The following is a 57,671-nucleotide window of genomic DNA, read 5'->3' on the forward strand; positions in this document are numbered from 1 at the left end:
TAAGCCCTTCAGCGCCGATGGTACTGCACTCGACAGGGTGTGGGAGAGTAGGACACCGCCGAACACACATTAGAGAAGCCCCCCAACCAGTACTGGTTGGGGGGCTTTCTCGTACCCAAAACACCCCACCCCGCCAACACCCGAAAGCACCGCCGCCGGCACCCCCGACTTCGAGCGAACGGTACTTTCGTCGCCTCAGATCGACCGAACGCACCGTTCGCACGATCGAAGGGGGAGCATCCCCGCTGGCATCCCCGCATCGAGTGAACGGCACTTTCGTCGCCTCAGATCGACCGAACGTGCCGTTCACCATCAGGGCAGGGATTGGGCCAGGAAGATGCCGTCGCCGACGCACGTAGCGACTTGTTAGCCAAGGTATAGGTTGTGAACCGTCTCATAAGTCCGAAGTACTCTCCGATTTTGTGCCTTCGTCCCTAGCACTTTGGCCTAGGCTGAGTCTCATGGTGGGGTTGAGCAGCTCGAGGGTGTCGCATTTGCGACTCGTTCCGACGGAACCTGAAGAACTGCAAAGGTTTGTACTAGAAGCTGGCGGAGGGCGTGGGGGCATTCAGATTGCGCGATCGTTGCGTTCGAAGAGGCGCGCGGTACCGGCGCAATACGCGATACGTATCAGTGTCGACAATGTTTCCACTCAGATCTGGCGACGAATCCTCGTCGCGTCGGATCTGAATCTGGATGACCTGCATTCGGTGGTTCAACGGGCAATGGGGTGGAGTGACCGTCAATCGCACGCGTGGTCCAAGTCCGGCAGCCGATTTCCCGGCGAGGTCGAAGAGTACGTAGCTTCCGGGAGCAACGCAGAGCAGCGTCGGGCCGGCCGAGCGGCGATCGTAGAGTCCGCGGTACGCCTGGACGAGGTCATGGTCTCGCCTGGCGATGAAATCAGTTATCGCTACGGACGCTTCGGGAACTGGCGCCACACGCTGACACTTGAATCTTCCGAAGTACTGCCCGAAGGGTTCCAAGTTGTGTGTGCCGCGGGTCGCGGTGCTTGTCCGCCGGAGGAATGCGTCGGACCTGACGAGTACGAGCAACTACTCGGTGTTCTCGCTTCGGAGAAGCTGCGCTCCCATGAATGGACCCTCGAATGGCCACAAACTGATTTCGAGCCGACACGATTCGAGATCGCTGAGGTCAATAATCGACTGCATAGTCCTAGACCGGACGAGATCGCTGCGTCGTACGACATTGCAAAGCTCGTCGAATGCCTGGGACCCTCGCGAGTCCCGGAACTGCACGCGGTCCTCGCCCGAGCAGGCATTGACGATCAGTCGGCAATCGGGGAGTTGGTCCACGTCGAGGCGGGCCAACGCATTCAAGCGGTTCTGGCTCTGATCGGTGTCGAAGGGATCGGTGCCGATGATTTCTTCACGACGGTCGACGCGATGCTCGACGAACCTGAACTGGGACCTGTAAACCTTCCACAAGGGCGATCACTCTTCGCAGTGCTCAAGAAGTTCGGCCTGGTGCGAAAGCACAAAGGGCAGATTGTTCTGACGAAGCGGGGACAGTCGGCAGAGCGGGACGCGTCAATGACGTGGTCGGTGATCGTCGAGGGAGTTCCGGTTGCGCCCGGCGGCTCGCAGAGAGCGGTGGAACTCCTCGTCCTCCTTGCCGTAGCCGCCGGCATGTCCCCGGCGGATCGTCATCGTTTCGTCGCGGGAGCGCTGGAGTCGATTCGGTCGTCGAGCATCCTGATGGCTGGAGCTCAGACTTCCAGACGTGACACGTCCGGGAGCACCGTAGAGGTGCTCGGATTGATCGGCGCTACGGGGTACGAGCTGGGGAAGTTCGGCAGCAAAGCGGACTCGCCCTGGGCTGTTCACCTCGCGAGGGCGATCCTGCGGCGTTAACTCGCGCGTCGACGCAGACAACCGAAACGGGGTTCGATCCGGCAATGCCGAATCGAACCCCGTTTCGTGTACCGATAGAGATCAGATGTTCACGCCGTAGTCGCGGGCGATTCCGGCCAGTCCCGATGCGTATCCCTGTCCGACTGCACGGAACTTCCATTCGCCATTGTGGCGGTAGAGCTCACCGAAAAGCATGGCTGTCTCGGTGGATGCATCTTCGGAGAGGTCGTAGCGTGCCAGTTCGGAGCCGTTCGACAGATCTACGACGCGGATGTAGGCGTTGGTGACCTGTCCGAAGGACTGGAGTCGCGCATCGGCGTCGTGAATCGAGACGGGGAAGAAGATGTTGGTGACGTTGGGCGGTACAGCCGGGAGGTCGACGTTGATGACCTCGTCGTCGCCGTCACCTTCACCGGTGAGGTTGTCGCCGGTGTGCTCGATGGATCCGTCGGGCGAGCGAAGGTTGTTGTAGAAGACGAAGTGAAGGTCGGAAAGGACCTTGCGTTCCGGGCCGGTGACCAACGCGCTGGCGTCGAGGTCGAAGTCGGCACCACTGGTGCTGCGTGCATCCCAGCCGAGACCGACTGCGACCTTGGTCAGATTGGGTGCGGCCTTCGACAGAGATACGTTGCCGCCCTTGGCAAGTGTGACGCCCATTCAGGTTCCTCTCGTTCGAACGAAGTGGATTTCTTCGTTCGGGAGTTCTGTGTTGTCCGTTCGCGACTCACATTACCGTGAGCGGGTAGGTGCGGTTCGACCGAATAGGCACCTCACTCGAACAGCGCGCGAAGATCCTCGGCGTCGAGTCCGGTGCCCAGTGTGCCTTCGGCGTCCATGACATTCGAGAACAATGCCGACTTCTTGGCTTTGAGCGCCATGACCTTCTCTTCGATGGTGTCTTTGGCAATGAGGCGGTAGACCATGACGTTTCGTGTCTGCCCGATGCGGTGAGTACGGTCGACCGCTTGTGCCTCGGCGGCCGGGTTCCACCAGGGGTCGAGAATGAAGCAGTAGTCGGCCTCGGTGAGATTGAGGCCGAAGCCACCAGCCTTGAGGCTGATCAGGAAGACGGGGACTGCACCAGACTTGAACTCCTCCAACACTTCACCGCGATTGCGCGTCGAACCGTCGAGATAGCTGTACGGAATTCTTTCCTCGTCGAGTCGGTTGCGGACAGAACCGAGGAACCCGGTGAATTGGCTGAAGATCAACGCACGGTGTCCGCCGGCAATGACGTCGTCCAATTGCTCGACGAGAGCGTCGACCTTGGCCGATGGGACGGGTCCGCTTTCCTCGTCGACCAGCGAGACGTCGAGACTGAGTTGGCGTAGCAGCGTCAGCGATTGCAGGATCGTGAATCGGTTCTTGTCGACGTCGTCGAGCAGTCCGAGAATCTTCTGCCGTTCGCGTTGCAGGTGGGTGTCGTATATCGCGCGATGGCTCGGATGCAACTCGATCTCGAGTACCTGCTCCTGCTTGGGCGGCAAGTCTGCAGCCACCTGTTCCTTGGTGCGCCGCACCATCAGCGGTTTGACGCGTCGTCGCAGTTGCGCCAATCGTTCTGCATTACCGTCTTTTTCGATGGGAGTGCGGTAGACGTCGGTGAAGGTCGTGGGGCTGGGAAACAGTCCTGGTGCAGTGATTGCGAGGAGCGACCACAACTCCATGAGATTGTTTTCCATGGGTGTACCGGTGATCGCGAGTTTGAACGGTGCGTTCACCGCCCTCGCGCACTGGTGGACCTTGGACTTGTGGTTCTTGGCGAATTGGGCTTCGTCGAGCACCAGTCCGGACCAGCGGCCGGCGGAATACGCATCGGTGTCGAGGCGAAAGAGAGCGTACGACGTCACGACGATATCCGCCCCGTCGACGAGTGTTGCCAGGTCGGTTCTTCTGCGCCGCAGAGTATCCGTGATGACAGCGGTGTGGAGGGTCGGTGCGAACTTCGCCACTTCGGACTTCCAGTTGGAGACCACGCTGGTGGGAGCGACGATCAGAAAGGGAGGCGCGGCTGGATTCGATTGCCTTGCAGCGCAGATCATTGCGAGGGTCTGCAGTGTCTTGCCCAGGCCCATGTCGTCGGCGAGTATGCCGCCCAGGCTGTGCTGGCGCAAGAAATTGAGCCAACGGAATCCGTCGACCTGATAGGGACGTAGCGTTGCCGTCAACGTGTCCGGGACTTCGACGGGATCGATGCCCGAACTGCCGAGCAATCCTGCGATCTGCTTCTTCCATGCTGCTGCTTGATGTTCGACTCTTCCGAGCGCCGTCAATTCTTCCCACAGTCCGGCCTGAAATTTGCTGATCCCGAGTTTGCCGGTAGGCCGATCGAGTAGCGACCGCGCTTCGGTGATGAGACGGTGCAGGCCGAGTAGTTCAGGTGCGTCGAGCCGAAAGAAGGCGCCGTCCGGTAGCAGTATGTGAGTCTCGCCCTTGCTCAGAGCAGAGAACAGTGTTGTGAACGGAACGCTTTGTCCCGCAACATCGACGGTGACATCGAGGTCGAACCAGTCGGATCCGCTGTCCCCGTCGGGGGCTGATGTGCTGAGGCCGATCACGACAGCGTCGTCTGCAGGCCGGTAGTCGGCAGGGGTTCCTGCAACCTTGAGGTCGATGGCGTCGTGCGCTTCGAGTTGGGGCAGGAGGTCGAGTGTGAACTGCATGGAATCGAGGCCGGTCAAAGTTCCCGCGAGAGTGGCCTTCGCCGCGGCCGCACCGAGGCTCTTGGCAATGGCATCTTCGGCAACGTGGTTGCGGATCTCGGACTCGTCGGTGGTTGTGTCTGCGGTAGAAATGATCAGTTCGTCGGCATCGACGGTGTACTTCCATGCCGATTCGATGTCGATGCGGTGGTTGTCCGCGTAAGTGGCCATCAGTTGTAGCCGAGGACCGGACACAGTCGGTGGGTTGTAAGCACCGTCGGAAGATATGACGGGAGCGAGGTTTCCGAGTTTGAACACGAACCGCGACGTGAATGCATCCCGATGCTCGGCGGGTATGTCGACCGATTTTCCGGAGTCGATCAACTGCCTCAATTGGTGAGTTATCGGCGTGTGCAGTGGTGCGAGAGTGATCGCGTTGGCGGCGTCGAGCGCGAAGACGCCATGTGCCGGCGTGCCGACCAGTCCCCAGTCGGAATGAGTCACGATGTGCCCATCGGTCTGAATTCGGGGAGTGAGACGGAGGTTGTTGTCTTCCGCTCCGTGGACGTCGAGGCAGATGTTGGCGTCGTAGAGTAGGGAGATGTTGCCGAGGCCGGCTTTCGAGTGAACGAGTGAAACGCCGACGCTGATGGCCTCACGAAGAAGCGACCAGAGTTGCGGGCTCGCGAACCCGGCAAGATCGATTTCCGCGGCATTTTGATTTCGGTAGTAGTTGCCGGCGCTGTGGAGGAGATGTATGTCGCGTAGAACCCGGAGGTGATCTGCGGGGAACTGAAAAGTGCTTCCGAGTTTGTTCCAGGCGAGCCCGCCGGAGATCCACCCTCTCGCTCCTGGTTGTACGGGTTTGATGATGAGCCTTGTCGATGCGCCCTTGGTTCGGGTGGTGAATTGAATGCCAAGTCCACGTGTAGTGCGGCCGGCCAGGTCTGGTCGGAGCAACTCCTCGAGCGAGCTGTCCCATCCGAGGTGTTGTGGAGTCTTGTTCGCCTCGGCAACCGCTGCGAGCACCAACGCGACTACGTGCTTGCAGTTCATCCGCACGGGACACGTGCAGAGGCCACGCGTGAACGTTGCTGTACCGGCCGCGCCGCGACTTACCGAAATCGTGCAGGTGTACGGCTCTCGCGCAGTTCCCGATACAGCGCCGGTCAAGATGTCAGCGGTGTCGTTCCATCCGATGGATTCGACTGCATTCTCCCGCAGGTAGACAAGTCCGCGGTCGTAGGTGGTTGTGCCCACGACAGCGCGAATTCGGTCGAGGTCGAGGGCCCTGACTGAATCCGGTTGCACGGGGGCCAGCCTAGTAGCGGCGACCGACAGATCTTGTCGTGGTCGTTTGTCCAAGAAAGTCCGAACTGCACGGTATGTTCACGGAAACATCTTTGACTGGTTTGGGAGTTTCATGAGGACTGAGCGGCGTGCGTGGATTCGATCTGCGCGCACAGGTGCGGTGTGTTTGGCCGTCTGTGCACTTTCTTTGCAATTGGGCGGACTGTCGACGGCAGCGCCGAGTTCCGGAAGCTCGGGTAGTTCGGGAAGCTCGGGAAGTCTGGGCAGCGTCGAGGGAAGCGTGAGCTCGGGGTCGACGATCCCGGGACCACTTCAGGAGGATCCGGGCCCCAAACCGGACCTGCGCGACGACATCGTCGTCCCGGCCATCGTCGGCGAGAAGGTGACCGCACCACAAGCGATCAGGCTGACGGTGGCGTCGCCCGCACTTCGACGCGAGGTCGGCGTCGAGATTTTGCTACCCGCTGACAATTCGGTTCCGCGCCCAGCGCTGTACATGCTCGAGGGTGTCGACGCCGGAGAGAAAAGCAGCGGATGGATGACGATCGGCGGCGCCCCGGCGTTCTTCGCCGACAAGAACGTCAACGTCGTGATGCTCAATGGCGGAATCGCGAGCCTGTACTCGGACTGGGAGAATCCGGATCCGCGGCTGGGACTGCACAAGTGGGAAACCTTCATCACCGAGGAGTTGCCACCGCTGATCGACGCGCGACTCGAGACCAACGGAATCAACGCGATTGCCGGCAATTCCATGGGCGCGATGGGTGCAATGATGCTCGCCCAACGCTTTCCGGACATGTATCGCGGCGTTGCCGTGTTCAGCGGCTGTTATTCCACGATGGATCCGCTCGGCCGAACTGCCGTCCAGGCCACGATTTCTTCTCGAAGCGGAGATCCGGCCAACATCTGGGGTGTGCCAGGGGGCCCGGAGTGGGAGGCACACGATTCGTTGATCAACGCAGAGAAGTTGCGTGGCAAGGAAATCTACGTGTCGACGGCAAACGGTCGTCCCGGATCTGACGAGACGCTGCAGACTCCTGAACTGCTCGAGCGTCTGGTGATCGGCGGCGGCATCGAGGTTGCCGCCCACGCCTGCACCAAGATGTTCGACGCTCGGTTGCAGGAGCTGAAGATTCCGGCGCAGGTGGATTACGAGCCGAACGGCACGCACGCGTGGGCGTATTGGCGTGAACGACTGCCGAAGGCGTGGCCGACTCTGTCCCGGGCATTGGGCGTCTGACGGTTCGACAACAGTGCTCGGGTTGTGGATGCACCACAACCCGAGCGTTGGATCACTCGCAGGCGATGCCGTCGTTGTCGCGGTCGAGATGCGGGGCGTATCCGTTCTGGCCCCGGTACAACGGAGCTGCGCCGGCATTACGAACGGCTGTGCAGTTCTGGTAGTACCGCGCTGGTGCGGGAGTGTTCTGCGGCGCCGGCTGGTTCTGGGGCGCTTGCGGAGCGGGCGGCGCCGGCGGTGCGAAGACCGGGGGAAGGAACGGCTGGACTGCGTCGGCAGAGCCAGTCGGAATCATGCGTGCGATCTCGATCGGTAGGAAATCGAAAACCGTGGATGCCTGAGCGGCGGGCGCGGCAACCAGAGTGATTGCGGCGCAACCTGCGACGCTGAATGCCAGACGGCGGAGCTTCATGTGACCTCGTGTTCAACTGGGCAGCCCTTCCACTTCGGAGGGCTGTGCCGGCTGAGCATACTGGTCATAACGACCAAATGGTTTATTTCGGTAAGGGTGAAATCTGGGGTGAAAAGCAGCGTCCCCGCACCGTATTGCTCAGGTGCGAGGACGCTGCTGTAGTCATCGAGGGTTACGCGTCGACAAGTTCCTCGGCGAAGGGGTCACCGTTGCGGGGAGCGTCGAAGCGCTCCTTGTCGAGGATTCCCTCACGCTTTGCGACGATGACCGGGACCAGTGCCTGGCCGGTGACGTTGACTGCGGTACGGCCCATGTCGACGATCGGTTCGACTGCGAGGAGCAGTCCGACGCCGGCCAGGGGAAGACCAAGGGTGGAGAGTGTGAGTGTGAGCATGACTGTCGCACCGGTGGTTCCGGCCGTTGCCGCTGAGCCGATGACCGAGACGACGACGATCAACAGGTAGTCGGTGAAGGTCAGCGGAACGTCGTAGAAGCCTGCGACGAAAATCGCCGCGATCGCGGGATAGATTGCGGCGCAACCGTCCATCTTCGTGGTGGCACCGAGCGGAACGGCGAACGAGGCGTACTCACGCGGAACGCCGAGGTTGCGTTCGGTGACGCGTTCGGTCAACGGCAGGGTGCCGATCGACGAGCGCGAGACGAATCCGAGCTGAGTTGCGGGCCAGACGCCGGAGAAGAAGCTTCGAACCGAGAGGCCGTGTGCGGCAATCAGGATGGGGTAGACCACGAAGAACACGATCGCCAGACCGATGTAGATGGCGGCGGTGAAGACGCCCAGCGACCCGATCGCATCCCATCCGTAGGTGGCGACAGCGTTGGCGATCAGCGCAGCGGTGCCGATCGGGGCAAGGCGGATGATCCACCACAGGACCTTCTGGACGATCGCGAGCAGCGAAGCGTTGAACTCGAGGAACGGCGCAGCCTTGGGACCGATCTTGAGTGCAGCAATACCGATTGCACCGGCGATGACGAGCAGCTGCAGGACGTTGAAGCTCAGCGATGTAGTCGCCACGCCTTCGGCGACGGAAGTCTTTGCACCCAACCCGAGGAAGTTGTTCGGAACCAGTCCGGTGATGAACGCCCACCACGAACCGGAACTCTTGGGTTCCTTCGCGGCTTCGGCGGCGACGTCGGTCCGTGAACCGGGATCGGTGATCAGGCCGACGATGATGCCGATGATCACAGCGATGAAAGCGGTGATCGCGAACCAGAGCAAGGTCTGCACGGCCAGGCGAGCTGCATTGGCGACCTGGCGCAGGTTGGCGATGGAGCTGACAATGGCGGTGAACACCAGCGGGATCACCGCAACGGTGAGCAGCTTGACGTAACTCGAACCGATGGTCTGTACGGTGCCGACCAACCAGTTGACGTTGCCGTCGGCCGCATCAGGCATTGCCCGGGCGACGAGACCGATGATGACACCGAGTACGAGACCGGCGACGATCTGCGGTCCGAATGCCGTCGCCCAGGACGGAAAACGGGACGTGGACTTTTCCGGCACGCCGGTGGAGGTGGAGCTGGGCATGACTATGCCTTTCGAAAATCAAGGGAGCGAAACGCAGCGCGGCACCAGAGGCCGGGCAGATTCGAAGAAATGTTTCCTGGTACGCGTCAGGTCAGAGCGAGCGCGTACACATTGCGCTCGCCTGCAGGCGAAGGTCGACGTAACGCCGACTGGTCAGGAACAACACTGTCCACACACTACTCGCAGCTTCAACTACTCGATCCCGAGGGTCGCCGCGGGAGTTCGCTTCGTGTTCGTCGGGCGTGCCCCGATCAGTCACTGTTGGTCGGTTGACTAGTCTCGACGATCAGTAGGTGCCGCACCGGCGCCTACGCGTCGGCAAGCGGAAGCGAGAGACCGATGAGCGTTCGGAATGCCGAGTACCCGCGTCCGAAGCATTTCCTGGTGCACCTCAGTGACACGCATCTGGTGGCTCAGGGGGAGTTGTACGACGCCGTGGATGCGTCGACGAGATTGCGGGAAGTGCTCAGCGGGATCGTGGCCTCGGGCGCACGCCCGGATGCACTGATATTCACCGGCGACCTGACCGACCAGGGACACCCCGACGCATACGCGGAACTGAAAGCCATCGTGGAACCCGTGGCGGCCGAGATCGATGCGCAGGTCGTCTGGGCGATGGGCAACCACGACGACCGCCCTACGTTCAGATCTCTGCTGTTGGGCGAGGACGCCACCGATCATCCCGTCGACAACGTCTACGACCTTGACGGACTGCGGGTGATCACCCTGGATTCGTCGGTTCCCGGTCATCACTACGGTGAGATCTCGGATCGTCAATTAGACTGGCTACGAACAGAATTGACGGTGCCGGCGCCCGACGGAACAATTCTGGCGCTGCATCATCCGCCGGTTCCGTGCATTCAGGATCTCGCGGTTCTGGTGGAGTTGCGCGATCAGTCCCGGTTGGCAGACGTCTTGCGTGGCAGCGACGTCCGGGCGATTCTTGCCGGGCACCTGCACTATTCGACGACGGCGACGTTCGCCGGCATTCCGGTTTCCGTGGCGTCGTCGACGTGTTACACCCAGGACTTGAACGTGGAAGTCGGTGGTCAGCGTGGTCGTGACGGGGCTCAGGGGTGCAATCTGGTGCACGTGTACGACGAGACAATTGTTCATTCGGTCGTTCCACTCGGTGCGCACGTGACGGTCGGTGAGCCCGTCGACGCGGCCGAGGGTGCCCGGAGGCTCAGTGCTGCCGGCATTCGAATCCTCGAGAGCGAAAAGGCGGCACGCTCGATCATCTGAGGTCGCAGGCGGTTTCCGGCACCCACGCGCAGTTCCGGGTGATTGCCGGGCGGTCGCGTACTCACTACCGTCGAGGTAGGTGCAGAGCTCCAGCAACAAGGACCGGCTAGCTGGACGGCAACCCTTCATGCCGATGGGGTGCCCCGGAATCACACCTGGCGATACGCGCGGTGCGTGTCGCAAGCGGCAGTCGCCACGAGAACCGTCAGTCGGGTGCTGACGGTTTCTGCGGTCGGCACTGTGCGCTCCCGAGTAGTTCTCGAACAGGAGTATGCGCCGATGACCTCCACCCCTTCTTCTCATCTTGCTCCGTTGCATCTCGCCGTAGCGCTGGACGGTACCGGTTGGCACCCAGCGGCCTGGCGAGAGCCGCACTCGCGCCCGAGTGAGCTGTTCAGCGCGTCGTATTGGACTGACGTGGTGACGATCGCCGAGCGTGGTCTGCTCGATTTCGTCACCATCGAGGACAGTCTCTCGGTGCCGGCCAACCCACTCGAGCCTGTCGACGACGCGGTTGACCGGGTGCGCGCTCGGCTCGACGCACATCTCGTGGCCGCCCGACTGGCACCGATCACGAGCAACATCGGGTTGATCCCGACCATCACCACCATTCACACCGAACCGTTCCACGTGTCCAAAGCCGTTGCCACGCTGGACTACACCTCGCGCGGTCGCGCCGGGTGGCAGGTGAAGGTGTCGGCGTCGGAATCCGAGGCAGCACAGTTCGGGCGTCGCGACATCCCCGCGCTCACCGATGCCGACCGTCAGTCGATCGTTTCAGGCGTCCTCCCGGACTTCGTGCGCGACCTGTTCGACGAAGCTGTGGAGGCAGCTGACGTAATCCGGCGACTCTGGGACAGCTGGGAGGACGGCGCCGAGATCCGCGACGTGGAGCAGCGCCGGTTCATCGACCGAGACAAGTTGCACTACATCGACTTCGAGGGAAAGTACCTCTCGGTCCGTGGACCGTCGGTGACTCCGCGCCCGCCGCAGGGGCATCCCGTCGTCACCGCATTGGCACATCAGCGGGTCGCGTACGAGCTGGCGGCGCGGACGGCCGATCTGGTGTTCGTGACGCCGTTCGACGACGAGCAGGTCACGGCAATCCTGGGTGAAGTGCGAGCAGCCGAAGAACACGTGCAGCGCACCGGCGAACCGCTTCGGGTCTTCACCGACATCGTCGTATTCTTCGATGCTCCGGAAGAAACCGGAAAGGAACGGCTCGCTCGCCTCGACGCGCAGGCCGGCGCCGAATACCGTTCGGACGCGCTGACCTTCACCGGCACCGCGGCTGAGTTGGCAGATCTTCTGCTCCGGTGGCAGCAGTTGGGAATCGACGGCTTCCGGTTGCGGCCGGGCGTCGTCGTGGACGACCTCGACGCGATCGCAGGTGAGCTGGTACCTGAATTGCAGCGACGCAACGTATTCCGCACCGAGTATCCGCAGACGAATCTTCGCGGACTGCTTGGCCTACCCATCGACGTTCCCAACCGCTACGCCGCCGGTACTCCGGCCGCCTGACAGACGAGGAATACATTTTCATGAGTTCTCAGAAGCGTAAGCAGGTCATCCTGGGTGCCTACCTCGGCGGCGTCAACCATCACACTGCATGGTGGGATCCGCAGGCGGGCAGCCAGATCGAGTTCGATTCCTTCGAACACACCGCTCGAACCGCCGAGCGTGGGAAGTTCGACTTCTTCTTCCTCGCCGAAGGCCTTGCCCTTCGTGAGCGTGCAGGACAGATTTTCGATCAGGACATCATCGGTAGGCCGGACACCTTCACGGTCCTTGCATCGTTGGCGGCGGTAACCGAACACCTCGGATTGGCCGGCACTATCAATGCCACGTTCAACGAGCCGTATGAACTGGCCCGCCAATTCGCGACGCTCGATCAGTTGTCCGGAGGACGTGCCGCCTGGAACGTCGTCACCTCGTTCGACGCATTCACCGGCCAGAACTTTCGCCGCGGCGGATACCTCGACCGCGCGCAACGATACGAGCGTGCGGAGGAGACCGTAGCGCTGGTGCGTGAACTCTGGGATTCGTGGCGAAGCGACGACATCGTGGCCGACAAGGCATCAGGGCGCTTTCTCGCGCGACCGGATGCCGGTGAATTCGCTTTTCATGGATCGCATTTCGACGTGAACGGCCGATTCACAGTGCCGCGTAGCCCGCAAGGGCGCCCGGTTATTCTGCAGGCCGGGGTGTCGCCGCAGGGGCGCGATTTTGCTGCCGGCAATGCCGACGCGATCTTCTCACCGTACGGTCAGTTGCCCGAGGCGGCCGATTTCTATCGCGATATCAAAGCACGTGCCGTTGCGGCCGGACGTGACCCGGGTGACATCAAGATCCTGCCGTCGGCGAGTTTTGTTCTCGGCACCTCGGAGGCAGATGCGATCGAGAAGTACCGAGAGATTCGCGACCAGCAGGTCACCGGCCAGACCGCTTTGGTTCTGCTCGAACAGATCTGGAATCTCGATCTGTCGAAGTACGACCCCGAAGGACCACTACCCGATATCGCTCCGGATCCCGAGGCTCCGCCGATCATCCAGGGCCGCGCCTTCATTCACCAAGATCGTTTCGCGACCGTCGCAAAACTGCGCGCGGTAGCGGAGAGCAAGAAGTTGAATCTGCGCGAAGTGGTGATCGATCAGTTCGAGCGTGGACCGATCGTCGGTACACCGCAGCAGGTTGCCGAGAAAATAGATTCGTTTGTCAGCAACGACGGTTCGGATGGGTTCATCCTCGGGTCGCACCTTGTGCCGACCGGCCTCGACGAGTTCGTCGACGACGTGGTGCCGCTGCTGCAGGATCGAGGTGTTCTCCGCAGTGACTACGAAGGAACGACGTTGCGTGACAATCTCGGTCTGCCCATTCCGGTGCAACGGGAGCATGTGACAGCACGCTGATCGACCGAAGTAGCAAGGGCCCAGCCGAAATCGGCTGGGCCCTTGTTTCGTCTAGGCTTCCCAGGGCGCCGGGATGGGGTAGTAGCTCTCCAGGAACTCAGTGATCTTGCGTGTCCGAAGTTCCAGATCGATCTCCGGAGCGCTGCCGTCGTTGAGGCAGAAGAAGTCCATGGAGCGCTTGGCGAGCAGTGAGTCCATGTCGCGCAAACCGGCCTTGACCGTCGTGTCGACGTATTTGACGGCGGCGGACTTCTGCACCACCGACCGTCCACTCATGAGCGTGTAGTAGTGGTACAGCGAATTGGTCACCGAGATATTGGAACTCGCGCGGAAGGTGCTTGCTGCAGTGGCCGCGAAGTCTTCGGCGAACTCGCGTTCCATCTCGGCCATCACGCTCTTGCGTAGTGGCGTCGCTGCGTGCTCCAGATGTCTGGTGGTCATCAGACCGAAGCGGTCCTGCAGCAGACGGCGGTTGACGCGGGCCGCATTCTCGAACCCGCTGCGGTCGTTGTCGTTGTGTCCCAATCCGATTCTGGTGTCGGCCTCGATGAACATGCTGATCCCACCGGGGGAGAAGAACATGTCAGGGCCGACGGGGCGACCGAAGAACATGTCGTCATTGGAGTAGAGGAAATGCTCTGCCAGACCCGGAATATGGTGCAGCTGGCACTCGACAGCTTGAGAATTGTGGGTGGGCAACACACTTGGATCGGCGAAGAACTTTTCGCTGGGCATGAACGTGACTCGCGGATCGTCGGCAAGCCAGTCCGGACGATCGGAATCGGTTGCGACGAAGATCCGCCGGATCCACGGCGCGTACATGTGGATAGATCTAAGTGCGTATTTGAGCTCGTCGATCTGACGGAAGCGCGCTTCTGATTCGTCGCCCTCGCCGACGATGTAGTTCTGCATGCGCTTGGCGCGCTGAGCCTGAAACTCTTTGGAAGAACCGTCGACCCAGGAAAAGACAAGATCGATATCGAAGCTGATATCGGAGGCATGATCGGCGAACATGTTCTCGATGGTCGGCCAGATCCGGCCGAATCGCTCGACGGTTCCTCGGACAGCTTCTTCGGGGAGGACGGTTCGTCGTGTCAGTGAGTTCTCGACGGGTAGGACGATTTCTTCGTCGGAAATCGACCACAATTCGATCTGAACGCCGATGTTCGCGCCGTAGTTCATACCGCTTGCGACGTGAACCCTCGGACGGAACAAGCGGAAGATCCGTGACTTGTTGGTTTTCGACAGGGCACCGTCCGCGACAAGGAGCGCTGGACTCTTCTTCGCGTCGACGGTTTTGGAATAGAAGGGTGCGTTTGCGCATCCCTCGACAAGTGCCTGCCGCAGGTTCTTGCGTTCCGTCCAGCTGACCGCGATGACCGGGCGCTCGTCGTTTCCGCGGACGAGTAGATACTCGATTCCTGCGGCGTCGAGGATGTCGCGGATGAAGAGGAGATCTTCGACCATCGCTTCGAGCGGCGTGGTGGTCGTGATCGCGAGGGCAAAACGATTCTTGAATCGGACGGTCTCGGGTAGCTCGCCCATCCGTGCGCGTGACGCGGCCGACGCCGGCTCCACAGGATTGGGGCTGTCCTGCTCCGGAGGTACGAAGTAGATGTCGTGCGGAGCGGGAGATTCTGTAATGGGATGCCTTCCGATTCTGATCCAGCTGTGTATCTGTCGCCCCCGACGCTGCGAGAGCGTGGTGGCGACGAGCTCAGTCTATGCCGTCGGCGCCGAAAGTCGGACATGAGTGACGGGGATGGGTAGCGCGGGGCGAGTCGGGTACCCCGAGGACCGAAGCGAGAGTGAAGGAGGAGAACCGATGCGTGTGAAAGCGATGGTCGGAACAGGCGCGATGGCGGTTGCGCTGGCCGCCGGCCCAGTTGCGACGGCGTCTGCGGAGCGAACCGAGGCAGCGGGGTCGGAGGGTTCACCGGAGATGCTGACCTGCGAGGTTGTCTTCGATGCACTCGAAGATATGAGCCCGGAATGGACGGAAGAGGGGATCGATCAGGTCGAAGACTGGTGTGAGGCGATCACCGGCGAAGAAGACTGAGCGTCAGCCGCGCGAAATCACCCGTCGCGAGAGTCGCCACCGCCCATCTTCGAGTTCGAACTCGTCCGCGTAGCTCCCGACGCCGCTGAGCTTGGGGGTTGTGGTCGTGTCGACGTAGAACGTCCACACCGCATCCGCGCGGGCTGTCGTTTCCGAGGTCACGTCCACGGCGATCGCCGTGGTGACGTGGCGTGTGAATGTGCCCGGGCCTTGTATGCCGGCGGCTCGACGCTCGACTACTCCAGCAGCAATTTCTTCGCGGCCACGTCGTACCTGTGCGGGGATACCGCGATCGGGATTGGCGGGCATGTTCCATTCGGCCTCGCGGGTGAACTGCTCCACGTAATCCTCGACCGAGCCGGTGTCGGCAAGATGCGCGATGCGAGCGAGCGTTGAACGAATCTGTTCGGCAGGGCCCTCGGGTTGCATGCTGTCCTCCGTAGACGTGGGTGCGGCAGATCGCACGCTACAGCTCATGACGACAACGACGACGGCCTCGTCCCAGTGAGCGGCAGTATTCTCCGACGAGGGAGCGGTGAACTTTGAGATCACCTCGAGTTCAACCGTATTCGAGCCCGCAGCGTAAATGATTGAGTGTTCACAGTAGGCGGCGCCATGACGACTGCCGCGCCCGTAGGCTTGACCGACTCACAGGAGATCGCCATGTCCGTCACCGAACTCGAACGTGTCACCCAGACCCCGGAGCAGATCTACGCTGCCGGCGGAATCACCGTCCACAAAGTAGGCGAGCTGATCGGCGCCCGCATCGACGGCGTCCATCTCTCCGGGGACTTGTCCGAAGAGACCGCTTACGCGATCAACTATGCGCTGGCAGCGCACAAGGTTGTGTTCTTCCGTGGGCAGCATCATCTCGACGACACGTCGCAGTACGAATTCGCCGGAACCCTCGGCACCCAGACCACCCCGCACCCGACGGTCAAATCCAGGGGCGACAAGCTGTTGGTGCTCGACCGTGCCGCCAACAGCTGGCACACGGACGTGACGTTTGTCGACCGCATTCCGAAAGCCTCGATTCTGCGAGCGACGACCATTCCCGAGTACGGCGGAGCGACCACGTGGGCGTCGACCACCGCCGCGTACGACCAACTGCCGTCTTCACTCAAGGTCTTGGTCGAGAATTTGCGGGCCGTTCACACCAATGCCTACGACTATGCCGAGGTTGTCGATCAGGCGAACCCGGTAGACGCGCAGCGCCAGGCCTACTACGCCGAATTCACCCATGAGATCTACGAGACCGAACACCCGGTGGTGCGTATCCATCCGGCGACGGGGGAGAAGACCCTCCTGCTCGGTCACTTCTTCAAGGAGTTCGTCGGGCTCAAGCCGTCGGAGTCGGTCGCTCTTTACCAGATCCTGCAGGCACGAATCATCAAGTTGGAAAACACTGTTCGATGGAACTGGTCGGCCGGCGACCTGGCGATCTGGGACAACCAGGCGACTCAGCATTACGGTATCGCCGACTACGGGACTCAGGCGCGCAGTGTGCACCGAGTTACATTGGCCGGCGACGTCCCCGTCGACGTCCACGGCGAGCAGAGTCGAATCCTTCAGGGTGACGCCGCGGAGTATTCGATCATCGCGGACATCGATCGGCTTCCCGGCTTCGCCGCGAACTGATCAGTCGTGCTGCGGGTGATCCGGCGGGAACATCTGTCCCCATGAGTGACTGCACGCTCGGCACGTCCATTCCGGGGTGTCCGGTCCCACGACGCAGCCAGTTACGGCGAGCCACGGTAGGTGATCGAACGGATGGACCGGCATCCCCGGGGCACACTGAGCGGTTCTGTGTGCACCGCAGAGTGGGCACGACGGATTCTTCGCCAGCATGTAGTCGATGAAGTTGGTGTGCCCAGACGTGGCTATCCTTCCGGTGCACTTGCGGCACAGGACGGCTGGGTAGTCGTCACCAGGTTCAGCCTGCCTGAAGATCCGTGATGCGGAATGAAAGTGAAGGCGATCGCTGCTGTTGAACTTTCGCAACGGCATCGGTGAGCTGCAACCTGTGCAGTTGCCCCGCTCGTTCATCAACGTTCGGGCGTGGGCAGCTGTGGACGTCGGATCCAGCGTGTCGATGTCGCCGAAGTAGTGCGCATAGTGTGACTGGCCGGCCGTGAGAATTTGGTCGGCCAGTGTGTCGTCGACCGGCCCTGGATCCGTGGGAAACGTGGTGGACCATCGTTGTTCGAGTTCTGGAACGGTGGGCATACCGTGGAGTTCGTACGGGCGTTCATCGACTTCCATCGGCGACGTGCCGTCGAAGGGCGCAGCCACGGTCTCGATGCAGAGCAGCGTGCGAGGAGTGGTGTCGAGAACAGTGATCAGCAGGTCGCCGATGGCCATCTTTCCGCGCATGATCCAGGGATCGACACGGGCACGGGGTTCGAGAAACGCGACCACGGCATCGAGCCACGGCGTGCCGAGTGCGATGAATACGTGCTGACCGGAGCTCCGCGTGATCATCGAACGATTCTCGCAAGGGCTGCCGACAACGTCAGGCTTTGACCACCTTGCGCCCGAGCAGCGATGCAACCAGTCCGTCGACGAAGGTCGCCTGACGGCCGAGAGGATCGGAATCCGCTCCCGCAACGCTGCCGATCGAAATCGATCTCGTCAGGCCGGTCTCGCTGATGAATTCGGCGGCGAGGTGCGCTTCTCGGAATGTGAGGCCGCCCAGATGTGTCGTGTCGTCGACGCCGAGAACACGCCCGTCGATGATGTCCAGATCGAAGTGGACGTGGACGCCGTTCACACCCTGGCCCGCCGCGGCGAGAACGCGAGGCATCAAGGCCGCCATGCCATGGCGATCGATCTCGTCGATCGTCACCAGCAATACCCCGTACTCGTCGAGTGCGCGCTTGTGATCGACCGTGGCGTTCTTGACGCCCACCAGGACGGTGTTCTCCAAACTGGGGCCGTGCAGATCCGCCGCCGACGACAGCAATTGTTCGATGTCACCGTGTGAAGCGAAGATGATTGCACCCAAATCGGTTCCAGGTTCGGTGGCGATCGGAATTCTGGTGTTCTGCCAGGCTTCGGCAGTGAGCCACAGCGGCAGCGTTGTGAGATCCGCAGCGGCATTCTCTGCTTGAATGCAATCGAAACCGATTCCGGACATGTCCTCACGTAGACCGTGATCGAGGAGATGGCTTGCCAGGCCGGTAGTTTCGAGGTCGATCAATTCGACGGTCGCATTGGCATCGATCGGTTCGGTGCCCAGAACGTATCGCTTTTCGACGTAGGGCGATGTCATTGCCATCAAGAGCGCGCCGTAGTCGATCGTGAAGTCGACCGTGCCACCCAGTCGGTATTCGTCACCTGTTTCTCCGGCGTCGACGAGGAGGTGATCGCTGCTGGCGCTGATCACTTTCAGGCGCGGATCTATCGGGGTCAAGCCTTCCGGCGAGATGTCTTCGCGGCCGATGGACAAGATCAGGCGTCGGCTCGGCTTGTCCTCGTTGTCGAAGACGGGGCGTCGGCCGAACGCGTCTTCCCCTGAGACTCCATACGGCCGCGACGGCTTGATCTTGGCCTCGATGATGTCCGCGGTGAGAGTGAAGGCGTCGTTGTTCAGCAGTTCGTACAGTCCTGGGGGAGTCGGTGATTCGGCCAGAACGATGCTGGCACCCAAACGCAGATGGTTGATCCCCTCGGGCATCGTTCCGGTCTCGAGGAGTGGCAGAGAGAACGTATTGCCGCCGGAAACGATCGGCAGTTCGATCGAGAACCGCTTCGTGATTTCGTCGGCAAGGTAGACCAGGTTCGACAGGTTGTCGACGGTTGGCTGGATGCCGCCGACGCACGCGAGATTCGCGCCGATTCCGATCAGTCTGATGCCCTCGATGGGAAGGATTTCGGCGACTACATCCAACGCCTCCGCCGGCAGGATCCCTTCGCGGAGATCTCCGAGGTCGATCATCAGCACGATCTCGTGGATTACTCCTCGCGCCCGTGCTGCTCTGCCCAGAGCAACAATCGTCGTCAACTCCGAGTTGAGGCTGATGTCCGCGTAGCGGATCGTGTCGTCGATCTCGTTCAACGACGGTGCGCGGATCAGCATCAGGGGAACGGTGATGCCGTCGCGGCGGATGCGGGCCAGGTTGTCCAGGCGGGAGTCGGCGATCTGTGCGACGCCGCCGCGGACCATTGCTCGCGCCACCTTGGGGGAGCCACATGTAGATTTGCTGACGCCCGCCACCGCAATACCCTTGGCATTGGACGCTTCGACGAGGACGCGCGCATTCTGTTCGATACGACGCAGGTCGACGGTGATGGTCGGTCCGGTCATGATCTCCCCGTTTTCTCCGAAGGCGGTTCACGATCCGGGCATTCCAGACCGGACGGTTGGCGTGAGCTGGGCAACTTTGCTCCGACTGTTGTGTCGCAGGACACTTACGTGCAGTATGAGGATACAACAGTTTCCTACCAGGCACTCTAGAGGAGCGTCGATGGCTACTCTCGTCAAACACGTACTTCGGCGCAAGCCGGCTTTGCAGATAGACCAGGAGACCGGCGCAGATACCAACGGCGGTGAGCTGACCCGCAGTATCGGTTTGGCGCAGTTGTCCATGTTCGGCATCGGCGCCACGATCGGCACCGGTATTTTCTTCGTCCTCTCGCAGGCGGTCCCGGTTGCCGGTCCGGCAGTGATCATCTCCTTCGTTGTTGCCGGTATCGTCGCGGGACTCACGGCGATCTGTTACGCGGAGTTGGCCGGAGCTGTCCCAGCGTCGGGCTCGTCGTATTCCTACGCTTACGCGACGCTCGGAGAGCTTCCGGCCATGGCCGTCGGCGCGTGTCTGCTTCTCGAGTACGGAGTCTCGGCCGCGGCGGTGTCCGTCGGATGGTCGCAATACTTGAACCAGTTACTGGGCAACCTCTTCGGGTTCCAGATTCCCGACGCGTTGTCACAAGCGCCGGAGCAGGGCGGCATCATCAATCTGCCCGCAGTGATCCTGGTGTGCCTGTGCGGTATTCTGCTCATTCGCGGCGCCAGTGAATCGGCCAAGGCCAACGCCATCATGGTCTCGATCAAACTCGCGATTCTGCTGCTCTTCATCGTGGTCGGCATCGCCGGATGGAACAGCAATCACTTCGCCGACTTCGCACCGTTCGGATTCAGCGGCGTCATGTCCGCCGCCGGAATCATCTTCTTCTCCTATATCGGCCTCGACGCAGTGTCCACCGCCGGTGAAGAAGTGAAGAACCCTCGTCGCAATCTCCCTCTCGCGATCCTCATTGCACTCGTGTCCGTCACCGCGATCTACATCGCCGTTGTCGCCGTGGCGATCGGTGCACAGGATTCCGCATCGTTCGAAGGTCAGGAAGCCGGACTGTCCGCCATCCTCGAACAGGTGACCGGATCTACCTGGCCGGGAACACTTCTGGCCGCCGGTGCGGTGATCTCGATCTGCAGCGTCACGCTCGTGGTCATCTACGGTCAGACCCGCATCCTGTTCGCGATGTCACGCGACGGCATGATTCCGTCGATCTTCCACAAGGTGAACCCGCGGACTCTGACGCCGGTGCCCAACACCATCATCGTCTGCGTCGTTATCAGCATTCTGGCCGGTTTCATTCCCATCAACTTCCTCGCCGAAATGACCAGTATCGGAACCCTGGTGGCCTTCCTTGTGGTCTCGATCGGGGTCATCATCCTGCGGCGCAGTGACCCGGACCTGCCGCGCAGCTTCAAAGTTCCCGGCTATCCGGTCACACCGATCCTCTCGATCCTGGGCTGCCTGTGGATCATCAAGGACCTCCGAACCGTCACGATCTACGTGTTCCTCATCTGGGTGACCGTCGCGATCATCTGGTACTTCGCCTACGGAATGAAGCACTCGCGCCTCGGGGCGAAGAACCGCGCCGAATTGGGATCGGAGTCCGAGTCATGACGCTGCTCGCGGGATACGCACCCGACGGTGACAGTTCCGGAACCGTCCATCTGGCAACGCTGTTGGCACGCTCGTCCGGTGAACCGTTGGTGATCTGCGCGGTGATTCCCTCGCCGCCACTGCCCGGAATGGCGCGTGTCGACGCCGAATACCACCAGCAATTGCGAGCCGAAGCCGAAGCGGCGCTGGCGAAAGCGCGGGCCGACATGCCCTCGGACGTCGACGTGACCTATGTCGTGCATGAGGCGCAGTCGACGTCGAGTGGCCTGCTCGATCTTGTTCACGAGCACGAAGCCAAGATGATCGTCCTGGATTCGTCTACGGCCGGGGTGTTCGGTCACGTGGCTCTCGGCAGTGTCACCTCCCGCTTGCTGCACAGCTCCGACGTTCCGGTCGCCCTGGCGCCGAGGGGATTTCGAACCAAGCCCGGTGAGGTGGTTCGCCGCGTCACCGCCGCATACTCGGGCACACCCGATCAAGACGATCTGGTGCTCGCCGCCGCGACCGTGGCTGCGCGTGTCGACGCCGGACTCAGACTGGCGGCGTTTGCAGTTCGCGCAAACGCGCAGTACACGACCACACTCGGGACCGAGGGGGATTCACCGATCATCTCCGAGTGGGCCGAGGTAGTCGAGCGCGAGACCAACGCTGCCTTCGAGCGCGTGCGTGCACTGCCAGAAATACCCGACGTCATGGAATCGGTTATCAGCCATGGTCGTAACTGGGCCGAGGCGCTCGAGGGCGTCGAGTGGGACCGAGGTGACGTTCTGACAGTCGGCTCGAGCAAGGCAGGTCCACTGGCGCGGGTGTTCCTCGGCAGTCGGGCGGCGAAGATCGTGCGGTACTCACCGGTTCCGGTGGTGGTGGTCCCGCGATCGGCGTCGACCCGAATAGTCGATCAGGCCGAAGCGGAATAGAGATCAGGGCCGACGAGCGGAGTGCTTGTCGGCCCTGATCTTTCAGATGGAGCGAGCGAAGAGCGCGGGCTCGGAGCCGGGAACCTGAGAGACCTGCTCTCGGGCAACCAGATGGCGAAGGTGAGCTGCACCTTCGGACAACGCCATCGTCTTTCCCATCGGGGAGATCTCGGCCCACGGCTTGTACCACTTCATCTTTGCCGCGACGTCCCACACCGTGAGCTTGTCGTCGGCGAACTCCTGCAGCAGGTGATCGAGTCGCTCCTGGTGATGCTCGATCAGCTCGCCGGCGCGACCTCCGACGTCGTCGATCGGAATGCCGTGTGCGCCGAGACCGCGGGTGATGTTCATGTTCTGCACCCGTGCGAGCGAGTCGAGGAAATCGGCGAGGGCATCACGCTCGTCGAGGGGGTACACGAAGTTGCCGACGTGGGGTGTCGTCTTCTGCAGGACGTGGTCGCCGGTGAACATGACGTCGGCGTCGTCGAGGTAGAAGCAGACGTGACCAGGCGTGTGGCCGGGGGTGTAGACAACGCGGAGGCCGCGGCCGGTGAGCGCGATGATTTCGTCGTCCGCGAGAAGGCGGTCGGGAGCGGACTCGGGGCCCACCGGAGACTCACCCGCGGCAGCCAGTCGGAATGCATCACGGTCAGCTGCGGGCGCTCCGGCACGTTCCATGTTGTCGAGCTGGTACGCCATCCACTCCTCGTTACGCGCAGTGGCCATCTGATCGAACAAGTAGTGGTCGTCCTCATGCATGGCGATCCAGGCGCCGGACGCCTCGCGGACCCGTCCGCACAGGCCGGTGTGGTCCGGATGGAAGTGCGTGACCACGACGCCTTCGATGTCGGTCACCGAATGCCCGATCTCGGCGAGCCCGGCGTTGAGGCCCTGCCAGCCGTTGTCGTCGCCCCAACCAGCGTCGACCAAGATCAGTCCGCCGGGGGATTCCATGGCGTAGACGAGCGTGTGCCCGAGCGGGTTGTCCGTGATCGGGACAGGAATCTGAAATATGCCATCACCGATGGCCGCCGCACCGTTCATAACAAGTACCTCTTAACGATAAGGGAACGCACTCTTAGTACTTCATGTTTACCGTGCGCTCGTTTGGTTGGTGACACAGGTCCTGCCTGGCGGGAGTTCGGCATGTTTTCGGGCGACTTCGGATCGGGGAGAGTTTTATCGACCGAATAGTGCTATTGATTCGAAAGTAGTTGTTGAATAGGGTTTTTCGTGATCTCGTCGTGTCAGGGGCGTCCTCGGATGGCGGATCCGTCGACGAGTCGCGCACTAGCCTCCGAGGGACAGGCGCGCTGTGCGGTTATCGAGAAAGACGGGTCATGCGTTTTCAGGTTCTGGACATCATTTTCAACCCACCCCATCCAGTGACCGGCGAGGAAGTTGCCCCGTCCGATCGGCTCAACCGCGTCGTCGAACTGGCGGTTCTCGCCGAAGAACTAGGTATCGATTCGTTCTCGGTGGGTGAGCGCCACGCCGGGCCGGTTCTTTCGTCGGCGCCAACCGTCGTTTTGGGGGCAATTGCGCAGGCCACAGACAGAATCCTGCTCTCGACGGGTGTCACCGTTCTGTCGCTACTCGACCCGATTCGAGTCGCCGAAGATTTCGGAACCATCGATCAGCTGAGCCGGGGACGCCTCGAGATCGTGATCGGCAAGGGCAACGAGGTCCTTCAATACCCGCTCCTCGGTCTGGACATCGCCAAGCAGTACGAATACCTCACCGAGAACTATGAACTCCTCAAACTGCTGATCAGCGAGGAAAACGTCAAGTGGGTGGGGACTCACCGACCATCGCTCGAGGACGCGACGACGCTACCGCGTCCCTACGACGGCCCGTTCCGTATCTGGCATGGATCGGCTACCTCGTTCCAGGCCGTCGAACTCGCGGCCAAGTGGGGCGACCCCATCGTCACCGCCAACGCCTTCCAGCCTCGTGAGAACTACAAAGTGCTGATCGACCACTACCGCGAGCAGTACCTGGCGTACGGGCACGACCCGTCCAAGGCGTACGTCGGCTCGGGTTCGGGTGGATTGTTCCTCGCCGATACGACCGAACAGGCCATCGAAGAGTTCCGTCCGATCTACGAAGGCGCCGTTGCGCAGGCCGACAAACGCAAGCACGATCCCAAAGCTGTCGGAAAGTCGACAAGCTTCCGGACCATCGAGGAAGCCGTCGACCGCGGGCCGGCGTTGGTCGGGTCGTCTGAGCGAGTCGCCGAGAAGATCCTCGATTATCACGAGAGTTACGGCCACGATTTCCAATCGGTGTCGGTCAATCACGTGCTCGACTTCGAGCAGCAGAAGGACACCCTGCGCCGATTTGCGGAAGAGGTTATCCCGCTGGTGAAGGCCGAACTGTCGACGACGCTGTGGACCTCGGCCGACAAAGATCGGGCGAAGGGTTTCACCGCCGTCGACTGAGCGGAGAAGTCTGACTGTCGGGTAAGCGGGTCCGGCGCTGCGACCGCTCACAAGCTGCAGTAACTTGTTACCGACATCGCGGTCGGTTTTGACCGCAATGAAGGTATCCGTGAGTGGGAGTAGTGCGTTGACATTGGGTGTGAACTCGCTTCCCGCGAACGAGCTGAGTCAGACGCTGTGGGTCGATCTGTTTCCTTGGCTGGACGACTACGTATCCGATCGTGCTGCGCTGCTCGAGCCGCTGGCACCGTCACCTGATTGGTGGTTCAGCGAAGCGCCGTCGTTCACTGTTCTCGAGGTCGATCTCGAGAAGGTTCTCTCCGAGCTGGCGTCCCTCTACATCGCTCACCACGCGGCAGCGGTATTAAGAGCGAGCTTTCCGCTACTTGGTGAAGATCTCCCGCTGGAGGCGTTGAGTCTGGATACTCGCGCAGTGACTGCACTGTCTCGGCTCACCACCGACAAAGCAATCGGCGGACTGCTGATGCACACGACCGCTGAGATCTTCGGCGTGCGCGGAACGAGCGAACAGACGGTGCACGACATAGTGCTCAACCTGTTGGTCTGTGCGGTCATGACGACTCCGCTCGCCCGCGTCGAGACCGCTGAGGAAGCAGTTGCCCCACCCGCGATCACAGCGCTGCTCGACGATCTCGCTCAGCTGGCAATGTGGCGACGGGTCCGAGGCCAGGACAGCAGACCACTCGTCACCGTCGAGATCGACGATGAATCTCCGGCCTCGATTCAGGAAGTTGCCGCCCGGATCTCGGCTCTGACGCCGAACGACTTGCCCGACACCGACCGTACCGACGCGATGGACGAGATCGACAATCTCTTCTCGCAGCTGGATGAGCGGGAGTCGTTGGTGTTGCGTGAGCGGATCGTGGCGCGAGTGCCGCAGCGTAGGGGAGCGATCGGAGCCAAGCTCGGAGTGGGCTCGGGGCGGGTCGGGCAGATCGAGGCCGACGTGAAAGCCAAACTCAACGCGGCGTGCGGATTCGGGACAGCCGTGGGGAACCTGCTTGCCAGCCTGCGCGTCGAGATTCAGCCGGTAGCTTCGCTTGATCGCCTGCTCGACGTGCATCCGAGCATCGCGGCGGAGGTGCCTGGTTACGGAGTTCCGCTGTGGTTGGTTCTGGACCGTCTCGACGACTACTTCGAGGTGACTGACGGTTGGGCTGCCGCTCCGGGCGTCGCGGAGGCCAAGAAACGGACTCAGACCTTGCTCGAGGACTTTGAGTCCCCGAACGGTGTGGTTGCACTCGACGACGTCGCCGAAGTGGTGTCGATGTCACGCGGCGAACTGGAGAAGTGGCTTGCGTGGTGCGGCGTTGTCGTTGTGGCGGAGTCTGCGCTGACGCGTGCGCGTCGGATCTCCGATCTGGCAGTCGGCGCGCTCGAAGCCGTCGGATCGCCGAAGTCCGTCGTCGAGCTAGTGGACTTGCTGAAGTCCGATCGCAGTGAGCGGTCGATCGAGCGCGCGCTCGAGGCCGACGATCGCGTGGCGCTCGACGGCGCAGTGTGGCGGCTGCACGCCTGGGGAAGCGCGGATTCCGTTGGGGAGGAACCGGTTTCTTCGGGAGAGGCTGAAGAAGCCAGTGAGTTCAACATTGGTGGTGACGGGATAGTCCGGCGCAAGCGGACACGCAACACTGCGAAGACGCCAGAGTTGACTCGCCGCCTGTACCGGTCAGGTAGTACGTGGCGGTATCGACTGACCGTGACCTCTGATCATCTGCGGGGCTCCGGATTTGCTGTACCCGCCGGTGTTGCAGTCGCTGCCGGCTGTGTGCGCGGTGAGACCATCGAGTTGGAGAGCCACCTCGGCGTTCAAGCAGTTCGGTGGACCGGAGCGCAGCCGACGTTCGGCACTATCCGCCGATTCCTGCGTGAACTCTCCGCTGTGGAGGGCGAAGACGTGTTGCTCGAGCTGTGGCAAGACGGAACCTTCCGCGTGGTCCGACCGGCGATCGTTCACTCTGACATCGACCCACTACGTCAGGCACTTGCAGAGGTTGGCAATCGCGAGCCATTGCGAACTGCCGAGAGACATGTGGTGCGGATTCTCGCCGAAGCCGTGTGTCTGGACGGCGAAGACCGTCCACGAAAGATACTGCGCGCGTACGAAGATCGTGGTGAAGACGTGGTTTTGGACTTCCTGGAGGCGGCATGGAGGCGCGGCGAAGCATCCGAAATCGACGAGGTAGAGGGTAAGGATGCATCCCATGACTGACGTCGCGGACACCCGCATAGTGGGCACCAAGATCCTTGCTGCGGACGAGTCCCTCGCCGGCGCCATCGGCTTGCACCACACCATCGCGACAGCGCTCGCCGATCTGATCGACAACAGCCTCGACGCCGAGGCCTCCCACGTGCTGATCAGGTTCGTTCAGGACGGCACACGGATCGTGTCGATGATGGTGATCGACAACGGCTCCGGCATGGACAGTGACACCATTGATTCCGCGATGACCTACGGCCGCCGACGCGACTATGCCGCCGGGGACCTGGGTCATTTCGGTGTAGGGATGAAGGCGGCGTCGTTGAGTCAGGCTCGGTTGCTCCGAGTGTGGTCTCGAAAGTCCGGGCACCCGACGCAGGGCCGCGAGATTGACTCGGCCTCAGTGCAGGGGCGTCAGTCAGTTTCGGTGATCGAGGACCGGCAAGCCGAAGAATTCTTCGACGCAGTCACGCCCCGCTTTCCCTTCGACACCGGAACTGTTGTCGAATGGCGCGGCATCACAACATTTCTCATGTCCGCGCACGCGGACGAGCAGACCAGCTGGCTCGAACAGACCATCAACGACGTGCGCAGTCACCTCGGCGTCGTATTTCACCGTCTCATCGAATCCGGCCGGATCGCTCTGACTGTGGATGTCTTCGACGTCGAAGCGGGACGCGCCGGCGCGCTGCGCACAGTCAGTGCCATCGACCCGTTCCGGTATCCGCGCACCGGCGACCCCAACTACCCTCGGACACTTACCGTGTCGATCGCCGGTGCCACAGTAACCGCCGAAGCTCACCTGTGGCCCGCCCGGAGCAATGCACCGGAATTTCGCATCCACGGCGGCCCCGGCCGCGACCAGCAGGGGCTCTACTTCTATCGGCACGATCGACTCCTGCAGATCGGCGGCTGGAACGCGATAGTGCGGGGCCGACCGGACTACGGATTGGCACGAATTGCTGTCGATCTGAACGATTCTCTGCTGCAGCACATCACCATCAATCCCGAGAAATCGGGGGTGACGCTCGACGCCACTGCGTCGGCTGCCGTCGACGGGGCCGTCTTCACGGATTGCAACGGTGGATTCCGTTCGTATCTGACCGATGCCGAGCGCGTCGTGCGGGCAGCCCGAAGTTCTGCACCTCGGCCGATCAGCGTCATCGAGCCGGCATCCGGCTTTCCGGAAGACGTGCTCGATTCCTTCAGCGACGCCTTCGAATTTAGCGTCGGTGATGATCCTGTTGCTGTGGGTTGGCGAGCCTTGGCGCGTGATCAGTTCTTCGAAGTCGACCTCAAGACTCGGACTTTGTGGATCAATGCGCGTTTTCGGCGTGATCTGCTCGGACGTCGCAGTCTCGACCCGGCTGATGCTCCGGTGCTCAAGACGCTTGTCTTCCTGTTGGTGAGTGAGATGTTCGAAGGAACGAGAATCGGCGCTCGTCAGAGGGAAAAGATGCAGGCGTGGCAGGAAGTGTTGATTTCCGCAGTGGCAGCGCACCGGGAGCAGGTAGTGCAGTGAGTGATGAAGTATTCCGTGCGGTTGCGCGTGAACTCGGTGACGGGTTTCCGCCCGAGAACGTGCTCTACCCGGTCAACGCGCGCCTGCGAGCGAGCTATCCGGATGGCCTGACCATCGCGGACATCATCGATGTGTTCCTCGATGAGAGTGCTGTCGGTGTACGAACGGCGCTCACCTCGCGTCTACGGCAGTGGGATGCGGAAAGTGTCGAGACGTGGGTAGGCTCGACTGTTCCGCAAAGTCCGGAACGGCGGGCTCGGATCTACGACTTGTTGGGATTGCCAGTCGACGCCCACGCCGAGATGGATGCGCACTTCCCTCGCGAAGGTGGGCCCGTTGTCATTGCGGCTCAGCAGCCGTGGGACCCCTGGTACACCTCCGAACGCCGCCGCGAGCACGACTTCTATTGGCGCGCTTACAAGCGAGGTCTAGCCGACAAGAACTGGGACGAGGCGACAATCGGAAAGCTGGACATTGCAACCACTGAGGTTGTGCACCGGCTTGCGGATCCGACGCGGCCCGAGCCGTATCAGTCCAAAGGTTTGGTGGTCGGCTACGTCCAGAGCGGGAAGACGGCGAATTTCAGCGGCGTGGTGGCCAAGGCGATCGACGCTGGGTACCGCTTGGTCATCGTGTTGACCGGCACGATCGAGATTCTCCGGAGCCAGACTCAGCGACGCCTCGACATGGAATTGGTCGGTCGTCAAAACATCAGTGCCGGTGTGGACGACGACTACGCCAACGACGAGGACTGGCGGGACGGGAACTTTCTCGAACACGAAATCGATCCGAACAAGACCAATGAAATCCCGGCTATCCGTCGACTCACCACCTCGACCTTTGACTACAAGAGCCTGCTCGCGGGCCTGAGCGCACTGCACTTCGAAACCGTGGATCACTCCCTTCCGCTGAATGATCCGAAGAATCTGTACCCCAGCAATATTCGCATCGCGGTCGTGAAGAAGAACGTCTCCAGCCTCAAGAAGCTGGTGGCCGATCTGAAGAAAGTGCCGACCGAACTCGATCAGATTCCTGCCCTGATCATCGACGACGAAGCCGATCAGGCATCGGTGAACACGATCGATCCGAAGAAGATGAAAACCGAGCAGGTCGAGCGGACGGCGATCAACGGTCAGATTGCCGAGATCCTCGGTCTACTCGAGCGTGCCCAGTACATCGGTTACACCGCAACACCTTTTGCCAATGTGTTTGTCGATCCGGAAGACAGCGTCAACGTCTTTCCTTCGGACTTCATCGTCAGTCTCGAGCGGCCCGGCCCGTACATGGGTGGTGCGGACTTCCACGATCTCGACGATCTCGAAGACGACGACAAGACTCCGGCCAATTCGAACCAGAAAGCGTACGTACGGGATCTCCGGGCCGAGTGCGACGAGGATCGCTCAGCCGAGCAGTTGCGAGCGCTCGACTCGTTTGTCCTGACCGGGGCGATCAAGCTATTCCGGGAATCGAAGGGCGCCAAGCCGTATCGGCACCACACGATGCTGGTGCACGAATCGGTGAAGCAGGCCGAGCATGACGCCGTAGCCGACGACTTCAAGGCCTTGTGGAAATCGGCCGGATACAGCCAGGCCAAGAGTCTTTCCCGGCTGGACAAGCTCTGGGCCGAAGACTTTGCGGTGGTGAGTGCGGCTCGGGGCAGTGAACTGGAGAATCCTGGTTCGTTTGCCGAGTTGGAGGAATTCATCGGCGCTGCCTACGACAAGATTTCCGAGGGAACCAGCCCCGTTATCGTGGTCAACGGTGCGGCCGAGAAGGACTACAAACAGGATTCCCTCGATTTCCAGGAACGCGGCGTGTGGAAGATTCTGGTCGGCGGCACGAAGCTGAGTCGCGGCTTCACGGTCGAGGGCCTGACCATCACTTATTACACGCGTCGAACGGGCCAAGCTGACACATTGATGCAGATGGGACGATGGTTCGGATTCCGCCCCGGGTACCGAGACTTGGTGCGCCTGTTCATCGGCCGCACGGTTGGCGGACCCGCCGGCGCGGACTACGACATGTACAAGGCGTTCGAGGCGATCGTTCGGGACGAGCAGGAGTTCCGGAACGAGCTCACTCGGTTCAGCGGCGTGAACGAGAAGGGCGAACCGTGGGTCACTCCACGCGATGTGCCGCCGATGGTGTTTCAGCAGCTGCCGTGGCTGAGGCCAACGGCTCGAAACAAGATGTTCAACGCCGATCTGGTTTATCGAGGCATGGGCGGTGAAAGTTTCAGCTTCACGATGCAGCCCCCGCGAGGTGACGGTTCGATCAACGCTCGGCACTTCGACGCGGTTGCACCATTATTGAAGTCGTTGGGCGAAACAGGGTCCTTCAATTTCGTTGACAAGGATGATGTTTCGCGATCGTTCACTGCGCGATACGGCATTGTCCCTGCCCATGTGGTGTTAGAGGCCGTCGACCAGTTCGAGTGGGCGAACGGGTGGGATTTCGGTCCCCACCGCGAAGCGCTTTCGACCGCAATCGAATCCGGATTGCTCGAGGATTTTGCAGTTCTGCTGCCGTACCCCAAGACCCGGGAGCCGATCGAGATCAAGGGTTGGCACGAGAAACTTCCGATCGTCAATCGCAAGCGTCAGGAACGCGATTACCGAACAGGTTTCACCGGTACGGCCGTCCGTGAGCGCGATGCGATCGAGCACATTGCGGGCAGCCCGAAGAAGAACGGTGGACCGCTTGCGGGTGCTCTTCATCGGAAGACTCGCGGTGCATTGATTCTGGTATTGGCGAACGATCCGGCTCCTCGTCAGTTGAAACGGGCACAGGCTGGTCCCGTGGACTCGCGCGATTTTGCGACGTTGTTCTCGTACGCGCTTCCGCACGCGGCGGAGCCGTTGGGGCGAATCGGTTTTCGGGTGAAGCAGTCAGGGACAGGGGCGATCGTCGATGCGAACTAGGTGTGTTGTGGTGGGAGACAGGAATGGGTTCTGATGGCTAAGACGATTGCGACGATCAACCTCAAGGGCGGCGTCGGTAAGACGACGATCACCGCGGGGTTGGCCGAGTTCATGTCGCTCGAATTCGGTCAGCGCGTGCTGTTGATCGACCTCGATGCGCAGATCAATCTGACGACGATGATGATCAGTGAGGATCACTGGCTCGAACTCAACAAGCAAGGGCTGACCAGCGCAACCATTTTCCGCGACGCCGTCGATGGCACGTCGAACTTCGATCTTGAAGCCTCGATTCAGCGCGGAGTTTCTCCGGTCAAGCGAGTGACGGGTGTGGATCTGCTTCCCTCATCTCTCGATTTGATCGAGCTACAGGAGGAGATCAGTGCCCTTCGGGTTGCTGATCGGAACTCCACCAAGCCGGTTGAATTGTTGAGGGATGCCGTCACCCCGGTGATGCCGTACTACGACTACGTTCTGATCGATTGCCCGCCGAATCTCGGGCCGATCACACTCAACGGATTGGCCATGGCTGACGGCTACGTGATCCCCACGATCCCGGATGTGCTCTCCACGTACGGCATTCCGCAGATCCAGACGCACATCGCGAAGTTCGGCAAAGAACTCGGCCGTGAACTCTTCGAACTCGGGTTGGTGATCACCAAGTACAAGTCCAACTCGGCGGTGCACCGCACGACTGTGCGAAATCTTCGACGCGATCCCAACGTCCCTCACGTATTGCCGGAGTATCTCGCGGAGTCGAATCAGATTGCCGCGTCGGCGGAGTTTCACCCGTACAGCACTTTGAAGGTGAAGTACGGCAATGCAGGTCAGTTCGATCAGATGCGTGCAATTACGCAGAACATTCTCACGGAAGCGCAGGCGAAGCTATGAGTGCGGGTATCGATGAGGCGCGTCGTCGCGTGCAGGTGCAGGAAACCGGTGCAGCGCTCCTCAAGTTGGGAGCAACCAATGCCTCGGCATCGGTGTTGCTGGCCAAACTGGTTCAGGTAGTTGCAGAGGAAGCTGCCCGTACCCCGCGCTTCGCGAAGGCAATCGAAAGCGCTTTCGCAGTTCCGTCGGATGGATCCGCCGTTGTGGTACCTGCTTCTGCGCCGGCGCCGCGTCGTCGTGCTGCTGTACCGAAGGTGAAGCGGGAGCCGGGGGCTTTCGACCCGTTCGACGTCTTCAAGGTCGATGGGGAAGCAGCGCTGCTGGAGCGTCTTTCAGCCCTCGATGCAGACGGGATCAAGGACATCATCGCGGAGCAGGAGATCGACACGCACAAGGAGACCGGCCGTAAACGGAAGGTCGATGTGCTGGCGGTCTGGACCGTCGAGCGGGTGAAGGCACTGACCTCGAAGGGCAGTGCGTTCCGGTAGGGGCTCCTCCTCTCAGCGCGCCGTTGTGGTCCTTGGGGCCGCCAGATTGGCGCACTGGTTCGCCGGACTCCTTCATCAGTGGATGGCGATACCACACGAGTGGCTTCGAATGATTCCGCGCGGCGCCGGCTAGTGTGTGAACTTGCGGGTTGGACGCTTACCAGGAAGGCGCATAGTGGCACCTTCGGTGATCTCCGAGTTTCTTGACCCATCGCCCGCCGCGCTGGAGGCGCAGTGGAAATCGGTACTCGCACGTCAGGAGGTACCGAAGGGAAGCCGACAGGTGCCGTTCGTTCCGAGCGAGGTCGTGTTGTCGCTCTGCGCATCGCTGTTGGTTGACCATCGCCGGTTCGGTAGCTCTTCTGCACATCGAGCGGGAATGCCGGTCCAGCATCTTGCGAGTTTGTTCAAGCGTCCGCCCACGAGCTTTATCGCAAAGATGGCGAACCTGGATGGAACACGTAGTCATGGCGGGCGATATGAGGTCGAAGTCGCGTCGTTGATGCTTTCGGACAGCGTGTTGATGCAGGACGTATACCTTCGAATTCTGCGGTCGGCGCGTTCCCACGGAATTGACGAACATGCGTTGCCAGACTTCCTCGAATTGGAAAACGGCGAAACGCTGTGGTTGGCGGGACAAGAAGAGTTAGTCCAAAGTGAGATCGAGAGATCCTTGGAGCAGTCGCTCGAAAAGTGGTCTAGCGAGCGTAAAGATATCCCCATCGCGACCACCCAGCGATTGCTGACCTCGAGGGTTCGGATCGGCCAGCATCGGTTCGCCGCTGGCGTACTCAGCAATCACGAGCACCGCTGCGTGTTCTGTGGCCTTAGCGCGAACATCGGTGGCCGACGCCGGCCGCGCCTCCTTACTGCAAGCCATATCAAGCCCTGGCGAGACAGCACTGACAAAGAGCGACTTGACCGTCGCAACGGCTTCACCGCGTGTCCGACACATGACATTGCCTTCGATACGGGGCTCATCACCGTCGATGAGGACTTGAACCTCCATTACGCGCCCGGCGTCGAGAGCGATATGGAGATCGAAGGTCCGCTTCGCGCCGCACTCGGGAAGCCACCTCTGAGAGACCGATTGATCTTGCCGGACAAGGCGGAGCGTCCGGATGTTGTCTATCTGGACTGGCACCGCACGCAGATCTATGTCGCTTCGTGACTTCGCCAGCGAGCGCTCTGCGGAGCAGATCGAAGATGAGCCAGACTACTTAACTTGTGTAATACCAAGATCACCGTCGACGCCGTCTGCATCATCGCCGCACGCACAGTCACAGTCACCGCCGCAACCGCCGGGATTGCAGTCTCCGGCGTAGCTGTCGTCATCGGCGTCGCAGTCGAGGTCTCCGCCGAAGGATTCAGCAAAATCGTCGTCGAGTTCGTGAGTGAAGTCGTGAACCTCGTCGATCAGGTTCAGCAGATGCTGCGGAGCGAAGGGATCGGCGTCGAGCATCGTGGAGACCAGTAGGTGGTCGCCGCTGAAGGCGAAGCGGAGGCGCGGCCATTCCTGCGCGAGTTCGATGAGTCGAGTCGCAGCATGCGAGGGATTGCCGAGGCCGGTCAGAACCGAAGACCAAACGTTGATCTGGGGTCCGTCGTCGGCGACGGTCACGTAGACGACAAATCCGTGAACCGGCACGACAATGTCGCCGTCGTCATCGGTGGCAGGCTCACTGCCCAGCAGTTCGGCGAGGGTCTGGACGCACAGGTGAACCAACTCGTCGCGCTCGTCCGTCACCAAGGCAATTGCGCCGTTGATGTGGAGGGGCTGGTCGGCGGTCGTGTCTTGGTCGCTCATGGATCCTCATGTTCTGTGCCAGTCCGAGCAGGCGCTGGGCACTGTTTTCGTGCGGTAGCTGTCAGGTCTACGGTAATCGGCGCACACTATTGTCCGCGCAGTGGATGATCAAAGATGCCTGGGTAGGTCCGTGTTGATCTGGACTTGACAGCCGACCAGCGACAAGATGCGAGCCCCGACAAATCGGGCAACCTTGTGGCAGTGAGTATCTCGGCTGTCGGTAGGTAGATCTAGCCTCCATACATGACGGGTCAGCGAGTTCGGCGAGCTTCACATCTGCGTTTGGTACCTGCATATCAAGCGGCGCAAAGCCAGATGAAGGTCCTTACGCCGAGGCAGATGCGGAATCAGCGTCGACGGCCGGAGGTGGCGAACTTTGTCATGCGGATCGAACTCGATTGCATCACGCCGCCTATTTGGAGACGGTTTTCGGTCCCGTCGAATATCGAACTGGACCAACTTCATTCGATTGTGCAGGCGGTGATGGGGTGGGGAGATCAACACGCTCATCAGTGGGTGAGTGTCCATCATTCAACGGACAATGGCCCAGATCGGTATATCGCGCCAGAGGTGATCGAGCGCGACGGATACCAGGAAGACGAGTTTGGTGAGGACGAAGTCCGGATCGACGAGGCAGTTACCGCGGTCGGGGAGTACGTCCGTTATGAGTACAACGCCCGCGCAAGGTGGAGTCACACGTTGGTTCTCGAGCAGATTGTCGAAGACCAGCCGATTTCTGAGCCATCCTGTCTCGACGGCGAGAGAGCGTGCCCGCCGGAGGATTCTGGCGGTCCGATCGGGTATCGCGAGTTCCTGAACGTGCAGGCGAGTACCGGACTGTTCGATCCCGAACGTTTTGTTCCCGCAGAGTCCAATGCAGCAGTCACCATTGCAGTGGCATTGCATAAATCACCGCCCGTGGAAAGCTCGCTGTTCGAGAATTTCTTGCGCCGCCTGTCGGTTCATTCCGCGCCGAAACTGTTTGCCGCAGTTGCCAAATCGGAGCTTCGTGGCGGATATGACAACTATTTCGAGGTGATGCGTGAGGGAGCAACCTGCCAACTGCTGTGGCTGCTGAACTCCGCGCGAGGTGGTGGGATTGTTTTGACGGCGTCCGGGGCACTTCCTTCGGACCATGTTGCGGCCGCCCGAGACGAACTCGATTGGGGCAGCGACTGGATCGGTGTCACGGCAGGGAGTGACTCGCAATTAGCAGTACTCGTTGAAGTCGCAAAGACACTGAGATTTGTCCGGAAACTCCGAGGCACATTGCTTCTGACTCGACTCGGCGCGTCAGTGCTTGCATATGAAGGCGAGCTGTGGCGTCACATCGTGTCGGCCATGCCGTTGGGAAAGGGTGAGATGGCGCAGGAAGCCGGCCGAATTCTGTTCCTTACGTTGGCTGCCGGCTTGTCGGAGTCCGAACGTAGTGAAGTGATGATCGAAGGCCTCACGGCATTGGGTTGGTCGACAACAGACGGAACACGACTCGGGGACGACGATTGGACGTGGATGGTGCGAGACACTCTCGTGTACCTGCGAATGATCGGGGCGATTGTCTCCAATCCGCTGGACCAGCATGTTTCCGCCGATCCCGAGTGGGGCCGACGGTTTGCCAGGATGGTCCTGTCGAAGTAGCTGAGCGATCGAATCGAGCATCGATTTCAATCGATGCGGAGTTGTTATATGCGCTGGAAGCGCACGATTTTACTGCGGCGGAAACATGAATATTTTCGGGTGGGAAAATATCGGAGTTTTTGTTCGAAATTGCCATTATGCTATGGTCGATTCTCAGTTGTTGAATTGCGTGGTCGAGCCAAAAGCTTGCGCAGAAGATTTATTTTGTGGAGGTTGGGTTTCCGAAAAGACGAAGTGCGTGTTGCTAGTCAATTGAATATGTGACCGGTGTTGGTATGGCGGTCGCTCCTAGGGCGTGCAGAAACGAAGCGCAAAGATCCTGAACAGGGGTTTTGCGCTTTGCTCTGCCGATTATGTGCGAAGGATGTGGCATGTGACGGGGTCCGACATGGTCCAGTTCAGTACCTTGGTAATTGTTTCACTGCTTGTTGCTTTTTATGGTGGAACATTTCTGATTTCTCTTCGTATTGGTAAGAAACAGGAAAATGCCGACGGTTTTATGACCGCCGGAAACAAATTAGGATTTGGTGTTTCGGCCGCGAGCATGACGGCCACCTGGATTTGGGCGTCGTCGATGTACGCATCTGCCACTTCTGGCTACACCTACGGAATCTCCGGCCCCATTCACTACGGTTTGTGGGGCGCGTTGATGATTCTCTTCATTTATCCGTTCGGCCAGCGAATTCGCAAAGTAGCGCCGAAAGCCCACACCCTGGCTGAGGTCATGTACGCGCGGCACGGACGCTCGAGTCAGCTGATGCTCGCGGGCTCCAATATCGTCGGCAGTCTCATCAGTTTGATGTCGAACTTCCTCGCTGGTGGTCTGCTGATCGCGTTGCTTTCGCCGTTCAACTTCATCCAGGGTGTGTTCATCGTTGCGCTGGGCGTTTTGCTGTACACGTTGTGGTCGGGCTTCCGCGCTTCGGTGTTGACCGACTTCGTTCAGCTGATCGGAATGCTCGGTGCGGTAGCGGTTTTGGTGCCGTTCATCTTCTTTGCGGCAGGGTTCCCGGCAGCCTTCGAATCCGGGGCAGGCAACCTTACTGCTGAGCAGGGCAACTTCTTCTCGAGCGTTGCCTTCTTCGAGCAGGGCGCGCCGTACATCGCGGCAGTTCTTGCCTACGCAATCGGCAACCAGACCATTGCCCAACGTCTGTTCGCGGTCCGCGAAGACCTGATCAAGCCCACCTTCATCACCGCAACCGTCGGATACGGCGCAACGGTCATTGGTGTCGGAATGCTGGGTGTTCTCGCTCTGTACCTCGGAATCGAGCCGATGGATGGTGACGTCAACAACCTGATTCCGCAGATGGCCGCGTCGTACCTGCCCGGAATTTTGCTGGCCGTCTTCTTTGTCATGATCATCGGCGCGCTGTCATCGACGGCAGACTCGGACCTTGCTGCGCTCTCGTCCATCGTGATGACCGACGTTTACGGCCAAGCCGTCGCAGGCAAGGCCAATGCGAACCCTCGACGGATGCTGCTCATCGGCCGAGTAACGATGATAGTTGCCACGGCGGCGGCTATCTCCTTGGCAAGTCTGCAACTGAGCATTCTTGATCTGTTGGTGTTCGTCGGCGCGCTGTGGGGCGCGCTGGTGTTCCCGGTTATCGCGAGCTTCTATTGGGGAAAGGTCACCAACAAGGCCTTCACTGTGTCGGTTCTGGTGGCGCTTGCCGCCTTCTTGCCCGTCCGATTCAGTTGGGTGCCGATGGATGGGATGTTCGGGCTCTTCTCCGACATCGTTGCCGTTATCGGTATCGGAGTGGTGCTGGGACTCATGGTATTTGGATTCTTCGGTCTGAAGGTTGCGCAGATCGTCGGTGGCCTGGCGATCGTGCTGTCCGCGCCGTTCGCGATCGGCTTCCTGCACGATTACCCAACGCTCAGCGGATCTTTGGTGGCCTATGCCGTCAGTACCGTCGTGTGCTTTGCGATGTCCGTCAATCAGCGTGAGACGTTCGATTTCGAACTGATCAAGCAGCGGACGGGAGACTTCGACGATGACGAGCTTCCTGCCGTGGGAGCGTCCGGAAAGTAACCGTCGAGACAAGTGGAAGGAATACGAATGAGTACAGCTCTACTGACCATTTATGTTCTGATCTGGCCGGCGTTGGTCTTGGTCGTGCTGGGAGTCATCAGCAAGGGATTCTTCAAGGATTGGGCAACTGCTCGCCGCAACGGTGAGGATCTGGTCTAACTTTTCACGCCGCCACCGACGGACTTCTTGTCGGTGGCGGCGGTCATATTGCGTCGGACACTGGGGGCAGCGTTATAGTTGCCCAGTGCAACACGACGGAGCAATGGCGCTCACCGGTCCACCAGCCGTTCATGACGAGCTGGTGCACCTGACGCGGCAGTTGATGACGGGGGATCGGCATTCCGATGACCACCCGTCGATCGCCCAGCATTCGTTCCTCTCCTTCATCGGCCGCAATGACGGATGCAAGGCCACGGAGATCTCCGAAGTCTTCGGCGTCAACCGCTCGACCATCTCGCGCCAAGTGCGCGGGTGCATCGAGGCAGGCTGGGTATATGCCGATCCGGGATCCGTTCGTCAGGGCAATCCGCTGCACCTCACGGAGGCTGGCCGCAAATACCTCGACGCCGCCGACGCGCGTCGGCTCGACCAAGTCGCCGGCAGGCTGCACGATTGGACCGAGTCCGAGGTCGCAGACTTCGCCCGCGCACTCCACCGCTTCAGAACCAGCATCGAATCGCAGACCAACGGAGATGACACCCTGTGAGTGAGTACAGCGCCAAAGCCCAGTTCACCATCTCCGACAACGAGTCCGTGGTGCACACCGTCTTCACTCACGCCGAGCGCACGCCCGAACTGACGGTGTTCTCCCGCCCCAAGGGCGAGGGTTGGGTAGACGTCACAGCCAAAGAGTTCGCCGAGCAGGTCACCGGCGTCGCAAACGGTCTCATCGCCGCTGGCGTGCAGGCAGGCGACCGCGTCGCACTCCTCTCCGCGACCCGATACGAGTGGACGCTCTTCGACTTCGCCATCTGGGCGGCCGGCGCCGCTACCGTCCCGATCTACGACTCGTCGTCTCAGGGGCAGGTCAGCTGGATCCTCGAAGACTCCGAGGCCGTCATCGCAATCGTCGAAACCGGCGCGCACGAGCAGCTGTTCCAGGACGCGCCAAGCACTCTCAAAGCCGTCATGCAGATCGACGACGGAGCAGTCGAGAAGCTAACCGCACAGGGTGCCGACGTCGACGACACCGAGCTGAAGAAGCGACTCGCGGGCATCAAGGCCGACGATCTGGCGTCACTCGTCTACACCTCCGGCACGACAGGCCGTCCCAAGGGATGCATCCTCACGCACCGCAACTTCCTGTCCGAGGTGCGCGGGATTCTCACGGCATCGATCGGCAAGGTGGCGGTTCCGGGAAACCGAGTCCTGACCTTCCTGCCGCTCGCTCACGTACTGGCCCGCGCGGTGTCCCTCGCGACGTTCGAAGCTGGTGCGTCGCAGGCCCACTGGTCCGACTTTGCCACCATCACAACCCAATTCGAGCGATACAAGCCCAACACCATCCTCGGTGTTCCGCGTGTCTTCGAAAAAGTTCGTGACGGCGCAGCACGCAAGGCGGAATCCGGTGGAAAGATCCCCAGCGCGATCTTCGCCTTCGCCGAAGCCACCGCCAAGGAGTACAGCCAAGCCCTCGACAAGGGCGGTCCCTCGCTGATCTTGAAGGCGAAGCACGCAGTGGCAGACAAGCTCGTGTATTCGAAGCTTCGTGAGGCTCTCGGCGGCGAGTGCTGGTTCGCGATCTCCGGTGGCGGCGCCCTCACTCCTGAGCTGGGGCACTTCTTCCGTGGGCTCGGAGTTCCGATCTACGAGGGCTATGGCCTCACCGAAACTACTGCGGCGCACTGCGTCAACGTCCCGGGTGCTCAGAAGATCGGAACCGTCGGACAGCCGATGGGCGGCAACGGGGTTCGCATCGCCGAGGACGGCGAGATCGAACTCAACGGTGGAGTCGTCTTCAAGGGATACTGGAAGAACGACAAGGCCACCGAAGAGACATTCGTCAACGGCTGGATGCGAACCGGTGATCTCGGTGAACTCGACAGCGAAGGTTACCTTTCCATCACCGGACGCAAGAAGGATCTTCTGGTGACGGCGGGCGGCAAGAACGTCTCGCCCGGTCCCATGGAAGACCGTATCCGTTCACATTCCATCGTCTCGCAGGCAGTCGTCGTCGGCGACGGGAAGACCTACATCACGGCGCTGTTGACCGTCGACCCCGAGGTGTTCGAGAAGTGGAAGGCGGAGAACGGCAAGCCTTCCGGTGCCACCGTCGCCGAACTACGTGACGACAAGGACCTTCGAGCGGAGCTGCAGAAGGCTGTCGACGACGCCAATGCTGCTGTCTCGCATGCAGAGTCGATCAAGAAGTTCGTCATTCTCGATCGCGATCTGACCGAGGAAGACGGTGAGATGACAGCGACGCTCAAGATCAAGCGCAATGTCGTCGTCGATCGGTTCTCGAAGGAGATCGAAGGAATGTACGCGAAGAGCTAGGCGCGTTTGGGGAACTGCTCGCGGTAAGCCATCACGTCATCGAGGCGGAACCTGCGGTGGGTGCCGCGTAGTTCGATCGGGAGTTTCCCGGCGTCGGCGAGTTTGCGCACATACGTGTCCGAAACGCCGAGGATCTCTGCTGCCTGCGAGGTGGTGAGGAGTTCTGCAACGGGCCCGAGGGCGACGCTGTCGCCAGCCGCGAGGTAGGTCAGGAGCTGCACGACGGCGTCGCCGACCGACGGAGGAATCTCGATGCTCACGCCGTCGAACACCAGCGTGGTCGTGTCCGTCGAGGTTGCGGCTCTCTCGGCCAGGGCCGTTTTGATTCGCTCGGCAGCATCGCCGTCGACAGCGGAAACGATGTGGTCGATGCTCACGCGGTATATCTCCGATCGAAGGCAGTGTTTCGCAAGCATAGACAGCGACAGTGTCCGTCGGCACGCTGGCTAGCGCCGTGTGCGTTGCATTACATGAGGGCCGTGAGTGGAAAACTATTTACCCACGTAGATCGGAATTCGAAGGTTTTGGCGCCCAAAGATATTCGACTCGACGCATACGTAACTCACCAAATTTGGTGTACCCGCAAGTAACATCCTGAGTGTGGCTAGACGATCGGTAACGGTGAGATTCGACGTAGAGGAACTGAGGGCCCTAGAGACCCTCCAAGAGCTCACGGGCGCGGACATTTCCAGCGTCATACGTGAAGCTGTGATCGAACATGCGCGTCGGAGTGTCGCGCAGGGAAAGCCCCGCGACATCACCGAGCGACGAAAATCGCTGACCTTGCAGGAAGCCTTCGCCAAGTACTCCGCGTTGTGCACCGACGAGGAGCGGGAAGCGTCGTAGCGCATCTGTCGATGCGATGGTGACCGGTTGAGTTCACAGTGATTCTGACTGTGGCGCTGCGTAGTTCGTTCGAGGAATATTGCGGCAACAGAAGTGTTGCGTAGACCTCTGACAGGAGCTGGCCAGTGACGGACGTCCTCGAACTCTCCACCGATGTATTGGTGATCGGTGGTGGCCCCGCCGGCGCATGGGCAGCGTTGCGCGCGGCCAAGGCCGGTGCAGACGTCGTCCTGGTCGACAAGGGCTACTGCGGAACGAGCGGCGCAACGGCCCCCTCCGGAACAGGTGTTTGGTACGTCGAACCGGATACGACTGCCCGTGAGCGGGCGAAGGCCGGTCGTGAGGCGCTCGGCGGATATCTTGCAGACCACCATTGGATGGACCGCGTTCTCGAGCAGACCTACTCCAACATGGATCTCCTCGCGGTGGAGGGCAGATATCCGTTCCCCATCGACCCCAGCACGGGCAAGCAGATCCGTACCGGCTTGCAGGGACCTGAGTACATGCGACGGATGCGCACCTGGATTCGTCGAGCCGGGGTGCGGATCCTCGACCATTCGCCGGCACTGGAGTTGTTGGTGGACGGTGAGGGCCGAGTTCGCGGAGTCGCCGGATACCAGCGTCACGAACATCAGGACTACCGCGTCTCGGCAGGCGCGGTAGTGGTCGCCAGCGGAGGTTGTGCGTTTCTGTCCGGTGCGCTGGGTACCAACGTCGATACCGGTGACGGTGCATTGATGGCAGCGGAAGTCGGAGCAGAGTTCTCTGGGATGGAGTTCTCGAACGCGTACGGAATCGCAGCGGCCGGATCGACGATCACCAAGACGGCTTACTACGCGTACGCGACGTTCTTCCACGCAGACGGAAGAGTGCTCGAAGGGGCCGGTTCGGCGAAGGGGAGGTCCGTCATCGCCAGCACGTTGCGGAACGAGCCCGTGTTCGCGCAGATCGATCGGGCCGACGCCGAGGTGCAGCGTCGAATGAGGCTGGGGCAACCCAACTTCTTCCTTCAATTCGATCGCCGCGGAATCGATCCCTTCACCGACAAATTCGAGGTCGGCATGCTCGCTGAAGGCACGGTGCGCGGCACTGGGGGAATCAACGTCGTCGACGACGATTGCGCGTCATCCGTTCCAGGTCTGTTTGCCGCCGGGGACGCAGCGACCCGAGAGCGAATCTGCGGAGGGTTTACCGGCGGGGGAAGTCACAACGCCGCGTGGGCGATGTCCTCTGGTTCATGGGCGGGAATCGGTGCTGCGCGCTATGCGCTGTCGGTCGGACGCGGGGCTACCAGTGGTCTACGCGGAGCCGGAACCGTCGGATTGCGTAATCCGGTACGAACCGGGTTTGCTGCCGACGATGTGGTGAAAGCTGCTCAGGCGCAGCTGATTCCCTTCGACAAGAACTACCTCCGCAGCGGTGATCGAGTATCCGCAGCGCTCGGTGAGCTCGAATCGCTGTGGGGTGCAGTGAGGTCGGATCTGGGCGCGGATCCAGCAGGTCGGATGGCGGCGCGGCAGGCTGCCGCGATCACGGCCGTCGGTCGCTGGATGTACCACTCGACGTTGGCGCGGAACGAGACTCGGGGAATGAGCAAGCGAGACGATTATCCCGAACTCGATGTGACGCAGCACCATCACGTCCTCACCGGCGGTTTGGATTCGGTGTGGACCCGGACTTCTGAATCTGTCGGGTCTGCACTGGTGGCGTCATGATCGAGCTGGTGTCCGCGCCTGACTGCATCGGCTGCGACAAGTGCGTAGACGTTTGTCCTACAGATGTTTTCGATCGGACGCCGTCGGGCGTCCCGGTGATTGCGCGCCAATCGGATTGCCAGACCTGCTTCATGTGTGAGGCATATTGCCCGACGGATGCGCTGTATGTGCATCCGCAATCCACACCGTTGGAAACGGCCGATGTGATCGAGGACGATCACATCGGCCGCTACCGAGAGAAGATCGGATGGGGCAAGGGGCGGGCACCAGGGTCGCTGACCGCGGTGGGTCCCGAGGTGCCCCGTCCGGTCACGACCTGACGAGAATCTTGACCGCAGTGTCGTTGTGCTCGATCAGAGTGGTGAATCCTTCGGAGATCAACTCTTCGAGCTGAATACGACCGGTGATGAATGGCGCCAGATCGACGACACCGTCCTGGACCATCTTGATGACCGCTTCATGGTCACGGACGTACGCGATGGTTCCGCGTAGATCGATCTCCTTGAGGACCAGCTTCTGCATGTCGATGGTCGCGGGCTTGCCCCAAATCGACACGTTGACAACAACTCCAGCAGGCCTGACCGTGTCGAGCATGGTGTCGAGTACTGCGTTGACGCCTGCGCACTCGAAACCGATGTCTGCGCCGATGCCTCCGCTGAGTTCGAGGACGCGCGCTTTGACGTCTTCGGTGGTGGGATCGATGACGTAGTCGGCGACTCCACTGGAGAGGGCCTTGGCTTTGCGGGCTTCGCTGAGTTCGGTGACGATCGTCGTGACACCCAGACCCTTGAGGACTGCCGCAACGAGGAGTCCGATTGGTCCGGCTCCGCCCACGATGGCGACGTTGCCGCTTTCGGCACCACTGCGTACGACTGCGTGATGGGCGACGCTCAACGGTTCGATGAGAGCTGCCTCATCGAGCGGGATGTTGCCGATCTTGTGGATCCAGCGACGGTCGACGACGACCTTCTCACTGAGCCCGCCACCACCGCCGGCCAAGCCGATGAACCCCATCTTCGTACACAGGTGGTAGTTGCCCGCCTTGCACGGGGCGCATTCGTTGCAGACGAAGTACGGCTCGACGACAACATTTTCGCCGACCTCGACGTCCGTGACACCTTCGCCGACCTCTTCGACGGTGCCGGAGAACTCGTGGCCCATCGTGACCGGCGCATTCTCGTGTGAGAGTGGATGCGGGTGTCCGGGTGCGGAGATGAAGATCGGTCCCTCGAGGTACTCGTGGAGATCGGTGCCGCAGATTCCGCACCATGCGACCTTCAGCTTGACTGTTCCTGGCCGCAATTCGGGCTCAGGGATCTCTTCGATCCGGATGTCTTTCTGCCCGTGGAACCGTGCTGCCTTCATTGATCCGCACCTCACTTCGTTGTGAATCCCCTGGTAGATCGACGTTAGGCCGATTATCGGCGTGGGTGAAGGGTTGCAACGGAATGCAATGTCGTGGAACCGATCTGTGCTGGGGAGCGTCCAATACTGTGAGCGGGTCGCGAACGAGGGGGAGTGCTGTGGGAGTGAGGGTTGCAGTGGTCCTGGTCGCGGCCGCGCTGTTGGTTGGGGGTTGTTCCTCGACCGTCGAGGGCGAGGCTTTCCCTGTCGATGTGATTGGGATGTTTGATCCGTGTGAGGTTCTCAGCAATGAGGAATTGGAGAGAGTCGGAGTTGACCCGGCAACAAAAGAGGTTGACATAGTCAACACCCATATCGATGGGTTCAATATATGCAAGTGGGAAGGATCTTGGTTCTTCCTCCGTCTGACTTCCACAACACACTCGCTTGCGGAAGTCGAAGCAAATCCGGTGATGCGCGATCTACATCGAATTCAACTCGCCGGCCGACAGGTCCTGATGTTCCAGGAACACAATGACAAGGCGGACACCGCGTGCAATATCGCCTTCGCGACTGCTCAGTCCACGGCGATGATTCGAGTGGGTGCGAAAGTCGGAGACCAGCGCCCCGAAACTCCGTGTGAACTGGTTGAGCGGGTCGGTCTGACCGTGTTACCGCTGCTTCCCGAATAACGCTCGGAAGAGATTCGACTCGTAGTGAATTGGAGTATGTGATGTCCGGTTTGTATCTGGAGAAGAGGGTCGCAGAGGATCTGGCGAAGGCGTGTGATGATCTAATTTCGCTGTTCAGGTCACTGTCGGACGATGCGAACTATCTCGGGCAAGTGGGAGGCTTCGGCACTCTCGGATCCGCCCGGGCACTGCAGGTTAAGTTCGAGGAAAAGGCGGTTGGCGGCCCGGATGCGCTCGTCGATGTGCTGGCGAGTCATATCGCGGTCGTGGAGGCAATGCAGGCTCAGTTTCAAGCCTGCATCGACAACGCATTCGAGCAGGAGTCGTCGAACGTCTCGACTTTGAGGTCGATCGACCAACCGAACTGAGTCAGTGGATGTGTTGCTGCCAATCGGCTGGGACACGACCCTTAGGCCCCGGCGTCGGCTGATCTACGGGATGTGAAGTGGGCGCGGCCAATTCTGGTCCATCGTATGCCTCGTTGGTTTCGAAGCTCCAGAACCAATCCTCACCGGGTTCGTAGCTCTGCATGAACGGATGCTTTGTCGAGGCCGCATGCTTGCTCGCGTGCTGTGACGGTGAGGAGTCGCAACACCCCACGTGACCGCATTGCGCGCATCGACGCAGGTGGACCCACCAACCGCCGCTCGCATCGCATTCAACGCATCCCGCGCCACTAGGCGGCACGCTCGGATCGATCCCCGCTGGAAGTCCGTCGGTCATGGTCCACCCTCTCGCTGACTGAAGTCGGTCATTTCATCGTGCGCTTTGCCTACCGGCCGTGCAAGGGCGACTAGTCGTCGCGCGTATCCCGCGGTGGGCCCGCGATTGGCAACAAAACTCTGAACCGGGTGTTACCGGGCTCCGACGTGACCCGCAGCTCACCACGATGCTTGCCGACCACAATTCGCCATGAAATATCAAGGCCGAGACCGGTTCCCTCACCGACAGGCTTAGTCGTGAAGAAGGGTTCGAAGATCCTGTCGATGACGTCATCGGGAATCCCGGCGCCGGTGTCGCAGATCTCGATGCACACGCGGTCGCCATCGCGGCTTGTCCGAACGGTGAGTGTTCCCGATCCGTCCATGGCAGACACCGCATTGTCGATCAGGTTGGTCCACACCTGATTGAGTTCGGCGGCGTAGGCGTCGATCGGAGGCAACGCAAGGTCGTACTCCTTGACGACTTCGATTCCGCTTCCGATCTTTTGCCCCAACATGATCAACGTGCTGTCGAGCAATTCGTGGACATCGATGGTCTGGAAGGGAGCGCGATCCATCTGTGAGTACTGTTTGGCCGCACCGACGAGCGTCGAGATCCTCGTTGTGGAGTCGGCGATCTCGTTCATCAGGAGTTCGGATTCGATGGTGTAATTCAGCCAGCGAATTGCGCCTTCGAGTACGGACTCGTCAACGGCTGCAGCAACATTCTCGAGCCAAGCGGTGTCGAGTCCAGCCTGCACGAAGGTCGGAGCCAGGTCCCAACCTTCTCGAATCGAATGATCCTCGAACCATTCACCCAACGAATCCTCCCGATCGGAGGCTTCGAGGGGAGTGAGCGTCGGCGCCTTGGCGACAACTTCTGCAACTTCCTCTTGAAGTCGCATGAGAGTGACGAGGGCATCGCGGTCGTAGGTGCCCGATGCAACCATCCCCAGTTTGTGACGCATGCCTGCGACACGCTCGCGCAAAGAGGCTGTCGCTCGAACCGCTGCGGCTGCAGGGTTATTGAGCTCGTGAGTCAACCCGGCCGACAGTGATCCGAGTGCAAGGAGTCGCTCTCGCTGATCGATGATCTGCTGAGTGTTCTTCTTGCCGAAGAAAACACCTTCGAGCAGATGAACCGCCATCGGAAACCACTCCCGCATCGCGTTGCCGAATTTGTCGGCGTCCAGGACGAAAAACGTCGAAGGCGTCGTCACTCGCATCGACCCCGCGTACACCTGCGGTACCCGATCGCCGAGATACGCCGTCCATCCTCCCGAGTAGACGCCGCGCTGGGTGGTCCTGTTGATCTCGATGTCTTCGCCGCCCGACAGCTTGGACAGCACCACCTCGCCCTCGATGAGGACGTAGAAGCAGGTGGCAGGCTCACCTTCGAGGTAGACCTGACCTCGATCGATTTCGGTGATATGGCCTGCCTGGCAGAGTGATTCGAGCTGATCGTCGGTGAGCTTCTCGAACAGGAACAGGGTGCGGAGCAAGTCTGGGCTGCATTCAGGAATGGACATCGAATCTCCCTATTGTTGAGCGAGATAGCGGTGGACGAACATCACGGCCATCGCGCCCTCTCCGACGGCCGACGCGACGCGCTTGGCCGATTCGGCGTGTACGTCCCCGGCGACAAACACTCCGGGGACACTGGTTTCGAGATGATGTGGTGCGCGGTCGAGCGGCCACCCGTCCGGTGTGACGCCTTCGGACGGAAGGTCCGGGCCGGCAAGAACGAAGCCATTTCCGTCGCGGACCACCACGTCTCCGAGCCAGTCGGTCAGGGGAGCGGCACCGATGAAGATGAACAACCACTGAGCATCGACAGTGTCTTCTTCTCCGGTGGCTCTGTTACGCAGTGTAATTCGTTCGAGGTGATCGTCACCCTCAGCGCCGACTACCTCCGTGCACGTGCGCACGGTGATCTTCGGATTCTTTTCGATCTGCTGAATCAGGTAGTAGGACATCGAGGCTTCGAGCGAGTTGCCGCGAATGAGAATGGTGACGGACCTAGCTCCGCGGGAGAGATAGACCGCAGCTTGCCCTGCCGAATTGGCGCCGCCGACTATGTACACATCCTGCTCGCTGCACCGAGCGGCTTCGGTGACGGCCGATCCGTAGTAGACCCCTCGGCCGGTGTATGTATCGAGTCCCGGCGCCGAAAGCTGGCGATAGGAAACACCGGTCGCCAAGATGACCGAATGGGCGTCGACCGACGAACCGTCGTCGAAACGCACTGTGCGGGCCGAGCCGTTGATTTCCAAACCGGTGACGTCTCGCGCGGTGATGACCTCGGCGCCGAACTTGGTTGCCTGGCGCCTCGCCCGATCGGCCAACTGTGCGCCGGACACTCCGTCGGGGAAGCCGAGGTAGTTCTCGATTCGTGAACTCTGGCCGGCCTGACCGCCAGTCGCCCGCCGTTCGATGAGGACCGTCCGAAGTCCCTCCGAAGCGCCGTACAGAGCAGCGCCCAGACCCGCAGGGCCGCCGCCGATGACAACGAGATCGTAAAAGTCTTCGGAGAGGGTGGTACTCAACCCGAGTTTGTCGGCGAGTTCGGCGTCAGTGGGCTCGACAAGGACATCCCCATTGGATGCGATGACGACGGGAAGCCGCAGTTCGTCGGTACCGGCAGCCGAGAGCAGTCGTTGGCCTTCCGGCTCGTCTGACATGTACCAGCGATAGGCAAGTTGGTTGCGTGCCAAGAACTCTCGGACGTCGGATGATCGCTCGGACCAACGATGGCCGATCACCTTGGTTTCCTCGGCGGGGTGATGACTCGAACTTGCCCAGGCATCGAGCAGCGCATCGATGACGGGGTACAGCTTCTCTTCCGGCGGATCCCAAGGCTTGAGGAGGTAGTGGTCGAGGTCGACGACGTTGATGGCGTCGATCGCAGCATCGGTGTCGGCGTACGCGGTGAGGAGAACGCGACGAGCTACGGGATACAGGTCCATTGCCTGTTCGAGGAACTCGATTCCACTCAAACCGGGCATGCGGTAATCGGCGACGATCACAGCGACTGCATCGCCGCGAAGTTTCATTTCACGCAAGGTTTCGAGAGCCTGGTCGCCGGACTCCGCACGAATGATTCGGTACTTCTCTCCGTACCGTTTGCGAAGGTCTCGAACGACGGCACGCGAAACACCAGGATCGTCGTCGACGCTGAGGATCGCTGGTTTGGCCGGGGCTTTCGGTGCGCTCACTCGGTGCCTTCCCGAAGTCGTAGTCAACCTCTCCAGTATGCGACTGCTGAGCTGAGCGTCAATCGCTGAAGATGCGCTCTGAGTGAACCGGCGAACCTGAACTGGGAATTTCTTGATTGCGGGAACCGATCGAGCCTCCGGTGCATCCAATACAGTGGGTCCACATCAACAGGGGGTGTCATGCGGGGGTCGGTGGGGGTTGGGCGACTGCTCATGGCTGGGGTGTTGGTGTGGGCTGCGGCAGGATGCAGCTCAGTCGTGGAGGGGGCGGCTGAGCCTGCATCCGGCCAAGAGGGATTGTTCGATCCGTGCAAGGACATTCCGGACTCGGTTCTGGAGGAAGTGGGGCTTGATCCGGCTACCGAGGAAGCTGGTGCGGCGGGCGTGGAGCAGCCAGGATGGAAGATCTGTGGGTGGAGCGGGTCCTGGTATTTCTTGACCGTGTATTCATCGTCGTACACCGTCGACGATGTTCGACGGAATCCTGATTTCCGAGGTTTCGAGGAACTCACTGTCGGTGGGCGGCGTGGTATCGAGTATCAGCGCGTCGACGACGAGGACAACAATGGTTGCTACCTTGCTTTCTCGGTCGAACACGGCTCAATCTGGTTCAACGTAGAACGAAAGCTGTCTGAGGCTCGGCAAGAGTCCAGTTGTGTTGTTGTGCAGCGTCTGTCGGTCAATCTTGAACCGACGCTACCGAAATGAGGTCTCGGTGAGTGGGTCTGATCGAAGCAATGGGTCTGACGACTCGCGACTGGAAGTTGAGCCAGACATCGCACGTGATGTGGTTGCGGCATGCGAAGGGTTTCTTGGCGAACTCGATCAGATGCGCAGAAATCTGTTCGTGATTGCGAATGTTTCTGGAATGGGAACGCTCCAATCTGGAATCAACCTGGCCGAGAAGTTCTCCAAGAAAGCTAAGGATGGTGAAGATTCGTTGGAGAAGTCATTGAACAGCCACATCCAAGTGGTCACCGAGATGCGGGACTTCTTCCAGCAATGCGTCGACCGCTACGGCGAAGTCGACGACTCGAATGCCTCCGCACTGGCAAGCGTCGAGACCCCTCGATAGACACAAAAAATCTCGCTGAGCCGATGGCATTCGACTCAGCGAGACTTGGGTAACGACTAGTTGGTGGGCAGGGCCTTCAACGACTTGACGGTGGCGTCGACCGCGCGAGCAGCCTCGGCGCCCTTCTTCACGAAATGCGTGCTGAAGTAGTCGACGTGCTCGGCGTGCTCGTGGAAGTGATGCGGCGTCAAGACCACCGAGAAAACCGGAACGTCGGTGTCGAGCTGCACGCGCATCAGACCGTCGATGACAGCCGTCGCCACGAAGTCATGCCGGTAGATACCGCCGTCGACGACCAGACCTGCGGCAACGATGGCCTGGTAGCGGCCGGTCTTGGCCAACCGCCGAGCATGCAGCGGGATCTCGAAAGCTCCCGGTACCTCGAAGAAATCAACCGTGTCCTTGGGGTAGCCGAGCTCGACGATCGCGTCGGTGAATCCGTCGCGTGCACGGTCGACGATGTTGCGATGCCACGTCGCCTGAATGAACGCGATGCGCTGTCCCTGGATCTCACTCATAACCATGAAACTAGCGCACTTGGAAGCATCGACGCGACCACCCGTCCTAGTCCTGCTGACGGGGGAAGGCGGTCGAACGACCCCATCCGGCGTCATTGGTGAGGTGCTCGAGGAGAGGCTGAATTCGATACGGAAGGGGATTGGTCAGAGCGATGGTCGTGGTCGAATGCGTGACGCCTGGAAGTGACACGATCTGCTCGGCCAACTTCTGCAGCGCCGCGTGCGTCGAGGTGGCGACGCGAACGAGCAAATCCTCGCGACCGGTCGTGGCGTGAATTTCGATCACCTCGGGCAACTCGGTCAGACTCCGAGCGACTGCGCTGATCTTGCCCTGCTCGAGTTCCAGACCGACAAATGCCTGAATCGGGATACCGACCTCGGGGAGATTGAGATTCGGCCGAAACCCGGTGAGAAGTCCGTTGGATTCCATGCGCTTCATTCGCGACTGGACGGTGTTGCGGGCGACGCCCAACGAGTTGGCCAACTCGGCCACACTCATCCTCGAGTCCTTGCTGAGCAGTCCGAGCAACTGGACGTCGAGCTTGTCGATGCTGAGCACTTTGTGAACCTCTCCTCAGTGATATGAGTCACTGGATGATCGAATTGACTAGTTCAAGAGATTTGCATTGACCAAATCGTAACTCAGGCAGAGCATTGGTTCCACGAATTGCTCAGCGGGATTCTCTTTGGGTTATTTGTCCCCAATAGTACCCAATGGCCAATTCGTCCCAATATTTCGACTGCGCCCCGTTAATCCTTCGGAAAGGTCTATCCCACAATGACTCTCACCGCCGAGCCCGTGAACTCTGTTGTTTCCCATGACGACACTGCGGGCGTGTTCGATCGCGCCGACTACCTGCGCGATTACCCCCACGAGCAGGTGAGCTTCTTCCAGGATCCCGCGAGCGGCCTCAAGGCCATCGTCGCCATCCACTCCACGACGCTCGGTCCCGCGCTCGGCGGAACGCGCTTCTACCCGTACTCCGACGAATCTGCCGCAGTCACAGACGTTTTGCGCCTCTCGCGCGGCATGACCTACAAGGCTGCGGTTGCCGGCGTCGACCTCGGCGGCGGCAAGGCTGTCATCATCGGCGACCCCGCAACGGCCAAGACCGACGAATTGCTCGGCGCCTACGCAAAATTCGTCCAGACCCTCGGTGGCCGCTACATCACCGCTGGTGACGTCGGAACCAACTCCAACGATCTCGACATCATCGGTCGCAACACCGACTTCGTCGTCGGCCGCAACGCTACGGTCGGCGGTTCCGGCGACAGCGCTCCGATGACGGCCCTCGGCGTATTCCAGTCGATGCGCGCCGCGGCACAGTCGCATTGGGGCACTCCGTCGCTCGCAGGCAAGACTGTTGGTGTCGAGGGCACAGGCAAGGTCGGCTACGAGCTGATCAAGCTCCTCCTCGCAGACGGCGCAACCGTTCTCGCGACCGACGTCAACGCCGCAGCGCTCGACCGTGTCAAGGCTGACTTCCCACAGGTGAGCATCGTCGACAGCATCATCGACGCCGATCTGGACGTTTACGCACCGTGTGCGATGGGCGCAACACTCACCGACACGACCGCACGCTCGATCAAGGCCGAGGTTGTCTGCGGCGCTGCCAACAACCAGCTCACCGTGCCCGAGGTCGAGAACATCCTCCGCGACCGCGGCATCACCTGGACCCCTGACTACGTGGCCAACGGCGGCGGCCTCATCCAGGTTGCCGGCGAGCTGAAGGGCAACTCGGCCGAAGAGGTCAAGCTCAAGGTCGAGAAGATCTTCGACACGGTCACCGAGATCTTCGCGAAGTCGAAGAAGGATGGAATCCTCGCCGGCGAGGCTGCTGACGCGGTCGCCGAGGCTCGGATCGCCGAGGCAGCTCGCGTCGCCAAGGGCTGACATCCCTCTCGCAGTCGTGTAGCGCGGCCGGTCCCGACTAGTGTGGACACCAGACGAGCAGATTTTGCAGATCTGGACCACATCAGCCGGTAGACCGGCCGCTATGCGTCGGACGCCGGAAGGGCTTACATGACTGAACAATTCGCTGTGTGGACCGAGAACGACGCCGAGCAATCGGCCCGTTGGGGTTCGACGAGCAACGCCCCGGCGCCCAAGCGCATCGTCGTCGCCGACGACACGATGAAGGCCGACGTCGCCTATCGCTTGGCATGCGAAGGCACGGCGTTATTGTGGCGCGGAGATTTTCAGAACGTTCGCCAACTGTCGAAGGCCGTCGCGTCGCGCATCGACCGCAAGCCGCGCCGAGCGTCCGACGACCCAGCCAAAGCCTTCCATCTCCACCGGCAGACCCAAGGACGCCGCGCGCAGATCCTCGGTATGCTGCTCATTCCCTTGGATGCAGATCTGTCGATTCCACTCCGGCGAGCCCCGGACGCGCAAGTAGCGTTGACCGAAGCCTTCGGGATTACCGGTGAGCCTTCGGTTCGCTCGTTGCGTGACATCCTCGGCGCGATCGGCGCTCACGAGTGGCACCGCAAAGGTGTTTTCATCGAGGCTCTCGACGCACGAGTGCATCCCGCTTTCGGAGTGTTCTCACCCGTCCGCGGGGAGTATGTCGATCTTGTCGCGTCTGCTTCGCTACCTTCGACGGAATCTGCTTTCGATATCGGAACAGGTACCGGCGTTCTTGCTGCCGTCCTGGCGCGGCGTGGCGTCAAGACGGTGACGGCCACCGACCAGGACCCCCGGGCATTGCAATGCGCGCGCACCAACCTGTCGCGGCTTGGCTACGGCGATCAGGTGAACGTGGTGGAAGCAGACCTCTTTCCCGAAGGCACCGCTCCGTTGGTGGTCTGCAATCCTCCCTGGATTCCGGCCAAGGCCACCTCGCCCATCGAATACGCCGTCTACGACCCCGCTGGAGCGATGCTGAAGGGCTTCCTGACTGGTGTCGCAGCGCATCTGGACGACGGGGGAGAAGCGTGGCTGATCCTCTCGGACATTGCCGAACACCTCGGTCTCCGAACGCGATCCGAACTGCACGATCTGATTGCGGCCGGTGGGCTCACTGTTGTCGATCGCATGGACGTCAAACCGACGCACGCAAAGGTCAGTGACCGAACCGATGCGCTTCACGCTGCCCGGGCACGAGAGACGACCTCGCTCTGGCGGCTTCGCCGTCGCTGAATTCATTCTCAGTCAGCGGTATTTCCTTGCCATGAAATGGTAATGAACGAGTAACAAATCGGGTCTAGCTTTCTTCGCAGTCGCACATCGTCACGCACTCCGGAGGAATCTCGATGGAATACACTCTTGCCCGCAACGCAGCCGAAGACCTGACGAAAGGTCTTGGCCGACGCGGATTCATGAGGGCAGTCGCTGCCCTCGGTGCGGGCGTAGGAGTTGCCGGTGTGGCTTCGGGATGCGCGCACTCGAACGCGTCACCGGCTGGATCGTCCTCCTCTGCACTACCGTTCGCCGATGGCATTCCGATTCTGCAACCGGGCAGCGGAAACGTCAGTGGCGATCACTATCTGAGTTCGGATCCGTCGGACGTCATGTGGGGTTATGTGCCCAACATCCACACCCGCGAGGTGATGCGGATGAAGTCGGGCCAGACCGTCACGATCGACGCCCTCTCGCACGAGGGAATTCTTGAGGATCAAGGGCGCAATCCTCTCGAATACTTCGGTAGCAAAGGCGTTTCCGAGAAGGACGTGCTCGAGGATGCGATTGCCGTTGCGGCCGAATACAACCGAACCGAACGAAACTTCGACAAGGACGGACCGCACGTCGTCACCGGCCCGGTCTTCGTCGAAGGCGCCCAGCCTGGAGACGTACTCAAGATCGAGACTCTCGAAGCCATTCCCCGCGTGCCGTACGGCGTTGTGTCGAGCAGACACGGCAAGGGCGCTCTCGCCGTCACAGCAGACGGAACCGCTCCAGCGGGAATCACTCTGGACGAAGTCATGCCGCCGGTCGCCACAGACGGGCGCGCAACAAAGGACCCGTTGAAGTACGGCGGTGTTTCCACTTTCACGGCGATCGAAGACGGCAAGGGCGTGATGCCTTTCGGACAGTCGAAGGTGCGGTTTCCCCTGCGGCCCTTCATGGGAATGATGGGAGTTGCCTATTCTGCGGATGCAGACCCGACATCCCCGTCGTCGAACTCCATTCCTCCGACCCTGGGCGGCGGAAACATCGACATCAGGCCTCTCGGTGTCGGATCAACCTTCTATTTGCCGGTATTCGCTGAAGGCGCCCTCTTCTACGTCGGTGACCCCCACATGGCCATGGGCGACGGCGAGGCAGCGCTGACGGCGATGGAAGGTTCGCTGCGCGGCACGTTCCGACTAAGCGTGTGCAAGAAGAACTCCGGTGAGGCTCCATCGGTGGCTTTCGGATACCCGTTCGCCGAGACCGAGGAGGCCTGGATTCCGATCGGCCTGTCCGACCCCAACGGTTCGGTCGATGGGCAGAACAGTGACCTCAACGGTGCCATGCGACGTGCGGTGGTCAACGCACTCGACTTCCTCGAGCATGATCGCGGCATGGATCGAGCGACGGCCTACGCGTATCTTTCTGCCGCAGCCGATTTCACGGTCTCGCAGGTTGTCGATCGAACCGTTGGCGTCCACGGACAGATCTTCAAATCCCACTTCGAATAGCGGGAAAGCCGATCCGTGTTATCAGGACGGATCGTCGAAGAGGCTCTGTTGCAAGGGATCGGCAAACAAGCCCATCTGCTCAGGTTGCGGCTTTGCCGGCGTCTCGGTTCGAGAATTGGGCAGGACCACCAGTCGCAAAGCCCCTCGCAGACGGTCGACCATGAGTTCCCACCCGCCGACCTGATCCTCGTATTCCGCAGCCTCTTCGGCGTCTCCGCGACTGTGGGCGTCCACAGCCTGACTACGCAGCTGAATCTGCCATTCGTTGCTGATGTGGAGGAGCTGAAGAATCAGATCGCGATCACGACCGCAGACATCGGCTACCGCGTCGAGATCCTCGGCCACATCCAGATCGAGGTGCAGCAGGGTCTCGAGTTCGGGAGGCAGGTCCTCGGCTGTCAGATCGGGCTGTAGAGAGGAGGAATCACCGCTCTTGTTCGCGAAGAAGAGGTCTCCGCCGACGCGTGCGGCGAACTCGTCGTCCACGGTACGCAGGAACGATGTCAGGGCGGCGCACGTATCGGTGAGTTGCTTGGGAACGAATGGTGAACCCGCCACCTCGAGGAACACCGACAGACGGTCGTCGATCAAGACGAACTTGATGCGCGACCACTTGCGGTTGAGATCGGCGATGACCTCGGCTGCACGGGTGCGGTTGCTGATGTCCTGAACGAGCGGCGAGAACAACTGCACGTCCATGGACTCGGAAAGTGGACCGACGAACATGACAGTCGAACCGACACGAATGGGTATGTCGCCGTCGCTGTCTCGCTCGGGAAGAGTGCCGAGCATGGGAAGCAAAGCGAGAGTGACCAACTCCTTGAGATGGTCGATGTCGTTGGGCATGTAGGCCGCGGTGGGGTCGAGGGTCGGAAGTTCTGTCGACTCGACGACCGACGGATCGAAATCCGGAGTCTGCTCGTTGCCGGTGAGATCGCTGGATAGAAAAGCCGGGTGCTGCACACCGAACACATCACGGAATGCAGCGACAGTCATCGCTGCGAGCTGATCGGCCCAGTTCTGTGCCTTGTCGACGCAGAAGGCGGGGGAGTTGTTCGGATCCTCGAGATTCTCGGAAGGCGGATTCCAGCCGAGTGCGATCAACTTTTGTTCGTCGGCATCTTCGAGTCGATAGCGTGGATGAAGGAAGTCGTTGGAAGGAACCTCGCAGCGGACTGTGTTCTTGTCCCACACGAGGAACTGAACGCATGGCGCTGCGCCGTCAGCTGGATCGAAGTCGCCGGTGGACGATTCCACGGCAAGCACGTCGCCGTCGACCATGATGGAAATGTGATCGCCGAGGCGACGTTGAAATTCTGCCCACGCCCGGTCGACACTGACATCGAGATCGAAGCCCATTGCGCTCATCAGCCACCTCCTTCCGCAAAAGCTCAGACCTATACGGTATCGCGAGGCTCCGACAATGCTGCTGTCCTTTTCCGGTCGACCGGATTGCAGCGGACCACGAACCGTGACGGCGAGGAAGGTAGTCGCAGGTAGATCGGTTATTCGAGAGCGGCGACTGAAGTGTGCCTGTAACCGCCGTCACGCCAGGCGGGTGTGCGGGCGAAAGAGCGAGGGTTATCCGGCGAGAACGGGCGAGACCTCGACGACGGGCGGCGTGGACCCGGTCGTGACAACGGGGGTGGTGCTGGTCTTGGTGGTTGTGGCCGTCGCGGTCGGTGACGAGGTCGCGGTAGCCGACGCAGTTGTGGTGGATGAGACGGGTGTTGTCGTACTGGTGGCCGTCGTAGTCGAGGTGGCGGAGCTCGTGCTTGTCGCGGTCACCACAAGCGGCTGATTGCGAGGAGCGGTCGTCTCGTCGGCGATTCGCCAGGTCGGCGTCGGCGGGATGACAACCGTGGGGACTGCAACCGAGCTGTAGAACGCGGCCGGTTCGATCCCGGCGACGGACTCCACGGAAACCGACGAGACCAGAGTGGGAGGCTTCACCACAGGGCCGCCGGCACCGAATGCGCCGGCTGCTCCGCCGAAAACGAGGCCTGATGTCAGAGAAAGAGCGGCCACTGCGACAGCGCCGATCATGACTGTTCTGTCTTTCATGCACACCTGTCCTTCGGGAGCAGTACGGAAGTACTGTAGGCGAAAAGATGCCGCAATGGAGTATCAGGGCCTGCTGGGCGGGACGCGAATCTGTGTGGCGTAGAACACAAAAGGCCCTGGGTGTCGACGCGGACGTCGGCACCCAGGGCCAGGTCAAGCAGTGAATCAGGCGGGGATCGTCAGTACCTGACCGGCGTTGATGAGATCCGGGTTCGGGATGCCGTTTGCATCCGCGATGCGCTGGTACTGGTTGCCGTCACCGTAGAAACGCTCTGCGATCGCCCACAGGGTGTCGCCGCTTTCGACGGTGTAGCTCTGCGCTGCCGGAGCGGCGGGGGCAGGCTCGGG

General features: G+C 60.8%; 51 protein-coding genes and 1 riboswitch (1 of these 52 running past the window's edge). Of the genes, 31 read left to right on the forward strand and 20 right to left on the reverse strand.

Features of this window, described 5'->3' with window-relative positions; translation table 11 throughout:
- The first annotated feature begins 584 nt into the window (after positions 1-584).
- Positions 585-1,874: a plasmid pRiA4b ORF-3 family protein gene (locus ATN38_RS20985; protein WP_228232745.1), complete on the forward strand. Its 1,290-nt coding sequence runs from the start codon at positions 585-587 to the stop codon at positions 1,872-1,874.
- Between the two features lie 81 nt (positions 1,875-1,955).
- Here ATN38_RS20985 and ATN38_RS20990 read toward each other — a convergent pair whose 3' ends face one another.
- Both ATN38_RS20990 and ATN38_RS20995 read right to left on the reverse strand, forming a co-directional pair.
- Complete coding sequence (locus ATN38_RS20990; protein ID WP_003940660.1) at positions 1,956-2,531, reverse strand: TerD family protein; 576 nt, start codon at positions 2,529-2,531, stop codon at positions 1,956-1,958.
- A 113-nt stretch (positions 2,532-2,644) separates the two neighbouring features.
- Positions 2,645-5,827, reverse strand: coding sequence for a DEAD/DEAH box helicase (locus tag ATN38_RS20995; RefSeq protein WP_218748584.1), 3,183 nt, complete (start codon positions 5,825-5,827; stop codon positions 2,645-2,647).
- A gap of 112 nt (positions 5,828-5,939) precedes the next feature.
- Between ATN38_RS20995 and ATN38_RS21000 the strand changes: the two genes are divergently transcribed.
- A complete protein-coding gene (locus ATN38_RS21000) occupies positions 5,940-7,067 on the forward strand; it encodes an alpha/beta hydrolase family protein (RefSeq protein WP_031333643.1) in 1,128 nt (375 codons plus the stop codon).
- A gap of 52 nt (positions 7,068-7,119) precedes the next feature.
- Here ATN38_RS21000 and ATN38_RS21005 read toward each other — a convergent pair whose 3' ends face one another.
- Positions 7,120-7,479, reverse strand: coding sequence for an excalibur calcium-binding domain-containing protein (locus tag ATN38_RS21005; protein WP_003940648.1), 360 nt, complete (start codon positions 7,477-7,479; stop codon positions 7,120-7,122).
- A gap of 172 nt (positions 7,480-7,651) precedes the next feature.
- Positions 7,652-9,025 carry a dicarboxylate/amino acid:cation symporter gene (locus tag ATN38_RS21010; RefSeq protein ID WP_003940669.1) on the reverse strand — a complete coding sequence of 458 codons (1,374 nt, stop codon included), beginning with the start codon at positions 9,023-9,025 and terminating at the stop codon, positions 7,652-7,654.
- Positions 9,026-9,364: 339 nt separating this feature from the next.
- Between ATN38_RS21010 and ATN38_RS21015 the strand changes: the two genes are divergently transcribed.
- The 3 genes from ATN38_RS21015 to ATN38_RS21025 all read left to right on the forward strand — a co-directional run bounded on the left by ATN38_RS21015 (position 9,365) and on the right by ATN38_RS21025 (position 13,179).
- Positions 9,365-10,270: a phosphodiesterase gene (locus tag ATN38_RS21015; RefSeq protein WP_007729250.1), complete on the forward strand. Its 906-nt coding sequence runs from the start codon at positions 9,365-9,367 to the stop codon at positions 10,268-10,270.
- A 78-nt stretch (positions 10,271-10,348) separates the two neighbouring features.
- A riboswitch (SAM riboswitch) is annotated at positions 10,349-10,462 on the forward strand.
- Positions 10,445-11,791 (forward strand): LLM class flavin-dependent oxidoreductase, encoded by a 1,347-nt coding sequence (locus ATN38_RS21020; protein WP_218748585.1) that lies wholly within the window; start codon positions 10,445-10,447, stop codon positions 11,789-11,791. Its footprint overlaps the riboswitch before it by 18 nt.
- Positions 11,792-11,811: 20 nt before the next feature.
- Complete coding sequence (locus ATN38_RS21025; protein ID WP_007729254.1) at positions 11,812-13,179, forward strand: NtaA/DmoA family FMN-dependent monooxygenase; 1,368 nt, start codon at positions 11,812-11,814, stop codon at positions 13,177-13,179.
- A 51-nt stretch (positions 13,180-13,230) separates the two neighbouring features.
- Here the strand turns inward: ATN38_RS21025 and ATN38_RS21030 are convergent, their stop codons facing one another.
- Positions 13,231-14,724 carry a stealth family protein gene (locus tag ATN38_RS21030; protein ID WP_020970156.1) on the reverse strand — a complete coding sequence of 498 codons (1,494 nt, stop codon included), beginning with the start codon at positions 14,722-14,724 and terminating at the stop codon, positions 13,231-13,233.
- A 280-nt stretch (positions 14,725-15,004) separates the two neighbouring features.
- Between ATN38_RS21030 and ATN38_RS21035 the strand changes: the two genes are divergently transcribed.
- Positions 15,005-15,238 carry a hypothetical protein gene (locus tag ATN38_RS21035; protein WP_007729258.1) on the forward strand — a complete coding sequence of 78 codons (234 nt, stop codon included), beginning with the start codon at positions 15,005-15,007 and terminating at the stop codon, positions 15,236-15,238.
- A gap of 3 nt (positions 15,239-15,241) precedes the next feature.
- Here the strand turns inward: ATN38_RS21035 and ATN38_RS21040 are convergent, their stop codons facing one another.
- Positions 15,242-15,790: a nuclear transport factor 2 family protein gene (locus tag ATN38_RS21040; RefSeq protein ID WP_238592678.1), complete on the reverse strand. Its 549-nt coding sequence runs from the start codon at positions 15,788-15,790 to the stop codon at positions 15,242-15,244.
- 111 nt (positions 15,791-15,901) lie between these two features.
- Between ATN38_RS21040 and ATN38_RS21045 the strand changes: the two genes are divergently transcribed.
- Positions 15,902-16,876, forward strand: a complete 975-nt coding sequence (locus tag ATN38_RS21045; RefSeq protein WP_118603793.1) for a TauD/TfdA family dioxygenase — start codon at positions 15,902-15,904, stop codon at positions 16,874-16,876.
- Here the strand turns inward: ATN38_RS21045 and ATN38_RS21050 are convergent, their stop codons facing one another.
- Both ATN38_RS21050 and ATN38_RS21055 read right to left on the reverse strand, forming a co-directional pair.
- Positions 16,877-17,719 (reverse strand): hypothetical protein, encoded by an 843-nt coding sequence (locus tag ATN38_RS21050; protein WP_218748591.1) that lies wholly within the window; start codon positions 17,717-17,719, stop codon positions 16,877-16,879.
- Between the two features lie 31 nt (positions 17,720-17,750).
- Complete coding sequence (locus ATN38_RS21055; RefSeq protein ID WP_118603708.1) at positions 17,751-19,544, reverse strand: alanine racemase; 1,794 nt, start codon at positions 19,542-19,544, stop codon at positions 17,751-17,753.
- A 160-nt stretch (positions 19,545-19,704) separates the two neighbouring features.
- Here ATN38_RS21055 and ATN38_RS21060 point away from each other — a divergent pair, with 160 nt between their 5' ends.
- Together ATN38_RS21060 and ATN38_RS21065 are read left to right on the forward strand one after the other, a co-directional pair.
- Positions 19,705-21,150: an amino acid permease gene (locus ATN38_RS21060; RefSeq protein ID WP_054187303.1), complete on the forward strand. Its 1,446-nt coding sequence runs from the start codon at positions 19,705-19,707 to the stop codon at positions 21,148-21,150.
- A complete protein-coding gene (locus ATN38_RS21065) occupies positions 21,147-22,067 on the forward strand; it encodes a universal stress protein (protein ID WP_054187304.1) in 921 nt (306 codons plus the stop codon). Before ATN38_RS21060 ends, ATN38_RS21065 begins: the two co-directional genes overlap by 4 nt.
- A gap of 42 nt (positions 22,068-22,109) precedes the next feature.
- Here the strand turns inward: ATN38_RS21065 and ATN38_RS21070 are convergent, their stop codons facing one another.
- Positions 22,110-23,111: an MBL fold metallo-hydrolase gene (locus ATN38_RS21070; RefSeq protein ID WP_029255764.1), complete on the reverse strand. Its 1,002-nt coding sequence runs from the start codon at positions 23,109-23,111 to the stop codon at positions 22,110-22,112.
- Between the two features lie 296 nt (positions 23,112-23,407).
- Between ATN38_RS21070 and ATN38_RS21075 the strand changes: the two genes are divergently transcribed.
- The 7 genes from ATN38_RS21075 to ATN38_RS21105 all read left to right on the forward strand — a co-directional run bounded on the left by ATN38_RS21075 (position 23,408) and on the right by ATN38_RS21105 (position 33,719).
- Positions 23,408-24,508: an LLM class flavin-dependent oxidoreductase gene (locus tag ATN38_RS21075; protein ID WP_218680133.1), complete on the forward strand. Its 1,101-nt coding sequence runs from the start codon at positions 23,408-23,410 to the stop codon at positions 24,506-24,508.
- Positions 24,509-24,617: 109 nt separating this feature from the next.
- A complete protein-coding gene (locus ATN38_RS21080; protein WP_308256420.1) occupies positions 24,618-26,741 on the forward strand; it encodes a hypothetical protein in 2,124 nt (707 codons plus the stop codon).
- Positions 26,734-28,251 (forward strand): ATP-binding protein, encoded by a 1,518-nt coding sequence (locus ATN38_RS21085; protein ID WP_042447950.1) that lies wholly within the window; start codon positions 26,734-26,736, stop codon positions 28,249-28,251. Before ATN38_RS21080 ends, ATN38_RS21085 begins: the two co-directional genes overlap by 8 nt.
- Positions 28,248-31,172 carry a Z1 domain-containing protein gene (locus tag ATN38_RS21090; protein WP_042447947.1) on the forward strand — a complete coding sequence of 975 codons (2,925 nt, stop codon included), beginning with the start codon at positions 28,248-28,250 and terminating at the stop codon, positions 31,170-31,172. The genes ATN38_RS21085 and ATN38_RS21090 overlap by 4 nt, the downstream gene beginning before the upstream one ends.
- 33 nt (positions 31,173-31,205) lie before the next feature.
- The gene (locus tag ATN38_RS21095) at positions 31,206-32,060 is read left to right on the forward strand and encodes a ParA family protein (RefSeq protein ID WP_042447943.1); all 855 of its coding nucleotides are present in this window, start codon (positions 31,206-31,208) and stop codon (positions 32,058-32,060) included.
- Complete coding sequence (locus ATN38_RS21100) at positions 32,057-32,548, forward strand: hypothetical protein (protein WP_042447940.1); 492 nt, start codon at positions 32,057-32,059, stop codon at positions 32,546-32,548. The genes ATN38_RS21095 and ATN38_RS21100 overlap by 4 nt, the downstream gene beginning before the upstream one ends.
- 175 nt (positions 32,549-32,723) lie before the next feature.
- Complete coding sequence (locus tag ATN38_RS21105; RefSeq protein WP_054825839.1) at positions 32,724-33,719, forward strand: HNH endonuclease; 996 nt, start codon at positions 32,724-32,726, stop codon at positions 33,717-33,719.
- A 45-nt stretch (positions 33,720-33,764) separates the two neighbouring features.
- On the opposite strand, the gene ATN38_RS21110 is transcribed toward ATN38_RS21105, so the two are convergent.
- Complete coding sequence (locus tag ATN38_RS21110) at positions 33,765-34,355, reverse strand: hypothetical protein (protein WP_042447934.1); 591 nt, start codon at positions 34,353-34,355, stop codon at positions 33,765-33,767.
- A 381-nt stretch (positions 34,356-34,736) separates the two neighbouring features.
- Here ATN38_RS21110 and ATN38_RS21115 point away from each other — a divergent pair, with 381 nt between their 5' ends.
- From ATN38_RS21115 to ATN38_RS21135, 5 genes are all read left to right on the forward strand, one after another.
- Positions 34,737-35,993 (forward strand): plasmid pRiA4b ORF-3 family protein, encoded by a 1,257-nt coding sequence (locus ATN38_RS21115; protein ID WP_058037075.1) that lies wholly within the window; start codon positions 34,737-34,739, stop codon positions 35,991-35,993.
- A gap of 364 nt (positions 35,994-36,357) precedes the next feature.
- The gene (locus ATN38_RS21120) at positions 36,358-38,034 is read left to right on the forward strand and encodes a sodium:solute symporter family protein (RefSeq protein WP_042447928.1); all 1,677 of its coding nucleotides are present in this window, start codon (positions 36,358-36,360) and stop codon (positions 38,032-38,034) included.
- Positions 38,035-38,061: 27 nt separating this feature from the next.
- Complete coding sequence (locus ATN38_RS21125) at positions 38,062-38,193, forward strand: putative transporter small subunit (RefSeq protein ID WP_003941363.1); 132 nt, start codon at positions 38,062-38,064, stop codon at positions 38,191-38,193.
- Positions 38,194-38,278: 85 nt separating this feature from the next.
- Positions 38,279-38,740 carry a MarR family winged helix-turn-helix transcriptional regulator gene (locus ATN38_RS21130; protein WP_080726576.1) on the forward strand — a complete coding sequence of 154 codons (462 nt, stop codon included), beginning with the start codon at positions 38,279-38,281 and terminating at the stop codon, positions 38,738-38,740.
- Positions 38,737-40,530, forward strand: a complete 1,794-nt coding sequence (locus tag ATN38_RS21135) for a long-chain fatty acid--CoA ligase (RefSeq protein WP_042447925.1) — start codon at positions 38,737-38,739, stop codon at positions 40,528-40,530. The genes ATN38_RS21130 and ATN38_RS21135 overlap by 4 nt, the downstream gene beginning before the upstream one ends.
- On the opposite strand, the gene ATN38_RS21140 is transcribed toward ATN38_RS21135, so the two are convergent.
- Complete coding sequence (locus ATN38_RS21140) at positions 40,527-40,907, reverse strand: helix-turn-helix domain-containing protein (RefSeq protein ID WP_003941392.1); 381 nt, start codon at positions 40,905-40,907, stop codon at positions 40,527-40,529. The genes ATN38_RS21135 and ATN38_RS21140 overlap by 4 nt on opposite strands.
- A gap of 244 nt (positions 40,908-41,151) precedes the next feature.
- Here ATN38_RS21140 and ATN38_RS21145 point away from each other — a divergent pair, with 244 nt between their 5' ends.
- The 3 genes from ATN38_RS21145 (at position 41,152) to ATN38_RS21155 (ending at position 43,411) form a co-directional block, all read left to right on the forward strand.
- On the forward strand, positions 41,152-41,376 hold the full coding sequence (locus tag ATN38_RS21145) for a hypothetical protein (RefSeq protein ID WP_073512896.1): 225 nt from the start codon (positions 41,152-41,154) through the stop codon (positions 41,374-41,376).
- 125 nt (positions 41,377-41,501) lie between these two features.
- The gene (locus ATN38_RS21150; protein ID WP_042447920.1) at positions 41,502-43,091 is read left to right on the forward strand and encodes an FAD-dependent oxidoreductase; all 1,590 of its coding nucleotides are present in this window, start codon (positions 41,502-41,504) and stop codon (positions 43,089-43,091) included.
- A complete protein-coding gene (locus tag ATN38_RS21155; protein ID WP_007726052.1) occupies positions 43,088-43,411 on the forward strand; it encodes a ferredoxin family protein in 324 nt (107 codons plus the stop codon). Before ATN38_RS21150 ends, ATN38_RS21155 begins: the two co-directional genes overlap by 4 nt.
- On the opposite strand, the gene ATN38_RS21160 is transcribed toward ATN38_RS21155, so the two are convergent.
- Complete coding sequence (locus ATN38_RS21160; RefSeq protein ID WP_003941279.1) at positions 43,401-44,456, reverse strand: 2,3-butanediol dehydrogenase; 1,056 nt, start codon at positions 44,454-44,456, stop codon at positions 43,401-43,403. The genes ATN38_RS21155 and ATN38_RS21160 overlap by 11 nt on opposite strands.
- A 176-nt stretch (positions 44,457-44,632) precedes the next feature.
- Here ATN38_RS21160 and ATN38_RS21165 point away from each other — a divergent pair, with 176 nt between their 5' ends.
- Together ATN38_RS21165 and ATN38_RS21170 are read left to right on the forward strand one after the other, a co-directional pair.
- Positions 44,633-45,127, forward strand: coding sequence for a DUF3558 family protein (locus tag ATN38_RS21165; RefSeq protein ID WP_003941299.1), 495 nt, complete (start codon positions 44,633-44,635; stop codon positions 45,125-45,127).
- A 41-nt stretch (positions 45,128-45,168) separates the two neighbouring features.
- A complete protein-coding gene (locus tag ATN38_RS21170; RefSeq protein WP_003941339.1) occupies positions 45,169-45,495 on the forward strand; it encodes a hypothetical protein in 327 nt (108 codons plus the stop codon).
- Between the two features lies 1 nt (position 45,496).
- Here ATN38_RS21170 and ATN38_RS21175 read toward each other — a convergent pair whose 3' ends face one another.
- From ATN38_RS21175 to ATN38_RS21185, 3 genes are all read right to left on the reverse strand, one after another.
- Positions 45,497-45,850 carry a UBP-type zinc finger domain-containing protein gene (locus ATN38_RS21175; RefSeq protein ID WP_003941317.1) on the reverse strand — a complete coding sequence of 118 codons (354 nt, stop codon included), beginning with the start codon at positions 45,848-45,850 and terminating at the stop codon, positions 45,497-45,499.
- Positions 45,851-45,920: 70 nt separating this feature from the next.
- Positions 45,921-47,357, reverse strand: coding sequence for an ATP-binding protein (locus ATN38_RS21180; protein ID WP_003941311.1), 1,437 nt, complete (start codon positions 47,355-47,357; stop codon positions 45,921-45,923).
- Between the two features lie 9 nt (positions 47,358-47,366).
- Positions 47,367-49,043, reverse strand: coding sequence for an FAD-dependent oxidoreductase (locus ATN38_RS21185; protein ID WP_019749255.1), 1,677 nt, complete (start codon positions 49,041-49,043; stop codon positions 47,367-47,369).
- Between the two features lie 180 nt (positions 49,044-49,223).
- Here ATN38_RS21185 and ATN38_RS21190 point away from each other — a divergent pair, with 180 nt between their 5' ends.
- Both ATN38_RS21190 and ATN38_RS21195 read left to right on the forward strand, forming a co-directional pair.
- The gene (locus ATN38_RS21190; protein ID WP_230793354.1) at positions 49,224-49,751 is read left to right on the forward strand and encodes a DUF3558 domain-containing protein; all 528 of its coding nucleotides are present in this window, start codon (positions 49,224-49,226) and stop codon (positions 49,749-49,751) included.
- Between the two features lie 160 nt (positions 49,752-49,911).
- Positions 49,912-50,118, forward strand: a complete 207-nt coding sequence (locus ATN38_RS21195) for a hypothetical protein (protein WP_230793355.1) — start codon at positions 49,912-49,914, stop codon at positions 50,116-50,118.
- A 56-nt stretch (positions 50,119-50,174) separates the two neighbouring features.
- Here the strand turns inward: ATN38_RS21195 and ATN38_RS21200 are convergent, their stop codons facing one another.
- Both ATN38_RS21200 and ATN38_RS21205 read right to left on the reverse strand, forming a co-directional pair.
- Positions 50,175-50,636 (reverse strand): 6,7-dimethyl-8-ribityllumazine synthase, encoded by a 462-nt coding sequence (locus ATN38_RS21200; RefSeq protein WP_007726074.1) that lies wholly within the window; start codon positions 50,634-50,636, stop codon positions 50,175-50,177.
- A 46-nt stretch (positions 50,637-50,682) separates the two neighbouring features.
- Positions 50,683-51,195 (reverse strand): Lrp/AsnC family transcriptional regulator, encoded by a 513-nt coding sequence (locus ATN38_RS21205; protein WP_003941343.1) that lies wholly within the window; start codon positions 51,193-51,195, stop codon positions 50,683-50,685.
- Positions 51,196-51,414: 219 nt separating this feature from the next.
- Here ATN38_RS21205 and ATN38_RS21210 point away from each other — a divergent pair, with 219 nt between their 5' ends.
- From ATN38_RS21210 to ATN38_RS21220, 3 genes are all read left to right on the forward strand, one after another.
- On the forward strand, positions 51,415-52,530 hold the full coding sequence (locus ATN38_RS21210) for a Glu/Leu/Phe/Val dehydrogenase (protein ID WP_003941274.1): 1,116 nt from the start codon (positions 51,415-51,417) through the stop codon (positions 52,528-52,530).
- 129 nt (positions 52,531-52,659) lie between these two features.
- A complete protein-coding gene (locus ATN38_RS21215) occupies positions 52,660-53,778 on the forward strand; it encodes a class I SAM-dependent methyltransferase (RefSeq protein ID WP_058227702.1) in 1,119 nt (372 codons plus the stop codon).
- 113 nt (positions 53,779-53,891) lie between these two features.
- The gene (locus ATN38_RS21220; RefSeq protein ID WP_218748594.1) at positions 53,892-55,259 is read left to right on the forward strand and encodes an acetamidase/formamidase family protein; all 1,368 of its coding nucleotides are present in this window, start codon (positions 53,892-53,894) and stop codon (positions 55,257-55,259) included.
- Between the two features lie 21 nt (positions 55,260-55,280).
- Here the strand turns inward: ATN38_RS21220 and ATN38_RS21225 are convergent, their stop codons facing one another.
- From ATN38_RS21225 to ATN38_RS21235, 3 genes are all read right to left on the reverse strand, one after another.
- Positions 55,281-56,627 carry a hypothetical protein gene (locus tag ATN38_RS21225; RefSeq protein WP_058227700.1) on the reverse strand — a complete coding sequence of 449 codons (1,347 nt, stop codon included), beginning with the start codon at positions 56,625-56,627 and terminating at the stop codon, positions 55,281-55,283.
- Between the two features lie 213 nt (positions 56,628-56,840).
- On the reverse strand, positions 56,841-57,323 hold the full coding sequence (locus tag ATN38_RS21230) for a hypothetical protein (RefSeq protein WP_003941346.1): 483 nt from the start codon (positions 57,321-57,323) through the stop codon (positions 56,841-56,843).
- 165 nt (positions 57,324-57,488) lie between these two features.
- On the reverse strand, positions 57,489-57,671 hold the final stretch of the coding sequence (locus tag ATN38_RS21235) for a LysM peptidoglycan-binding domain-containing protein (RefSeq protein ID WP_003941373.1). Its footprint extends 375 nt past the window's final position; 183 of the gene's 558 nt are visible here — the last part of the coding sequence; its start codon lies beyond the right edge, outside the window — the gene reads right to left on this strand; its stop codon occupies positions 57,489-57,491.

The sequence above is a fragment of the Rhodococcus sp. FH8 genome (genome assembly GCF_019266085.1).
In the GTDB taxonomy this organism is placed as follows: Bacteria; Actinomycetota; Actinomycetes; order Mycobacteriales; family Mycobacteriaceae; genus Rhodococcus_F; species Rhodococcus_F qingshengii.

What these genes read in the sequence shown, in the direction of transcription:
- ATN38_RS20990 (WP_003940660.1), bottom strand. Translation starts at nt 2,531, where the DNA reads ATGGGCGTCACACTTGCCAAGGGCGGCAACGTATCTCTGTCGAAGGCC.
- ATN38_RS21000 (WP_031333643.1), top strand. Translation starts at nt 5,940, where the DNA reads ATGAGGACTGAGCGGCGTGCGTGGATTCGATCTGCGCGCACAGGTGCG.
- ATN38_RS21005 (WP_003940648.1), bottom strand. Translation starts at nt 7,479, where the DNA reads ATGAAGCTCCGCCGTCTGGCATTCAGCGTCGCAGGTTGCGCCGCAATC.
- ATN38_RS21010 (WP_003940669.1), bottom strand. Translation starts at nt 9,025, where the DNA reads ATGCCCAGCTCCACCTCCACCGGCGTGCCGGAAAAGTCCACGTCCCGT.
- ATN38_RS21015 (WP_007729250.1), top strand. Translation starts at nt 9,365, where the DNA reads ATGAGCGTTCGGAATGCCGAGTACCCGCGTCCGAAGCATTTCCTGGTG.
- ATN38_RS21025 (WP_007729254.1), top strand. Translation starts at nt 11,812, where the DNA reads ATGAGTTCTCAGAAGCGTAAGCAGGTCATCCTGGGTGCCTACCTCGGC.
- ATN38_RS21030 (WP_020970156.1), bottom strand. Translation starts at nt 14,724, where the DNA reads ATGGGCGAGCTACCCGAGACCGTCCGATTCAAGAATCGTTTTGCCCTC.
- ATN38_RS21035 (WP_007729258.1), top strand. Translation starts at nt 15,005, where the DNA reads ATGCGTGTGAAAGCGATGGTCGGAACAGGCGCGATGGCGGTTGCGCTG.
- ATN38_RS21045 (WP_118603793.1), top strand. Translation starts at nt 15,902, where the DNA reads ATGTCCGTCACCGAACTCGAACGTGTCACCCAGACCCCGGAGCAGATC.
- ATN38_RS21050 (WP_218748591.1), bottom strand. Translation starts at nt 17,719, where the DNA reads ATGATCACGCGGAGCTCCGGTCAGCACGTATTCATCGCACTCGGCACG.
- ATN38_RS21055 (WP_118603708.1), bottom strand. Translation starts at nt 19,544, where the DNA reads ATGACCGGACCGACCATCACCGTCGACCTGCGTCGTATCGAACAGAAT.
- ATN38_RS21060 (WP_054187303.1), top strand. Translation starts at nt 19,705, where the DNA reads ATGGCTACTCTCGTCAAACACGTACTTCGGCGCAAGCCGGCTTTGCAG.
- ATN38_RS21065 (WP_054187304.1), top strand. Translation starts at nt 21,147, where the DNA reads ATGACGCTGCTCGCGGGATACGCACCCGACGGTGACAGTTCCGGAACC.
- ATN38_RS21070 (WP_029255764.1), bottom strand. Translation starts at nt 23,111, where the DNA reads ATGAACGGTGCGGCGGCCATCGGTGATGGCATATTTCAGATTCCTGTC.
- ATN38_RS21075 (WP_218680133.1), top strand. Translation starts at nt 23,408, where the DNA reads ATGCGTTTTCAGGTTCTGGACATCATTTTCAACCCACCCCATCCAGTG.
- ATN38_RS21085 (WP_042447950.1), top strand. Translation starts at nt 26,734, where the DNA reads ATGACTGACGTCGCGGACACCCGCATAGTGGGCACCAAGATCCTTGCT.
- ATN38_RS21095 (WP_042447943.1), top strand. Translation starts at nt 31,206, where the DNA reads ATGGCTAAGACGATTGCGACGATCAACCTCAAGGGCGGCGTCGGTAAG.
- ATN38_RS21100 (WP_042447940.1), top strand. Translation starts at nt 32,057, where the DNA reads ATGAGTGCGGGTATCGATGAGGCGCGTCGTCGCGTGCAGGTGCAGGAA.
- ATN38_RS21110 (WP_042447934.1), bottom strand. Translation starts at nt 34,355, where the DNA reads ATGAGCGACCAAGACACGACCGCCGACCAGCCCCTCCACATCAACGGC.
- ATN38_RS21115 (WP_058037075.1), top strand. Translation starts at nt 34,737, where the DNA reads ATGCGGATCGAACTCGATTGCATCACGCCGCCTATTTGGAGACGGTTT.
- ATN38_RS21120 (WP_042447928.1), top strand. Translation starts at nt 36,358, where the DNA reads ATGTGGCATGTGACGGGGTCCGACATGGTCCAGTTCAGTACCTTGGTA.
- ATN38_RS21125 (WP_003941363.1), top strand. Translation starts at nt 38,062, where the DNA reads ATGAGTACAGCTCTACTGACCATTTATGTTCTGATCTGGCCGGCGTTG.
- ATN38_RS21155 (WP_007726052.1), top strand. Translation starts at nt 43,088, where the DNA reads ATGATCGAGCTGGTGTCCGCGCCTGACTGCATCGGCTGCGACAAGTGC.
- ATN38_RS21160 (WP_003941279.1), bottom strand. Translation starts at nt 44,456, where the DNA reads ATGAAGGCAGCACGGTTCCACGGGCAGAAAGACATCCGGATCGAAGAG.
- ATN38_RS21170 (WP_003941339.1), top strand. Translation starts at nt 45,169, where the DNA reads ATGTCCGGTTTGTATCTGGAGAAGAGGGTCGCAGAGGATCTGGCGAAG.
- ATN38_RS21175 (WP_003941317.1), bottom strand. Translation starts at nt 45,850, where the DNA reads ATGACCGACGGACTTCCAGCGGGGATCGATCCGAGCGTGCCGCCTAGT.
- ATN38_RS21180 (WP_003941311.1), bottom strand. Translation starts at nt 47,357, where the DNA reads ATGTCCATTCCTGAATGCAGCCCAGACTTGCTCCGCACCCTGTTCCTG.
- ATN38_RS21190 (WP_230793354.1), top strand. Translation starts at nt 49,224, where the DNA reads ATGCGGGGGTCGGTGGGGGTTGGGCGACTGCTCATGGCTGGGGTGTTG.
- ATN38_RS21195 (WP_230793355.1), top strand. Translation starts at nt 49,912, where the DNA reads ATGGGAACGCTCCAATCTGGAATCAACCTGGCCGAGAAGTTCTCCAAG.
- ATN38_RS21200 (WP_007726074.1), bottom strand. Translation starts at nt 50,636, where the DNA reads ATGAGTGAGATCCAGGGACAGCGCATCGCGTTCATTCAGGCGACGTGG.
- ATN38_RS21210 (WP_003941274.1), top strand. Translation starts at nt 51,415, where the DNA reads ATGACTCTCACCGCCGAGCCCGTGAACTCTGTTGTTTCCCATGACGAC.
- ATN38_RS21215 (WP_058227702.1), top strand. Translation starts at nt 52,660, where the DNA reads ATGACTGAACAATTCGCTGTGTGGACCGAGAACGACGCCGAGCAATCG.
- ATN38_RS21220 (WP_218748594.1), top strand. Translation starts at nt 53,892, where the DNA reads ATGGAATACACTCTTGCCCGCAACGCAGCCGAAGACCTGACGAAAGGT.
- ATN38_RS21225 (WP_058227700.1), bottom strand. Translation starts at nt 56,627, where the DNA reads ATGAGCGCAATGGGCTTCGATCTCGATGTCAGTGTCGACCGGGCGTGG.
- ATN38_RS21230 (WP_003941346.1), bottom strand. Translation starts at nt 57,323, where the DNA reads ATGAAAGACAGAACAGTCATGATCGGCGCTGTCGCAGTGGCCGCTCTT.